Below are 52782 nucleotides of genomic sequence, written 5' to 3'. Positions count from 1 at the left end.
CTAAAAAGATCAAGCAATCTTCATTGCGAGGTGGGGACGGGATTCGAACCCGCGTATACGGCTTTGCAGGCCGCTGCCTCGCCTCTCGGCCACCCCACCATACTGACCGGAGTCAGAATGACTAGTTTTACCTAGTCGGTGAATCTTTTTGCGAGCGGACAACGAGGTTCGAACTCGCGACCTCAACCTTGGCAAGGTTGCGCTCTACCAGCTGAGCTATGTCCGCAAAATGTGTTGTTTACTGAACGTTTCCGTTCGCTCCAACGAGTAAAAACTCTATACGAGTTTTCGCATCCCCACAAATCGAAACGCTGAGATCTGGTTCACACGCCCGAAAATCCGCGGAACTACGCGGAAAATTCATTTTTCCGGTACGACTAGGAGCGAAGCAGGCCGAGCGCGTGCCATGATCGTGTGCATGACGTCACCAAAACTGGCTATTCAAACAGACCTGGGCCGCATGTACTGCCGACAAGTCGGAGGCGAAGCGATTGTCCCATCCATCACCACAGTCATCTCCATGGACAAGCTGGACCTGTCAGGTTGGGCCGGGTACATGGCGGCCAAGGCACTCTCGGACGATCATCGACTGGTGCACGCAGTGGGCGACCGTGGCCAGTTGCGTTCCCTGATACGCGATGCCGCCGGTGCTGCCGAGGCCTATCGGGACTCCGCCGCGGCCCGCGGTGATCGAGTGCATAACTACGCTGAGCAGCGAGCACTGCGGGCGCTGGATCTGGAACATGATTTGGAAGCAGCCCAAGCCGCGCTCGAAGCGAACAACGAGTTGGGGTTCGCGCGCCACTTTGACCAATGGTGGGATGACTACAATGTCCAGCCCATTGCCGCAGAGGTGACGGTATGGAATCACAGTGTCGGCTACGCGGGCACCATTGACCTGGTCGCAAAGATCGGCGGCCGAACCTGCCTCGTGGACTACAAGACCAAAAACACCGATCGGGACGGCTTCGTCAAGCGCCCCGATGACAAAGTCATCATGCAGCTGGCGGCCGCTTGCAAGGCAGAAGAGCAAGTCGTGGATGCCGAGCGGGGCGCATGGAAAGAGTGGGGATATGGCACCGACACGATGCTGCTCGCTGTGGCCCTTGGCGAGACCGGTTCGCGGACCTTCATGGCACCGCCGCAGGCATTGCCCGACTACTGGTCGAAGTTCTATGCTTTGCGGCGGAACTGGGAAGCTGCATTCAAGATTGCCCAGTCGCGTGCTTCACTGGTCGAAATCACGCCGCCAGCTCAGTAATGCCCTCCCTTCACCGCGTAGACTGGAACGGTTAGCTTTCGGCATTGCGAAACCTAATACCAATATCCACGGCAGGGAAGGTACCAGCGGATTATGGCGATTTTGGGAATTCGGATCATCGGAGACCCCGTTCTACGCACCCCAGCGCAGGAGGTGACCGACTTTGGCCCGGAGCTCCAGAAGCTCGTCGAAGACATGGACCAGACGATGGAAAACGTCACAGGTGCAGGCCTCGCCGCGCCTCAAGTTGGCGTGTCCCTGCGCGTCTTCACCTACCAAATTGGCGAAGAACGCGGACATATCGTGAACCCGGTGCTGGAGCTCAGCGACGATTACCAGGACGACCAGGTAGAAGGCTGCCTGTCCATCCCGGGCATTGCAGCGCCAGTTCGACGCCGGCGCCACGTCAAGGCGACCGGCTTCGACAAGTTCGGCAAGCCGGTGGAAATCGAAGGTTCCGACATGCTCGCCCGCTGCTTCCAGCACGAAACTGATCACCTGGACGGCATTCTGTTCCTGGACCGGCTGGAACCAGAAGAAAAGAAAGCGGCGTGGCGCACCTTGCGGGCCAACAACTACTCGCAGACCGCCAACGCCACGGTGAAAAAACGATCAGGGGCCCTCGGCTCCAGCTTTGGCGCAGGATTGGGGTTCTAGCTCATGCGTATTTTGTTCGCCGGCACGCCACAGGTCGCTGTCACTTCCCTGAACTACCTGCACGAAGCCGGCTTTGAAATTGCCGCAGTGCTCACCCGTCCCGATGCTCCGTTGGGTCGAAAACGCGTATTGACCCCCTCGCCGGTCGCTGCCCGAGCCGAAGAACTTGGCCTGCCGATCATCAAGGCCGCCAAGATCACCGAAGAAACTACGGCTGAACTGGCGGCGTTGGAACTTGAAGCCGCGGCCATCGTCGCCTACGGGGGACTAGTGCCAGAAGCGGCCTTGGCCGTCCCAACCCATGGTTGGATCAACCTGCACTTCTCGCTGTTGCCGCACTGGCGGGGCGCAGCTCCGGTGCAGCATTCCATTATCAACGGCGACGACATCACCGGCGCAGTCACCTTCCAGCTGGAAACCGGCCTTGATACCGGACCAGTCTTCGGGCAAGTCACCGAGAGCATCGGTGAGCTGGACACCGCAGGCATCATGCTCGAACGGCTCAGCCGTTCCGGGTCGACGCTGCTGGTGCAGACCCTGCAGGCATTGGCTTCAGGCCAGGCCGTTGCCGTTCCGCAGTCCGGATCGCACACCTACGCACCGAAGATTACCGACGTGGATGCGGAACTGGACTTCACCCGGACCGCCACCGAAATCCGCCGGCGCGCCCACGGAACCACTCCTGCCCCTGGTGCCTGGGTCAAGGTCGAGGACAAGCGTTTCAAGTTCGGCCCGCTGCGTGAGCACCGTGAGATCACCGACCTTGCACCGGGCGAAGTGCGCATCGAACCAGGAAAGCAGCCGAAGGTTTACATCGGCACCGCCACCTGGGCCTTGCAACCCACCGAAATCCAGCCTCCGGGCAAGAAAATGATGAACGCCAGCGACTGGGCACGAGGAGTGCTCACCCAGGGAACGGAAGTGAGCTTCGCATGAGCGGGCAGGAACCTCGCGGTGGACACCGCGATAACTTACGCCGCAACGAGCAGGGACGTACCCGCAACCGCGGCCAGTCCGGCCCGCGCAAGTATTCAGCAGCCGCACCCGGGCAGCGCAAGCGCGCGGCCGATCCGGCACGCCTGGTAGCTTTCAAGACCCTGCGCGAAGTATCCAGTGCGGATGCCTACGCCAACCTGGTGCTGCCGAAGATGATCCGCGAATACCAGCTCGACCGCCGCGACGCGGGCTTCGCCACCGAACTGGCCTACGGGGCCCTGCGTGGCCAGGGCTTCTACGACGCGATCCTGGCCACCTTGGTCGACCGCCCGCTGGCCGAGCTGGATCCGGCGATCCTCGATGCGCTGCGCTTGGGCGCCCACCAGCTGTTGGCCATGCGCGTGCCCAAGCACGCAGCGTTGGATGAAACCGTGTCACTGGCTCGTGCGCAAATTGGCGCCGGCCCATCCGGCCTGATCAACGCGGTGCTGCGCCGCGTGTCCGCCCAGGAAGCCGCTGCATGGACCGAACAGCTGGGCAACGCCGCCGCATCGGATTCCGAGCGCCTGGCCATCGAGCACTCGCACCCGGACTGGATTGTCCGCGCCCTGCGTGGCGCACTGATCGCCCATGGCCGCGACGCGAGTGAACTTGAAGCCCTGCTGGAAGCGGACAACCTGGCCCCGGTGGTGAACCTCGTAGCCTTGCCCGGCCTGGGCGATCTGTCCGGAGCGCTGGAATCCGGCGCAGAGCGAGGCACCCTGCTCGCGGATTCTGCCACCTACAAGCACGGCGACGTCTCACGTGTACCTGGTGTCAAGGAAGGCACCGTGCGCGTCCAAGACGCCGGCAGCCAGGTCATGGCCCGCGCCCTGGCTGCTATCGAATTGCCCGAAGCCGGCGAAGACCGCTACTGGCTGGATATGTGCGCAGGTCCAGGCGGCAAGGCTGCACTGCTCGCGGCGATCGCCGTGCAGCGCGACGCCCGCCTGACCGCCAATGAGCCGGCCCCGCACCGTGCCCGGCTGGTCGTGAACTCCTTGGATGCTGTGCCGCATGACTACTGGATGGTCACCGGCGAAGACGGACGCATCTTTGGCGGCGAGGATTATGCGGGGGACTACGACCGCATCATGGTCGACGCGCCATGCTCCGGACTGGGTGCACTGCGCCGCCGCCCGGAATCACGCTGGCGAAAGGCACCACGGGACATCCCTGAGCTGACCAAATTGCAAGGCGAGCTGCTCGACGCCGCCTTCAACGCGGTACGCGTCGGAGGAGTCATCGGCTTCGTCACCTGTTCGCCGCATCAGGCGGAAACCCGCCTGGTTGTGGAAGACTTCTTGAAGCGCCACGAAAATGCTGCTCTGCTGGATACCAGTGCCGCCGTTTCCGCGGTGATGCATCAGGACGCCCGGCCGGCAGGACATGCGCTGGCCGAGGGCAGCACCGTGCAATTGTGGCCCCATGTGCACGGCACCGATGCCATGTTCATGGCAATCCTGACCAAAAAAGCCTAGCCAAGCCCCGAGTATTCCGAGGAGCATCCATGCCTAACGCGCGGATCAACCCGTCGATCCTGTCCGCAGATTTCGCGAACCTTGCCAGCGAGCTGGAACGCATCCACACCGCAGACGCGGTTCACGTGGATGTCATGGACAACCATTTCGTGCCCAACTTGACCCTCGGATTGCCGGTGGTTGATGCGCTGCGCAAGGTCAGCAAGCTGCCCATCGACGTGCACCTGATGATCGAGAACGCGGATCGCTGGGCGCCGGAATACGCACAGCTCGGCGTGGACTCGGTAACTTTCCATGCCGAGGCATCGGCAGCCCCGATCCGCTTGGCCCGCGAACTGAGGTCGGCCGGCGCCAAGGCTTCCATGGCCCTGCGCCCGGCAACGCCGATCGAACCCTACCTGGATATGCTCGGCGAGCTGGACATGGTTCTGCTGATGACCGTGGAACCAGGTTTCGGCGGACAGAAGTTCCTGGATCTGGTCCTTCCGAAGATCAAGCGCGCCCGCGCAGCCATTGACGGCAGCGGCAAGCCCATTGCCCTGCAGGTCGACGGCGGCATTTCGCGCGACACGATCTTACGTGCCGCCGAAGCCGGAGCGGATGTCTTCGTTGCCGGTTCCGCGGTGTACTCGGCAGAAGAGCCATCGGTGGAAATCGACGTATTACGCAATCTTGCGCTGGGTGGTCACTAGGACCACGCAAAGTGTGCCAGAATGTTTTCAGTAAACACGAATACGTGCTCCGGGGTCGGTGAAAGTCCGAACCGGCGGTCATAGTCCGCGACCCGCAACCAAAGCCACAAGCTGAGGGAACGGTTGAACTGGTGGAATTCCAGTACCGACAGTTAAAGTCTGGATGGGAGAAGCACGAATTTGATATGCCTTTTGGTACTGCCGGTAGCCCTCACAGGGGCTATCTTCTAAAGCAGAGCCACAGGCCCATCAAATGCACACCCCCGGAGCCGCCGCTTCGAGAAGGGTGGAATGATGGATTTCCTGCGGTGGCTCATTGAAGCTTTCAACTCACAAATTGCGATCGGCTCGTCGGCACTGCTGGTGCGCGAAGTCGTAGGCAATATCTTCGGCCTGGCCAGCGCCGTGGGCGGCATGCGCCGCAAAGTCTGGGCCTGGCCCATTGGCATAGTCGGCAACCTCCTGCTGCTGACGGTCTTCTTGGGCAGCATTTTCGATACCGGCTACACAGCCAATCTCTGGGGCCAAGCAGGCCGCCAAATCATGTTCATTGCCGTATCGGTCTTCGGCTGGTACCGCTGGAAGCAGGCCAAGGACGGCACCGGCAGCGCGGTGACCCCGCAATGGGCGTCCGGCAAGACCCGACTGGGCCTGATTGCCGTGCTGATCCTCGGCACCGTCGCACTGACCCCGATCTTCCGCATGCTCGGATCCTATGAGCCGGTCTGGGCGGATGCCTGGACCTTCGTAGGCTCGTTGCTCGCAACCTACGGCATGGCCAAGGGCTGGGTGGAATTCTGGCTGTTCTGGGTTGCCGTCGACGCAGTGGGCGTGCCCCTGCTGTTCTCCGCCGGATACTACGCCAGCGCCTTCATGTACCTGTTCTACGGCGCATTCACCCTGGTCGGCTTCTTCGTCTGGGCCAATTCCAAGCGCGGTGCCAAACCCCAGATCGAAACCGAAATGCTCGATCCGACTATTTCGCGCAAACGCTGAAAGGAATAGCACCATGATCACGACCCAGCAGCTCGACGCGGCATTGCGCACTGCGCTGGAAACCGCCGGTCGGGGCCACCGCGGAGCGAACCCGCTGGTCGGCGCCTGCGTTTTGGATGCAGAGGGAAATATCATTGCCACCGGTTTCCATATCGGTGCCGGGCACCCGCACGCCGAGATCGACGCACTGCGCCGACTGGGCAAGATGCCTGCGGCCAAGGCCCGCGAGCTGACGATGGTAGTAACCCTCGAACCATGCAACCACACCGGCCGAACCGGTCCCTGCGCCCAGGCCATTGTGGAAGCCGGCATTGGCCACGTGTACTACGCTGTCCCCGACAACACCGCCGCCAGCGGAGGCGCCGACTACCTGCGCAGCCACGGAACCCAGGCCACCCAGCTGGCTGATTCCTCCGCCGCGAAGCAGCTGAACCACCGCTGGTTCATCGCCAAAGATGAGGGCCGGCCGTTCATCACTGTCAAGATCGCGCAGTCGCTCGACGGCCGGATCAACGCACCGGACGGCACGAGCCAGTGGATCACGTCCACGGCGTCGCGCAATCACGCGCACGCCCTGCGCTCGCGAGTCGATGGCATCCTCGTCGGCACCAGCACCGCGATCATCGACAACCCGCGGTTGACCGCCCGAACCCCCGATGGCCAGTTGCATGAGCACCAGCCCTTCCGGCTGGTCATGGGCGAGCGGGATCTGCCAGCTGATCTGGCGCTCGCCCAGGGTGATGACTGGGCGCAGGTCCGCAGCCACGACGTGCACGAGGTTATCGTCCGGGCCAATGAGCTGGGCCTGGCCCATTTGCTGGTTGAAGGCGGCGCCACAGTCGCCTCGGCCTTCATCGCAGCCGATCTGGCCGACGAGATCTACTGCTACCAGGCGCCGCTGCTGATCGGCGCAGGCAGCTCATCGGTCAACATGCCGAACACCACCACGCTTGCCGATGCGCGGCGCTTCCGGCTGGATTCGGCCAGCAACGAGTCTTTGACCAGGCTGGGCGATGACATTGCCCTGCATCTGGAACCGCTGCCCCGCGACTGATCGCCGGCAACCCCAAAATTTTCAAGGAGTAAACATGTTCACCGGAATTGTCACCGGCCAAGGCGTCATCGAAGGCATCGAGACCTTCACCGGCAAGGACCTGGCAGTTTTGACCCTGCGCGCCCCGGGCCACACCGACAACCTGGGCCTGGGCGGCTCACTGGCCGTCAACGGGGTCTGCCTGACCGCCACCGAGATGGACGGGGAAAAGCTCAGCGTCGACGTCATGGGCGAAACCCTGCGCCGCACCACCATCGGCGCCCTGAAAACCGGCGACCAGGTCAACCTGGAACGCTGCACCCCAGCCGGCGGCCGGCTCGACGGACACGTGGTGCAGGGCCACGTGGACACCGTCGGCACGGTGCTGGCCCGCGAAGACCACGGCCAGTGGACCACCTTCCGCATCGGCATCGACGACGCGTACGCGCCGCTGACCGCTGAAAAGGGCTCCATTGCGCTGGACGGCATCTCGCTGACCATCACCGCGGTCTCCCCGGCGGCCGATGCAGGCAACCACTGGGTCGAGGTCGGCATCATCCCGATCACCCTCGCCGAAACCACCATGGGCACCCGACAAGTCGGCGACAAGATCAATATCGAGGTCGACGTGCTCGCCAAGTACGTGGCACGCCTGAATGAATTCGGAGGCCAGCAGTAATGGCTACGTCAACGCTTGATTCCATCCCAACCGCGCTGGCGGCCCTTGCCGCGGGTCGTGCAGTTGTCGTTGTCGACGACGAAGACCGCGAGAACGAAGGCGACATCATCTTCGCCGCCCAGCACGCCACGGCCGAACTGATGGCCTTCACCATCCGCTACACCTCGGGGGTGATCTGCGTGCCGCTCGGCGCCCAACGTGCCGACGCGCTGCGCCTGGCTCCGATGGTCGGCATCAACCAGGACGCCAAGGGAACCGCCTTCACCGTCACCTGCGATGCCGCCGAAGGCATCACCACCGGCATTTCAGCCGCCGATCGTGCGCTGACCAGCCGCCTGCTGGCCGACCCGGACACCCAGCCGTCCCAGCTCTCCCGACCGGGCCACATCTTCCCGCTGCGCGCCGCAGCCGGGGGAGTGCTCGAACGCCGGGGCCACACCGAAGCAGCAGTGGACCTGTGCCAGGCCGCCGGGCTGGAACCGGTGGGCGTGATCGGCGAGATCACCAAGGACGACGGCGAAATGATGCGCCTGGATGACTTGCGGGTCTTCGCCGCCGAACACGACCTGCCACTGATCTCCATTGACGACCTGGCCCGCTGGCGCCGGGTCAATGACGAGATCGAGCTGACCGACCCGATCAAGCTGCCTACCGCCTTCGGGGACTTCACCGCCAGAGCAGCCACCGCAGAGAACCACGAGCACATCGTGCTCAGCCATGAAGGTCCAAATGGCGGCGCGCCGGGCAACCTGGTGCGCATCCATTCGGAATGCCTCACCGGGGACATCTTCGGCTCCTACCGTTGCGACTGCGGCGAACAGCTTCATGCATCGTTGGAAGCCATCGCCCGCGAAGGCGGCCACATCATCTACATCCGCGGGCATGAAGGCCGCGGCATCGGGCTGGCCAACAAGCTGCGCGCCTACGCGTTGCAGGAAGACGGCATGGACACCCTGGACGCCAACTTGCATCTGGGATTCCCGGCCGACGCCCGCGAATACTTCGCCGTCGCCGCAATTCTCAAGGCCATGGGCCTGGACGAGATCCGCTTGCTGAGCAACAATCCGGACAAGCAGCAACAACTGAACGACGCGGGAATCAAGGTGGCCGAGCTGGTCGGCCTGCAGATTGCGCCGCGCGAGCAGAACTCCGCCTACCTGCGGACCAAGCAGATTCGCTTCGGCCACCATCTGGACCTGCCCGATACCGACGATGACCAGCAATCCGACGCCTACCACGGCGCCTGAACACGACGAATCCAGAAGAACCAAGGAGCATCAAGATGAGCAAGCATGGCGCACCAACCGACGTCAGCGAACAGCTGGCCGCCCTGGCCAGTGACGAGAAGTTCTCCCAGCTCAAGGTGGCCATCGTAGCCGCCAGCTGGCACGAAGTGATCATGAACGGACTGATTGACGGTGCCCAGCGCGCCGCCAAGGACGCCGGCCTGGAATCCAGCACCACCCTGATTCGGGTACCGGGCACTTTCGAGCTGCCGGTCGCGGCTTCCACCCTCGCCGGGGACTACGACGCGGTCATCGCGCTGGGTGTGGTCATCCGCGGAGGTACACCGCACTTCGACTATGTCTGCATGGCAGCGACCAATGGCTTAACCAATGTGAGTGTGGACACCAAAACCCCTATCGGTTTCGGCGTGCTCACCTGCGATAACGAAGAGCAGGCCCTGGATCGCGCTGGCTTGGAGAACTCCAGCGAGGACAAGGGCTATGAAGCCTACTCGGCTGCCGTGATGACAGTCGCCGCACTGCCGTAGCATCGGGCCGGTCCTGTCACAAAGGGGCACCAGAATACGGCCCCGGTCAAGAAAACAGCTAGGATTAGTTCCGTGAAAACTTTTGACGAGCTCTTCAGCGAACTATCGCTCAAGGCACAATCCCGCCCGGAAGGCTCACGTACCGTCACCGAACTCGACTCTGGTGTCCACGGCATCGGCAAGAAGATCGTCGAGGAAGCCGCCGAAGTTTGGATGGCTGCGGAGTACGAAACCGATGAGGCCGCGGCGGAGGAAATCTCCCAGTTGCTGTACCACTTGCAGGTTCTCATGATCGCCAAGGGCATGACCTTGGCCGACGTTTACAAGCATCTATAGCCGTCGCGCGACTGCGGCCTGATCCATTGCCGATCAGGCCGCAGTCAACGCACGGCGGCAGAAACAACGGCCAACGAATTAATCCTTGGCGCTTGTTTATGGCTAATCGCCGCAGCGCCATTCATGACGAAACGAGTCAAAAATGCTCCGCGTAGCCCTACCCAACAAGGGTGCCTTGTCCGAAATCGCTTCCACCATGTTCAAGGAAGCCGGCTACCTCCAGCGCCGCGATTCCCGCGAACTGGTCCTGGTCGACGAGGACAACCAAGTTGAATTCTTCTATCTGCGTCCCCGCGACATTGCCGTCTATGTCGGCCGCGGAATCCTGGACGTAGGCATCACCGGCCGCGACCTGTACCTCGATGCAGATGTCGACGACGCTGTCGAAGAGCAGCTTTCGCTCGGCATCGGAAAGTCGACCTTCCGCTTCGCTGCCCCGGTTGGCGCGTTCAACGATGCCCAGCAGCTCAATGGCAAGCGCATTGCCACCAGCTACGACGTGCTGCTGCGCCACTACCTCGAGAAGTCCGGCATCGAAGCTTCAATCGTTCGTCTTGATGGCGCCATCGAGTCCTCGGTCCGCCTCGGCGTAGCAGATGCCATTGCCGACGTCGTGGAAACTGGCAACACCATCAAGGCCGCCGGCATGGAGATCTTCGGCGATCCGCTGCTGAACTCCGAAGCGGTCATGATCGGCCGTGTCGGGCACAAGCCATCTGGCCTGGATGTGCTGATCCGCCGTCTCAACGGGGTGCTTGTCGCCCGCCAGTACGTCATGCTCGACTACGACGTACGCCGCGAGTTGGCCGACAAGGCCTGCGCACTGACCCCAGGCCTGGAATCGCCAACCGTGTCGGACCTTGCCAACTCCGAGTGGGTCGCCGTGCGCGCCATGGTCAAGAAATCGCAGACGAACAACATCATGGATGAACTCTATGACGTTGGCGCACGTGCCATCTTGGTCAGCCAGATCCACGCCTGCCGCATCTAAGTAGACAAGGAAATTCCGCTGATGAGCGTTGCAATTCGTGTTATTCCTTGCCTCGACGTCGATGCCGGACGAGTCGTCAAGGGCGTCAACTTCGCGGGCCTTCGCGATGCTGGCGACCCAGTTGAGCTTGCCCGCCGCTACAATGACGCAGGTGCCGACGAACTGACCTTCCTCGATGTCACCGCATCCAGTTCGGACCGTGAAACCACCTACGAAGTTGTCCGTCACACCGCAGAAGAAGTCTTCATCCCGCTGACCGTGGGCGGTGGCGTCCGCACTGCTGAAGACGTCGATCGGCTGCTACGCAACGGTGCCGACAAAGCCTCGATCAATACCGCGGCGGTGAACCGTCCCGAGGTCATCAACGAGATCACCCAGCGCTTCGGCTCCCAGGTGCTCGTGCTGTCCCTGGACGCGCGCCGCACCGATGATCCGTCGATCGCATCGGGCTACGAGGTCACTACCCATGGCGGTCGTACGGGCACCGGCATGTGCGCCGTAGCCTGGGCGAAGGAAGCTGCCGAACGAGGCGTGGGGGAGATCCTGCTGAACTCGATCGACGCTGACGGCACCAAGGATGGCTTCGACCTGGAAATGATCCGTGCGGTTCGCGCCGAGGTCTCGGTTCCGCTGATCGCATCGGGTGGCGCGGGAAAGCCTGAGGACTTCCCTCCAGCGATCGAAGCGGGTGCCGACGCAGTATTGGCAGCCTCGATTTTCCACTTCGGACCGAAGGACATGATCGCCACGGTTAAGCAAGCGATCCGCGAAGCTGGTTACCCAGTTCGCTAGGATCCAAGCATGAGGCCCAGCACCACATGGCGCTGGGCCTCATGCTGTACTTGGCTAATCGTTGGCAATGAGCTCCTTCTCAGTGCGCCAAACGTCGATTTCAATCGGTGTGCTTGCGACGGCGGCTTGACCGGGTATGGCCTGCCATGGGCCTCCATCGACGCTGAATTCTCCTCGGTAGAGGGTGGTAACCTCGACTTTGAACTTGCCAGTCTCGCTATAAGAATGACTCGTAGGGGTTTCATCTCTCAAAGTATGGTTCGGTGCAGGTTCGCCAGGAAAATTAAGATTTCGAGTGGTCCCGTCACCATAGTTCCAATTCCATTGAATCGGAATCGCCTTTATTCGTATTTTTGATCCTGAGAGGCTAGAGGAGAAAGATTGAACTTCCTCGGTAGCCATGAAATGCGTATTGCCGTTCTTCAAGGAAAATTTAGTTGGATTGCTAATAATCTTCGAAGGAATTATGGGATATTCTTTGAATTTGTTTATATCAATTATGATTTCCTGGGTGAGAGTTTCTTTAGGTAATTCAATTTTCGGTGGTTCACCAGGGCAGTAACGATACTGACGAACTACACGTCCTTGGGCGTCGAGAACCTGCCGGTAAATCGGTGCCGATCCGTCTGGGCAGGTTCTTTCTTCAGGTATACTCCTACAGAATCGAGCGTTTGAGGTGTTTGGGTCACAACTCTCGTAATCTCGGATGGAGAACTTCTCTTTGGGTGAAGCGTCCCGGGGTCGTTGTTTTTTGGGTTGTGGATTCTGCGGCTTCACCTTGTAGTTGAAGTTTTCCTTTTTGTCATGATCTTCGTAAATTGATTCCGGAAGCATTCGAATGCCGTGATCTTCCTTGTTGGCAGGGTCGATAGGAGCCTGCATGCCCAAAACAGCCGGAATGCTGACGCAGAATGCAATAAGCATTGTCAGTTTATTTGAAGATTGCAGCTTCATTATTCGGCACCGATTATTCTGTATACTTTCCAGCCATGGTCAAATTCCAGGCCCACGGCTACAGTAGTTGGCTCTAACTTGTCCATTTTGGAATCTGGTTCATTTGGGACGAGATAGATTTCGGCTTTGTCAGCGGTATATTCAACTGTTACCACCGCTAGGTTCTCCCCGGATATATAGGAATCGAGAATTTTTGGGTGGTGTTTTCCGCCAACATGCCATTTCCCTAGTTTCTTAGCTTCTGTAGCTTCATCGATAATTGAAACACCGCACACTATGCATTCTTTTGTGGTGACCTTTTTTATAGGACCTGCATTATTAGTCTCAATGGCATAGTTCACGAGATCAAAATAGAATTTGGAGAACGAGGCCGCACCGTCTTCGCTGTATTCTTTTGCCAGTGCTGGCAGTTTTGGGACGGGAACATTTTCTGCGGGTCCCTCGGGCGACGCAGGCCTGTACGTATTGTTTTTCGAGGGTGATGGATTCTTTGTCGTCGAATCCGGAGCTGGTGACATCTTGCTTACTGCGGACGGCGAGTTTCCCTGTCCTTCGGCACTCCCTGTACTGCAGCCTGACAGTGCGAGTGCAACTGCTGCAACCGACGCGACAACTGCAATTTTCCGCGTGTCCATTCGAACTCTCCATGATCATCGGGAATGCGAGGTTGTGCGCCATCCTATGCCCGTGTTTCAAGAAAGTGGAGAGTTTTCGACGAATCTGTGGAAAACTTGCCACAGCCTATTTCAGATTCTCTGTGAACATCCACAGCTATTGATACTGCTGATACGTGCAGAGATGAACCTCATGACCACCGGCTGCCAGCATTGGCGTCAGCGTAGAACTTAGCAGTCTAACTGGTTCGAATGAATCCAGGCTCAAGTGTCGCGCCGCGTTGCTGAACGTGGATTATCAAGCGAGACGTCAGAGACTTTCCACCCGGTGTCGGTATATTCAAGTCCTACGGTGATCTCACCCAGATTTTGTTCTTCGAAGAATATGACTTCCTGATCTGGTCGTAGCAGGGAGCGTGGGGACAAGGTGAGCTCTCCCATCAGGTAGGCCTGGTTTCCGTCGAACTGGACGATGTAGTCCGTGTGGAGATAGTGGTAGCCCCCGATCTGGATGTCTTCTGGCCCTTTTCTCAGGTCGTCTAGCTCTTGGAACGTTTTCCAGCATTGCTCCAATTCGCATTTGCCAGTAACTATCGGCGCGAAATCGACGGGGGAACGATAGAGGATTTCGTAATCGAGAAATCGGAAGAAGCGCCGTGCAGCTTCGAGCGCCCCGTAATCCGATTTTTCATACAGAAGGTTTGCCGAGTCTGGAGGATCCGGTTCGCTGGTTGGCGTCGCCTCTGCGGTGTAAGATCCGGTCGGCGATGAAGCCGAAGATTCGGCCTCGGCCGGTGCTACGGACACGATCAGCGCTGATGCCAGGGCAACCAGGACGAAAGCGGGGACTGCAGAGATAGCAGCACTAGAGTAACGGCGAACAATTTTCTGGGTGTTCATGTTCAAGCTCCGAAGCCGTTGGATATCGATTGCTCGAAATCCTAGGCCGGTGCGAAGCGAACATTGATGGCCCACCCACGAATGTGGATAAACGGGAGGGAGTACTACAGCCCCGGCTTGAATCCCTTGACGATTTCCAATGCGGTTTCGCCGCCCTCGAACAAGACCAAGCTCTGATCGATGCGGCCGAACGAATACATCATCAGCTCGGTGACCGGTCCGGTAATGGACACAGCGTTCGGCGCCTTCTTGGCAACATGGCGCTGGCCATCGGGACGCGTGAGAATAATGCCGATGGGCGCGTGGCGGAACAGCAGCCGGGACATGCGGGTCAGCGACTGCCAAAGCAGTTCTGTGTACTCCTTGTCCAGCACCCGCGGAGCCCATTGGCCGCGGGCCCGGCGAACATCCTCGGTATGGATGAAGAATTCCGAGAGGTTCGCCGACTGGTTTACCTTGTCGATGGCGAACGGCGAGAACGCGGGCGGACCCGAGCGGAAGCTGCGGACCAATTTCGCGTAGCCTTCCGGGGTCTGCGCCGCGACCACCATCTGGTTCAGTTTCGCTTCAAGCTTCTTGGAAAGCGGCTTGAAGAACGTGCCGGCGGAAAGCAGCGAGCTTTCGCGCAACACGAGGTGCGCGGCGAGATGGCGGGTTTGCCAACCGTCGCAAAGGGTGTCGGCGGTAGGTCCTGCCGCAAGCAGGGTCTCGGCCAACGCAAGTCTGGAAGCCTGAACTAAGTGCATCACTTCTGAAACTAGCACGCTCCAACTGACTAATTGTGCAAGGCGAGAGAGGTGTCGCCCAGTCGGCATGGCGCGTCGACGAGCGGTACGTCACAGGTCTCAGGATTCCGCGGAAAACCAGTATGCTAATGGGGATGCCTACTTCTAACGACGGCTCGATTCCGAGCCCTGAATCCCACAGCCTCGACCCGGAGATCGCCTCTCGCCTCAAGCGCGATGCCAATGGCCTGTTTGCCGCCATCGCGCAGCAGTACGATTCCGGGAAGGTCTTGATGCTCGGCTGGATGGACGATGAAGCGCTGCACCGCACGCTGACCACCGGCCGGGTCACCTTCTATTCGCGTTCCCGCAAGGAGTACTGGCGCAAGGGCGACACCTCCGGCCACTACCAGTTCGTGAAGTCCGTGGCCCTGGACTGCGACGGCGACGCGCTGCTCGTCCAGGTCGACCAGGTGGGCGCCGCTTGCCACACCGGCACCGAATCCTGCTTCACCGATCGCGAATTGCCGGCCGTGGTGGGCCACCGTCCCGAGTAGGACTGCCGACGCACCGGCACCAGCAGCAGGCGGGCGCCGCGAATTCCGCACCCAGCTGCGCGTTGCAGCACCGGCTCGAAGAACACGTAGAAGAAGAACATTGATGAAAACCCTTGGCAAGATTTCCCCGTCCCGCGAGTCCTTCCGCGCCATGGCCGCGAACCGCCGCGTCATCCCGGTCACCATCACCGTGCTGGCCGACTCGCTCACGCCGATCGGCCTGTATCGCACGCTGGCACAGGGGCGGCCCGGCACCTTCCTGATGGAGTCGGCGGCCCCGGGCGGCGTCTGGAGCCGCTACTCGTTCATCGGGGTGAACTCTCCGGCCACGCTGAGCACCCGCGGGGGAGAAGCCTACTGGCAGGGGCACGCTCCTGACGGCCTGCCCACCGGCGGGGCCGGCGTGGAGGTGCTGCGCGACACCGTGCGTGCGCTGAAAACCGAACCGGTTCCCGGCATGCCTCCGCTGACCGGCGGCATGGTCGGCTTCATCGGCTGGGAATGCGTGCGCCATTGGGAGAAGCTGCCGAACCCTCCGGCGGACGACCTGAACCTGCCGGAGCTGAGCATGAACCTGGTCGCCGACATGGCGGCCCATGATGCGGCCGAGGGCACGGTCACGCTGATCGCCAACGCCATCAACTTCGATGGCAGCGACGAGAACGTCGATGCGGCCTACGACGGCGCCGTCGCCCGCCTGCAGGCGATGCTCGACCAGCTCGCGGTGCCGGTGGATTCGGCCGCGGCGGTGCTCACCGGCACCGATGTGCCGCGCGAAACCCTGATGGACGCTGTCACCCATTCCTGGGACGAGAACGAATACCTGGCGGCGTTGGCCAAGTCCAAGACCGCGATCGTGGACGGAGAGGTCTTCCAGATCGTCGTTTCGCGCCGCTTCGAGCTGGAAACCCAGGCCGACGCGCTGGATGTCTACCGGGTGCTACGCGCAACCAATCCGAGCCCGTACATGTACCTGTTCAACTTCGTCAACGAGGACGGCGAACGCTTCGAGATCGTCGGCTCCTCGCCAGAAGCGCTGGTCACGGTGAACGACTCGCACGTGGTCACGCACCCGATCGCTGGCTCCCGGCCGCGCGGGGCCAACTACGAGGACGACCAGCTGCATGAGAAGTCGCTGGTCAACGACGAGAAGGAACGCGCCGAGCACCTGATGCTCGTGGATCTCTCGCGCAACGACCTCTCGCGGGTGTGCAAGGCCGGCACCGTGGAAGTCACCCAGTTCATGGAGGTCGAGCGCTTCAGCCACATCATGCACCTGGTCTCCAACGTGGTCGGCAAGACCCGCGACGACGTGGACGCCTACGACGTGCTCGCCGCGACCTTCCCGGCCGGCACGCTCTCCGGAGCGCCGAAGCCCCGCGCCCTGCAGCTGCTCGACGAGTACGAGCCGTACCGCCGCGGCATCTATGGCGGCGTGGTCGGCTACCTGGACTTCGCCGGCGACATGGACATGGCCATCGCCATCCGCTCCGCCCTGCTCAAGGGGGATCGCGCCTACGTGCAGGCCGGCGGCGGCATCGTGAACGACTCGAAGTTCGCCGACGAGGCACTGGAAACCGTGAACAAGGCGGCCGCCCCGCTGCGCGCCGTCTGGGCCGCGCAGTCCATGCGTGCCGCCCACACCATCAACACCGAATCAGGTGAAGCGAAGTGAAGAAATTGACCAGCGCCCGCAGCCTTGCACTTTTCGGCCTGGCCGGCGCACTGATCGGCCTCTGGTCGGCCACCCGGACCTGGATCACCGTTGATGTGGCCTCCAGCTCCGTGCAGATCCCGCAGATTGTCGTTGACGGGGCGACCGCGGCCGCCTCGGTCACCGCGGTCTGCGTGGTGGTGCTGGCCGGTTCGCTGGCGCTGCTGATCGCCGGGAAGATCGCCCGCTACATCATCGCGGCGATCTGCCTGCTCGCCGGCGCCACGGTGATCACCGCCGGCATTGGCGCGCTGCGCGACCCGCAGGCCGTGGCCTCCACCGCCGTGGCCGAAGCCACCGGCCTGGCCCAGAACGCCGGCGAGTACGCGCTCACCGCGTGGCCGGCGGTAGCGGTGATTGCTGGCGTGCTGATCGTGCTGCAGGCGGTGCTGGTGCTGGTCTTTGCCGGACGCTGGCCCGCGAAGGCCAGCAAGTACGACCGGCAAGCGGCCAAGGCCAGCGTGGAGCCCAAGGACCAGTCCTCGCGCAATATCGCCAGCTGGGAGCAGCTCTCGCAGGGCGAAGACCCGACCGCTGGCGGGAAATAGCCCAGGCCGAGCGTGATTCGCACCACCGGCGCGCAACGAAGGCCCCTGGAATAGGAGGTTCTCGCGCGCAGGTGGCAGAATGGAACCTGAAGACCAACGTCCTTCGGCAGCAACGCCCTGCCGGGGCGCAGCATCACAACATGAGGAGACATCGAACATGTCGCAGAACACCGAGATCGATCCGGTTTACACCGAAGAGATTGGCCACGGCAACTCCATCGCAGCGTGGGCCTGCGTGCTGACCATGATTGTCGGTGCAATCGTGGCAGGCATCGCCTTCGCCTACCTCGCCTGGTCCATCGTCTGGGTCGGTTGCGGCATCGTCGTAGTCGGCCTGTTGCTGGGCTGGATCCTGAAGGCAGCCGGTTTCGGCGTCGGTGGCGCTCGCAGTGGAGCATCGCATTAAATTGACTGTTCTTGATGACATCATCGCGGGCGTCCGGGAAGACCTGGGCGCCCGTCGCGCAATCACCAGCCTGGAAGCGATCAAGCAGGCAGCGGCGGCAGCCGCCCCTGCACGTGATGCGTTCGCCGCGCTGGGCGGCCACACCGATCAGGCCGCCCGCGACACCACGCTGCGTGTAATCTCCGAGGTAAAGCGGAAGTCCCCGTCCAAGGGCGCGCTGGCCGATATCCCGGAGCCCGCCGTCCTGGCCGCCGAGTACGAAGCCGGTGGCGCCTCGGTGATTTCCGTGCTGACCGAAGCGCGCCGCTTCGGCGGTTCGCTCCAGGATCTCGATGCGGTGCGCGCCGCTGTGCAGATCCCGGTGCTGCGCAAGGATTTCACGGTCGACGAGTACCAGATCTATGAAGCCCGCGCGCACGGCGCTGACCTCGTGTTGCTCATTGTTGCGGCGCTGAATGATGAATTGCTGGCATCTTTCCTAGAATTGACTCACCAGCTGGGAATGAACGCCCTGGTGGAAACCCACACCGAGGAAGAGGTCGCCCGCGCCATCAAGGCCGGGGCGAAGATCATCGGCGTGAATGTGCGCAACCTGAAGACGCTGGACGTCGATCCGGCCACCTTCGGCAAGCTCGCACCGCTGCTGCCGTCCGAGGCGGTGATCGTCGCCGAATCCGGTGTGGAATCCACCGAGCAGGTTGCCCAGTACGGTGCGGCCGGCGCCGACGCGATCCTCGTGGGCGAGGCGCTGGTGAAGCACGCCGATCCGCGCGCTTCGGTCGCCGCGTTCATCCAGGCCGGCACCGACGCCAAGCCGCAGCGCTAGCAGCGCACGGCAGCGTCGGACGCAGAATTGCATTTCGTGCCCCGCAGGAGCTTCCGGCGGGGCACGAGACTTACCACGAATCAAGCTTCGTACGAGAAAAGAGGGAATCGATGAGCACTCCGGAGAACTCCGAGCACAGCCAGTCGATCGATGCACAGTCGCTGAGGCACGCAAGCGGCCCGTACTTCGGAGCGTATGGCGGACGATGGATGCCCGAGTCCCTCATGGCCGCCATGGACGAGCTGAACGAGACCTTCGAGGCGGCCAAGAACGACCCCGAGTTCATCGCGCAGGTCAAGGACCTGAACAAGAACTACTCCGGACGACCCTCGCTGCTTACCGAAGCCAAGCGCTTCTCCGAGCAGTACTGCGGAGGGGTGCGGATCTTCCTCAAGCGCGAGGACCTGAACCACACCGGCAGCCACAAGATCAACAACGTGCTCGGCCAGGCGCTGCTGGCCAAGCGCATGGGCAAGACCCGCATCATCGCGGAGACCGGCGCCGGCCAGCACGGCGTCGCCTCGGCCACCGCCGCGGCCCTGATGGGCCTGGAGTGCGTGGTCTACATGGGCGCCGAGGACACCCGCCGCCAGGCGCTGAACGTGGCGCGCATGCGCCTGCTCGGCGCCACCGTGATCCCGGTGACCGTCGGCTCCCAGACGCTGAAGGACGCGATCAACGAGGCGCTGCGCGACTGGGTCGCCAACGTCGAGACCACCCACTACCTGCTGGGCACCGCCGCCGGCGGCGCGCCGTTCCCGGCGATGGTCCGCTACTTCCACGAGGTCATCGGCGACGAGGCGCGCGAGCAGATCCTGGCCCAGGCCGGGCGCCTGCCCGACGCCGTGACCGCATGCATCGGCGGCGGCTCCAATGCGATCGGCATCTTCCACGGGTTCCTCGACGACCCGTCGGTCGAGATCTACGGATTCGAGGCTGGCGGCGACGGCGTGGACACCGACCGCCACGCCGCGACCATCACCCTGGGCCGCCCGGGCGTGCTGCACGGCGCGAAGAGCTACCTGATGCAGGACGAGGACGGGCAGACCGTCGAGTCGCACTCGATCTCCGCCGGCCTGGACTACCCGGGCGTCGGCCCCGAGCACGCCTACCTGGCCGACATCGGCCGCGTCACCTACGAGCCGGTCACCGACACCGAGGCGATGGACGCGTTCAAGGCGCTGTGCCGCACCGAGGGCATCCTGCCGGCGATCGAGTCCGCGCACGCGCTGGCCGGCACCATCCGGTTGGCCGCCCGCAAGATCGCCGAGGGCGCTGTGCCGCAGGAGACGATCATCATCGCGAACCTCTCCGGTCGCGGGGACAAGGACGTGGGCACCGCCGCCGCCTGGTTCAACATGATCGACGAAAAGGACGCCGAGGCCGAAATCAGCGCGGCAAACGCGCAGAACTCCGGCTCGCAGAACTCCGAGGAGAAGTAGATGACCCGCGTGACCAGCGCCCAGAAGATCGCCGCAGCCCGCGCCGAGGGCCGTCCGGCCCTCATCGGCTACCTGCCTGCCGGCTACCCGGACGTCGCCACCAGCATCGAGGCCGCCGTGGCGCTGGCCGAGAACGGCGTGGATGTCATCGAGATCGGCATCCCGTACTCCGACCCGGTCATGGACGGCCAGGTCATCCAGGAAGCCACCGTGCAGGCGCTGGCGAACGGCTTCAAGGTCCCGCAGATCTTCGAGATCGTGCGCGGGATCACCGAACGCACCGACGCGGCCGTGATGGTCATGACCTACTGGAACCCGGTGCTGCGCCTGGGCGTGGACGAATTCGCCCGGCGCTTCGCAGAGGCCGGCGGAGCCGGGCTGATCACCCCCGACCTGGTGCCCGATGAGTCCGCCGAGTGGATGGAAGCCAGCGAGAAGCACGGCCTGGAGCGCGTGTTCCTCATCGCGCCGTCCTCGACCGAAGCCCGCGTGCAGCGCACGGTCGACGCCTCTTCCGGGTTCGTCTACTGCGTGTCGCTGATGGGCGTCACCGGCGCCCGTTCCGAGGTGTCCTCCGCCGCGCAGGCAGTGGTCGACGCCGCCCACAACGCCGGCGCCGAGAACGCCTGCGTGGGCCTGGGCGTCTCGCGCCGAGAGCATGTGGAAGAAATCGGCGCCTACGCGGACGGCGTGATCGTCGGCACCGCGCTGGTCGCCGCTTTGCGCGACGGGGGAGTGCCGGCAGTCGGCGCCCTGGCCGCCGAGCTGAGCGGACGCGCCTGATGGCTTTCGCCACGCAGCTGGCCCTGGCCCTGCCGGCTTCGATCCCGTCTCCGCCGCCGGAGTTCTCGAAGATCTCGCTGGGCCCGCTGACCATCCACGCCTACGCGCTGTGCATCCTCGCGGGTATCCTGATCGCGCTGTGGCTGACCAACAAGCGGCTTTCCGCCCGCGGCGGCAACTCGGACATGCTCTGGGACATCGCGATCTGGACGATCCCCTTCGGCATCGTCGGCGGACGCCTTTACCATGTGCTGATCACCGACCCGATGTACTACTTCGGGCTCGGCGGGCAGAGTGCGCATCTGGCTGAGATCCCGCAGATCTGGCTCGGCGGGCTGGGCATCATGGGCGCGGTGTCGCTCGGCGCGCTCGGAGCCTGGATCGGCTGCCGGAGGGCCGGCATCCGGCTTTCTGCATTCGTCGACGCCGCCGTGCCCGGCCTGCTGCTGGCGCAGGCGGCCGGACGCTGGGGCAACTGGTTCAACCAGGAGCTCTTCGGTGCGCCGACCGACCTGCCGTGGGGCCTGGAGATCGACCCGGACAGCTACAACTTCCCGGCCGGGCTGCCCGCGGACACGCTTTTCCACCCGACCTTCCTGTACGAGTCGCTGTGGAACGTGCTCGGCGCCTTCGTGCTGATCGCGCTGGATCGGAAGTTCAAGCTGCGCCGTGGTGCGCTGTTCTGCTGCTACATGATCTGGTACGGGATCGGCCGCACCTTCACCGAATCGCTGCGCCTGGATGCGGCCGAGGTCATCGCCATCGGGCCGCTGGCCCTGCGCGTGCACCAGTGGCTGGCGATCGGCATGGTCATCGCCGGCATCCTCGCGCTGATCCTGGTCCTCGGCAAGCTGCGCGGCCAGCAGGCCGATCCGTTCTACCTGCCAGGAACGGCGCCCGCGCCGACCCCAGCAGAAGGCGGCAAGCCAGCTGAAGGCACCGGTGCCCAGGACAGGTCCGAATCGGGAACCATGTCCGAATCGGAAACCGCGTCCGAAAAGGGAACCGGCGCTGATCCGCAGAACGAGAAGTAGCGGCAGCGAATCCATAGCCCCATTGCGGTGGCCGGCAAGCATTCATGCTTGCCGGCCACCGCTGGTTTAACCCGTCCCGCGGCCTCCGGGATCGGCTTCCATGACGAGCCAGGGACGCAATATGGCGAAGAAGCGCGAAAAATTTGGCGGGATGCCGACGCGTGTGCGCAACATGCTTGAAACATTGGGCGGCTTTCAAAATCGGCTGGCGAAAACGGTTTTCGGGCGTTCTCCACCAAAAAACCTGCTTTTTCCGCGGGAACTGGGACAAAAGTTTTTAACATTGCGGAAACAGAAGCACGCGCATGGGAGAAACAAAACCTGCGTAACGTGAGATCCACGCACCGAACTGGTTGATCGACCCCTGGAATGGCCTGCCGGTGCAGCACCACAACGAGGTGGGAAATGTTCGTCCCCGAAACCTCGATGCGCAAGCAGACCCCGCTTAGCACTGTCGAAAAGTTTCAGCTAGATGAAACATCCAGGCGGCCGGAAGCCCTTGCGAAGAATTAGCCCTTTACCGGGGGCTGCCGCGCGCCTATCCTGCATGAACCACAGAAAGGCACGCTCATGAGCATGACCGGAGTCCAGATGAACGCCTCGCCAGGTTTTGGCGAGGAAGTCCCCTCGCCCTACACTCGTTTCTCCGCGCTGCCCGGCGCGCAGGGGCTGTACGATCCGGCGGCCGAGAAGGACGCCTGCGGCCTGGCGATGATTGCGTCCCTGAAGAACGAAGCCAGCCACGGCATTGTCGCCCATGCGCTGACCGCCCTGCGCCGTCTGGAGCACCGAGGCGCCATCGGCGCCGACGAGGGCACCGGCGACGGCGCCGGCATCCTGCTGCACCTCCCTGATGCATTCCTGCGCAGCGTCACCGCATTCGATCTTCCCGCCGCTGGCTCCTACGCCGTGGGCATGGGCTTCCTCCCGGCCGACTCCGGCGAACGTGCCTTCGCCCAAGAAGAGCTGGAAACCATGGCCGCCGAGGAAAACCTCGCGGTGCTCGGCTGGCGCGAGGTACCGGTCAACGCCGACGTGCTCGGCGCCTCTGCCCGCAAGGTGATGCCCTGCATCACCCAATTCTTCATCGCCGCCCCTGCCGGCGCCCCGGCCGCCACCAGCCGCGAGCTGGACGCCGCCGCCTGGCGCATCCGCCGCCGCGCGCACAACAAGATGGGCGTGTACTTCGCCTCGTTCTCCTCGCAGTCCATCGTCTACAAGGGCATGGTCTCCACCGCGCAGCTTGAGCCCTTCTACCCGGACCTGTCCGATAGCCGCTTCGCCAGCCGCTGCGCGATCGTGCACTCGCGTTTCTCCACCAACACCTTCCCGTCCTGGCCGCTGGCCCAGCCGTTCCGCACCATCGCGCACAACGGCGAGATCAACACGGTCAAGGGCAACCGCAATTGGATGCGCGCCCGCCAGTCAACCCTCGCCTCGCCGCTGCTCGGCGAGGTGCCCGAGGAACTGTTCCCCATCTGCACCGCCGGCGCCTCGGACTCGGCCTCCTTCGACGAGGTTGCCGAAATGCTCATGCTCTCGGGCCGCAACGTCGCCGAGACGATCATGATGATGATCCCGCAGCCGTGGGAAAACGACGACCAGATGGACGCGGATTTGCGCGCCTTCTACCAGTACCAGTCCATGCTCATCGAGCCGTGGGACGGCCCGGCAGCTGTCTGCTTCACCGACGGCCAGATGGCCGGCGCCGTGCTTGACCGCAACGGCCTGCGCCCAGCCCGCTGGTGGGTCACCGACGACGGCCTGGTGGTGCTTGCCAGCGAGGTCGGCGTGATCGACACCGACGAAAAGCACATCGTGGCCAAGGGCCGTGTCGCCCCGGGCAAGATGTTCGCGGTGGACCTGGCCGGCCAGCGCATCGTCGAAGATGCCGAAATCAAGGCTGAAGTGGCCGCCTCCAAGCCATGGCGCGACTGGGTGGCGCAGAACCTGAAGACCCTGGACGACTTCCCGGATCTGGAGCATGTGCGCCACAATTCGGCTTCCGTGGCCCTGCGCCAGCTGACCTTCGGCTACACCACCGAGGAGCTGCGCGTGCTGCTGGCCCCGATGGCCGCCGCCGGCGCCGAGCCGCTGGCCGCCATGGGCACCGACACCCCGATCGCCGCCCTCTCGCAGCGCCCGCGGCTGCTGTTCGACTACTTCACCCAGTCCTTCGCCCAGGTCACCAACCCGCCGCTGGATGCGATCCGCGAAGAGCTGGTCACCTCCATGGGCACCGCGATCGGCCCGGACGGTAACCTGCTGTCCCTGGACCGCGTCGAGCAGACCCAGATCGCACTTGACTACCCGGTGCTGACCAACGACCAGCTGGCCAAGATCGCGAACCTGCGCGACGAATCCGGCGCCAAGTACACGCTGAAGGTGCGCGGGCTGTACCGCCCGGCCGGCGGCGAATCCGAGCTGCGCGCCCGGCTGCAGGAAATCTGCGAGAAGGTCTCCGCCGCGGTGAACCGCGGGGTGCGCTACATCGTGCTCTCGGACCGCGACTCCTCGGCCGCCTGGGCGCCGATCCCGTCCCTGCTGCTGACTTCCGCGGTGCACCACCATCTGCTCAAGAGCTCGAACCGCACCCGCGTCTCGCTGATCATCGAGTCCGGCGACGCCCGCGAAGTGCACCACATCGCGCTGCTCATCGGCTACGGCGCCAGCGCGATCAACCCCTACCTCGCCCTGGAATCAGTCGAGCAGATGGCCGAGAACGGCGAGCTGCCCGGCGTCGACGGAAGCCAGGCCAGCGCCAACCTGATCAAGGCGCTGGGCAAGGGCGTGCTGAAGATCATGTCCAAGATGGGCATCTCCACGGTCTCCAGCTACTGCGGCGCGCAGACCTTCGAAGCCGTCGGCCTGTCCCAGCGCGTGGTCGACCAGTACTTCACCGGCACCGCCACGAAGCTCTCGGGCATCGAGCTGGACGTGGTGGCCGCCGAAGCCGCCGCCCGCCATGCGCGCGCCTACCCGGAGATCGACGGCGGCGCCCAGCCGCTGGAATTGGAGACCGGGGGAGAGTACCAGTGGCGCCGCGAAGGCCCGCCGCACCTGTTCAACCCGGAAACCGTCTTCCGCCTGCAGCATTCAACCCGCACCCGCCGCTACGACGTGTTCAAGGAGTACACGAAGGCGGTGGACGACCAGGCCGCGCAGCTGAAGACCCTGCGCGGGCTGCTGAAGTTCAAGACCGAGGGCATCACCCCGATCAGCATCGACGAGGTGGAACCGGTCTCCTCGATCGTCAAGCGGTTCTCCACCGGCGCGATGAGCTACGGCTCGATCTCCGCCGAGGCGCACGAGACCCTGGCCATCGCGATGAACCGGCTGGGCGCCAAGTCCAACACCGGCGAGGGCGGCGAGGACCCCGAGCGCCTGCTCGACCCCGAGCGGCGCAGTGCCATCAAGCAGATCGCTTCGGGGCGCTTCGGCGTGACCAGCCTGTACCTGACCAATGCGGATGACATCCAGATCAAGATGGCGCAGGGCGCCAAGCCCGGCGAGGGCGGCCAGCTGATGAGCGAGAAGCTCTACCCGTGGATCGCCAAGACCCGGCACTCCACCCCGGGCGTCGGGCTGATCTCCCCGCCGCCGCACCACGACATCTACTCGATCGAGGACCTGGCCCAGCTGATCCACGACGCGAAGTGCGCCAACCCGTCGGCCCGCGTGCACGTGAAGCTGGTCTCCGAGTCCGGCATCGGCACCGTCGCGGCCGGCGTGGCCAAGGCCAAGGCGGACGTGGTGCTGGTCTCCGGGCACGATGGCGGCACCGGCGCCTCGCCGATGAACTCGCTGAAGCATGCCGGCACCCCGTGGGAGATCGGCCTGGCCGAAGCGCAGCAGACGCTGATCCTCAACGGGCTGCGCGACCGCGTCACCGTGCAGGTCGACGGCCAGATGAAGACCGGCCGCGACGTGCTGATCGGTGCGCTGCTCGGGGCCGAGGAGTTCGGCTTCGCCACCGCCCCGCTGGTGGTTTCCGGCTGCATCATGATGCGCGTATGCCACCTGGACACCTGCCCGGTGGGGGTGGCCACGCAGAACCCCACGCTGCGCGAACGCTTCACCGGAAAGGCCGAATTCGTGGTGAACTTCTTCGAGTTCATCGCCCAGGAGGTGCGCGAACTGCTCGCCGCGCTGGGGGCCCGCACCCTGGACGAGGTGATCGGCAAGGTCGAGCTGCTGGACACCGATGCCGACCAGATCACCGCCCACGACAAGGTGGCAGGGCTGGCCCTGGATGCGATCACCCATGTCCCCGACGTCGAGCTGGCCGCGCGCCGCCGGCGCATCGGCCAGGACCACGGGCTGGACACGCACCTGGACCAGCAGCTGCTCGCCGCCGCCGCGCCGGCGCTGGCAGACCGCCTGCCGGTGAGCATCGACGCGAATATCGTGAATACCGACCGCTCCACCGGCACGCTGCTGGGCCACCACGTGACCAAGACCTTCGGGGTGCAGACCCTGGAGCAGGACACCATCAAGGTGAACCTTTCCGGCCGCGCCGGCCAGTCCCTGGGCGCGTTCCTTCCCGAAGGGATCACGCTGAAGCTCTCCGGCGACGCGAACGACTACGTGGGCAAGGGCCTGTCCGGCGGCCGGATCGCGATCCACCCGCCGCACACCACCCTGTCCAAGCCCGAAGAGCAGGTCATCGCCGGCAACGTGGTCGGCTACGGCGCCACCAGCGGCCAGCTGTTCATCAACGGCATGGTCGGCGAACGCTTCGCGGTGCGCAACTCCGGGGCGAGCATCGTCACCGAGGGCATCGGCGAGCACGGCTGCGAGTACATGACCGGGGGACAGGTGCTGATCCTGGGCGCCACCGGCCGGAACTTCGGCGCCGGATTCTCCGGCGGCACCGCCTGGGTGCTGGACTTCGATCCGGCCAAGCTGAACCCGCTGGCCGCCGAGCATGGCGACCTGCTGGTCGCCCCCGTCAGCGACGCGGAAGCCGAACGCATCCGCGAGCTGCTCACCGAGCACATCGCGTTGACCGCGTCCCCGCTGGCCTCCCGCCTGCTGCTGGACTGGGAGAACACCCGCGGCCGGCTGACCAGCATCACCCCGCGCGACTTCGCCGCCGTGCAGCAGCTGCGCAGCGATGCGGTGGCCAGCGGGCAGAACCCGGACTCGCCGCAGGTATGGAACAAGATTTTGGAGGTGACCCGTGGCTGATCCACGCGGATTCCTGAAGGTGGCCGAACGCGTCACCCAGCCCAAGCGCCCGGTCCCGGTGCGCCTGATGGACTACAAGGAGGTGCTCGAGCGCCAAAAAGCCGGCACCCTGAAGGAGCAGGCCGGCCGTTGCATGGACTGCGGCGTGCCGTTCTGCCACAACGGCTGCCCGCTGGGCAACCTGATCCCGGAGTTCAACGACCTGACCTACAAGGGCCGGATGGACGACGCGGCAGCCCGGCTGCTTTCCACCAACAACTTCCCGGAGCTGACCGGCAAGCTGTGCCCGGCCCCCTGCGAGGCCTCCTGCGTGCTGGGGATCAACCAGCCCGCGGTGACCATCAAGCAGGTCGAGGCGGAGCTCGCCGGGCACCTGATGGATGCCGGCGGCTTCGAGCCGCAGCCGCCAGCCAGGCACACCGAGCACCGCGTGGCGATCGTCGGCTCGGGGCCGGCCGGCCTGGCCGCCGCCCAGCAGCTGACACGCGCAGGGCACACCGTGGCGGTGTACGAACGCGACGAGGCCATCGGCGGCCTGCTGCGCTTCGGCATCCCGGATTTCAAGCTGGAAAAGCAGGTCATCGACCGCCGCCTGGAGCAGATGGAAGCGGAAGGCACGATCTTCCGCACCGGCATCGAGATCGGCAAGGACATCAGTTGGAAGCAGCTGCGCCGCGACTACGACGCGGTCATCGTGGCCACCGGCGCGACCGTGCCGCGCGAGCTGCCGGTGCCGGGCAACCAGCTCGATGGCGTGCACCACGCCATGGAGTTCCTCACCGATAACAACCGCGTGGTGGCGGGGCTGAAGCAGGAGCGCTCGATCGATGCCAAGGGCAAGCACGTGATCGTCCTCGGTGGCGGCGACACCGGTTCGGACTGCATCGGCACTGCCCTGCGCCAAGGCGCCGCCAGCGTCACCACGCTGGCCATCGGCAAGCAGCCGGGCACCGAACGCCGCGAGGACCAGCCGTGGCCGATGATGCCGGTGCTGTTCGAGGTGCAGACCTCCCATGAGGAAGGAGGCGAGCGGACCTACCTGGCCTCGACCGTCAACTTCATCTCCGGCGAGGGAACTGAGCAAAACAAGGTGATCGGTGTTACAGTTGCAGAGACAGAATTTGTTGCTGGCAAGCGACTCCCGAAGCCTGGAACCGAACGCGTAATCAAAGCGGATCTGGTCCTGCTTGCCCTCGGGTTCACCGGTCCGGAAGTTTCCGGATTGGACGAACAGGTCAGTATCGAATTCGACAACCGGGGCAACGTCGCCCGAGATGGCTACTACATGACGAACACCGAGTCGGTATTCGTCGCCGGAGACGCCGGTCGGGGACAGTCGCTGATCGTGTGGGCTATCGCCGAAGGACGCGCTTGCGCGGCCGCGGTCGACAAGTTCCTCACGGGTTCGACTACCCTCCCTGCACCGGTTGCTCCAACCGATAGGGCCATCAGCATCATTTGAGTGACATAGGCTTGAATGCGGCGCACCCGGAAACCGGGTGGGCCGCATTTTGCCTATGTGAACATGAAAGGCATTTGGCTGACGGAATGAGACGCGCAAAGATTGTGGCAACCTGGGGCCCGGCCCTGGCAAGTTATGAAAACACTGTAGCGGTACTGAAGGCGGGCGTGGACGTCGCCCGCTTGAACATGAGCCATGGAGACCACTCCATGCACGCGCAATCCCTGGCGAATGTGCGCAATGCGGCCGCAGAGGTAGGCCGTGCTGTCGGCATCTTCGCCGACCTGCAGGGTCCGAAGATCCGCCTCGGCCGCTTCAAGGACAACGCCAAGTACATCCTCGAGGCCGGTGAGGAATTCACCATCACCATCGAGGACATCGAAGGCACCAGGAACCTGTGCTCGACCACCTTCAAGGGACTTCCCAGCGATGTGCAGCCAGGCGACTTCCTGCTGATCAACGACGGCAAGGTCAAGCTCAAGGCCATTGCGGTCGACGAGAAGACCGTGCGCTCCGAGGTCGTCGTGGGCGGCGAAGTGTCCAACAACAAGGGCATCAACCTGCCAGGCGTCGCGGTGAACGTTCCGGCGCTGAGCGAAAAGGATGAGGACGACCTGCGCTGGGCCATCCGTGCCGGCATCGACATGGTCGCCCTGTCCTTCGTGCGCAACGCCGAAGACATCCAGCGTGTCCACGAGATCATGGACGAAGAAGGCCGCCGTGTGCCGGTCATCGCCAAGATCGAGAAGCCGCAGGCCGTGGCGGCACTGGAAGAAATCGTCAACGCCTTCGACGCGATCATGGTCGCCCGAGGCGACTTGGGCGTCGAGTTGCCATTGGAAGAAGTTCCACTGGTGCAGAAGCGTGCGGTCGAGCTGGCTCGCCGCTGGGCGAAGCCGGTCATCGTCGCCACCCAGGTGCTTGAATCGATGATCGAATCGCCAACCCCGACCCGTGCCGAGGCTTCGGACTGCGCCAACGCGGTGCTCGACGGTGCCGACGCGGTCATGCTCTCGGGAGAGACCTCCGTAGGCGAGTACGCGGTGGAAACGGTGGAGACCATGTCGCGGATCATCTCTTCGACCGAAGAGCACGGACTGGATCGCATTCCACGCCTGGGCTCCAAGCCGAAGACCCGCGGCGGTGCGATCACCCGCGCCGCAGTGGAAATCGCCGATCAGCTCGATGCGAAGTACATAGTGGCCTTCACCCAGTCCGGCGACTCGGCGCGGCGCCTGTCGCGGCTGCGCCCGAAGAAGCCGGTGCTGGCCTTCACCCCGCTGCAGCAGACCTACAACATCATGACCCTGATGTGGGGTGTGCAGGCACGCTTGGTGGCCTACGCCGATCACACCGACAAGATGACTGCCCAAGTGGACGAAGCTTTGCTCTCCGAGGGACTGGCTGACCTCAACGACCTGGTCTGCATCGCAGCCGGTTCCCCTCCAGGGCAGGCCGGCTCGACCAACTCGCTGCGCGTGCACAAGATCGGCGACCTGGCAGATGCCGGCCAGCTGGTCGATGGCAAGCCGATGCCTGCACGCGAGAAGGTTGGTCCGTGGGATCCGGAGAACGTCTCGGCTCCGAAGAACCTGTAGTCGCCGCTACCCTCTAGCCCAAGCGTATCGATCCGTCCTGTCCCAGAAGCTGGGGCAGGGCGGATTCTGCTTGGGCCGGCGAATGCGGGTTGTGAACTCGAGCACAGCCAATCGACAACCCATCGGCCGGGGGCGCGAAAAAGGCCGTTGGACCGGAAATATTTCCGACCCAACGGCCTTGAAGCTGGTGCCCAAGGTGGGACTCGAACCCACACATCTTTCGATACCGCATTTTGAGTGCGGCGCGTCTACCGATTCCGCCACTTGGGCTGGCACTTTGACTACTTTACTAGAGGTTTTCCAGATTTCCTAATCAGGATCCTCGCGTCTTCGCCTGAACAAGAGTACATGCCAGTAGGCTTAGAAGTGAAACCGAGGCAACGTGGCTTCGCTGAACCTAAACCACCTAGATGCCGCCCGCGCAGCGGGCAGGAACTCTGACCATGGAGGAAGGCGCCAATGAGCGAACTACCTGAAATCACCCGCATCCCATCCGAGGTGCAAACCACTCCGCGTCGCGTGGTCGTTGCCGAGGACGAAACCCTGATCCGCCTGGACATCGTCGAAATCCTCCGCTCCGAGGGCTACGACGTCGTCGCCGAAGCCGACAACGGCCAGGCGGCTCTGGAAAAGGCCCGCGAGCTGAAGCCCGACCTGGTGCTCATGGACGTGAAGATGCCGGTCGTGGACGGCATTACCGCCGCCGAAGCCATCGTCAAGGAACGCATCGCCCCGGTGGTCCTGCTGACCGCCTTCAGCCAGAAGGAACTGGTGGAGCGCGCCCGCGAAGCCGGGGCCATGGCCTACGTGGTCAAGCCGTTCACCCCTGCAGACCTCACCCCGGCAATCGAAATCGCGATTTCCCGCAATGACGAACTGCGCGCGCTGGAAGAAGAAGTCAGCAACCTGGCCGAGCAGTTCGAAACCCGCAAGCTGGTGGACCGCGCCAAGTCGCTGCTCATCACCAAGATGGGCCTGACCGAGCCGGAAGCGTTCCGCTGGATCCAGAAAACCTCCATGGATCGCCGCTTGAGCATGCGCCAGGTCGCCGAGACGGTCGTCGACCAGGTCAAGTAGGCACCGCCAGCCACAAGAGTGTGCGCCAAACCACGTATGGTTTGGCGCACATTTTTTATGCCCTCGACCGGCTGGAACGGCGTTCGACTGGGCGTTCACCATTCCGTAACCCTTTGTTCACCCTTTTTTCCGCTGAATGGGGTTGCAATCCTGGATTGACGTACTGCGTGGTAGGCCTAAGATGGAAATTGCGCCGAGAACGAAGACCCGCACGCCATTACCCTCCGCAGGACCCTTCTTCATGGCCCGTTCACTTTTCCTTGCCGTTCGACCCCTCAGGCTGGTATTCAATGGATTTGACGCTTATCGTCGTCCTGGTCATTGCCTTGGCGTTGTTTTTCGACTTCACCAATGGTTTCCATGACACGGCCAATGCGATGGCCACTCCAATCGCAACCGGAGCAATTTCCCCTAAGAAGGCTGTTGCCCTCGCCGCAATTCTGAACCTCGTCGGCGCTTTCCTCTCCACCGAGGTAGCGAAGACCATTTCAGGCGGCATCATCAACGAAGACCCGACCACGGGCGTAGCGATCGGCCCGGCGATGATCTTCGCGGGCCTGATGGGTGCCGTGATCTGGAACCTGTTCACCTGGCTGCTGGGCCTGCCATCGAGCTCTTCCCACGCACTGTTCGGCGGCCTCGTTGGCGCCGCGATCGTCGGTGCGGGGTTCGCATCGGTGAACTACAGCGTGCTGCTGTCCAAGGTGCTGCTCCCGGCCATCTGCGCGCCGCTGATCGCGGGCATCTCCGCATACCTGTGCACCAAGCTGGCGTACGCCATCACCAAGCGTGAAAACGGAGCCTCGCCGAAGCGTGGCGGTTTCCGCTACGGCCAGATCTTCTCCTCCTCGCTGGTCGCGCTGTCGCACGGCACCAACGATGCGCAGAAGACCATGGGCATCATCACCCTGACCCTGGTGGCTTCGGGCCTGCAGGATTCCGACTCCGGAGTGCAGTTCTGGGTGGTCGCCACTTGTGCGTTCGCCATCGCACTGGGCACCTACACTGGCGGCTGGCGCATCATCGCCACCATGGGATCGGGCCTGACCGACGTGAAGCCTGCGCAGGGCTTCGCCGCCGAGATGTCCACCGCTTCGGCGATCCTGACCTCCTCGCACCTGGGCTTCGCGCTGTCGACCACCCAGGTGGCTTCCGGCTCGGTGATCGGTTCGGGCATGGGCCGCAAGGGCGGCGAAGTCCGCTGGGGCACCGCCGGTCGAATCGCCCTGGGCTGGCTGTTCACCCTGCCGGCTGCCGGCATTGTCGGCGGCATCGCCGCCGCCATCACCCACCTGGGCAACATCGGCATCGTGATCGTCGCTGTCGCTGGTACCGGTGCGATGCTGGCCATCTGGTTCATCTCGCGCAAGCAGCCGCATGACCACGAGTCGAACATCTCCGACATCGACAACTCCGGCGCAGCCGTGAATATCCTGTCCAAGAAGGAACGCCGCGCCAAGGCCAAGGCGGAAGCCAAGCAGGCCAGGGCCGCCGCCACGCAGAAGGAAGCTGATAATTCATGATCGACTGGACAGCATTCCTGGTCGTCGCCGTCGTCACGTGGGTTGCCGCGTTGGCCATTGTGGCCGCCTACTCCTTCGGAGTCCGCCTGCTTGCGGTTGCCAAGGATGGCGGCCGCAGCCAGGGCGTGAGCAAGGCCGGCGCCTACGCCTGCTTCGTGGTGTGCGGACTGATCGTCGCCTTGGGCGTCGTGCTGATCGTGCCGCAGCTGAGCGAGGCCATCCTGGGCATCTCCTCAAGCCACTAGGACCTGCGCTCGGCATCCGGCGGATCCGACACGAATCCGGGCTCCCCGGCCAACTTGATATCGCCTTCGATGGAGGCACCCCTAGACTGGAGCCATGACTAGCTTCAAGTACTACGTGGGTGCCTCCATCGATGGTTTTATCGCCGATCGCAACGGCAGCGTGCAATGGTTCACGCCCTATGCCTCGCAGCCGGGAGTGAAAAAGCATTTCGACGAGTTCTTCGAGACCGTCGGCGCCGTAGTGATCGGCGGCAAGACCTATGAGAACATCGTCCGCGACGCCACAGAGGGATCCGTGCCGTGGGTGTTCGGCGACAAGCCGGTATGGGTCTTCACCCACCATGAACTGCCGACACTGCCCGGAGCGGACCTGACCTTCATCCGCGGCGAGGTGGGCTTCTGGAGCCAGGACATCGCCCAAAGCGCAGGGGCTGGCGACGTGTGGGTGGTCGGCGGAGCCGACCTGGCCGGTGCCTTCGTCGAGGCCGATGCGCTCGATGAGCTGCTGCTGGTCACCGTTCCGGAAGTGCTCGGCGGCGGGGCGAATCTCTTCGGCCGCGCGATCAGCACGCAGCTCTCCTCCCTGGAGGTCACCGACCTGGGAGCGGACATCGTCCTCTCGCGCTACGCGATCGGCTAGGCGGCGCCGGAGCCCGGCCGAAAACGCGGCGGCGCTCCAGAAATGCACGGCTTGCCCGGAGCGCCGCTTGCACGGATTGCTAGTCGACGGGCAGCAGCATGTTGGTGATGCGGGCGGTGGCTACCCGCTGGCCCTGCTCATCGCTGATCACGATCTCATGGCAGGTGCTGCTGCGGCCCAAATGCACCGGCGTGCATACCCCGGTGACAACCCCTGAACGGCCGGCCTTGTGGTGGGTGATGTTCAAATCAACGCCGACCGGGTTAGCACGGCCCGCACCATGCAGCGCGGCCGCCATCGAACCGAGGGTTTCGGCCAGCGCTGCAGACGCGCCACCATGCAGGATCCCATAGACCTGGGTATTGCCCGCCACCGGCATCGTGGCCGCCACGCGCTGGGTTTCGAACTCGGTGAAGACGATGTCCAATTTCTCCACCAGCTCGCCCACGCCATTCTGCCGCAGGTGGGGCCACATGGTTTCGGGGATGCCATGGCGCGATAGCTGCGCGGCAAACGGATGTGCCGAAGATTGCGTGGTTTGAGAAGTGAAATTGTCGCTCATGGCAACTAGGCTTTCAGGTGTGAGCGAAACAACCAAACCGACTGCTTCGTCGGACAAGAGACTGCTGATCATCGACGGACACTCCATGGCATTCCGCGCGTTCTATGCGCTGCCTGCAGAGAACTTCGCAACAAGCACCGGCCAGCACACCAATGCAGTGCACGGGTTCGTGTCGATGCTGCTGACGATGATCCGCCAGCAAAAGCCCAGCCACGTTGCGGTGGCCTTCGACTTGGACACCCCGACGTTCCGCTCGCTGGAGTACACCGAGTACAAGGGCGGACGCAATAAGACCCCCGAAGAGTTCTACGGGCAGATCGACCTGATCAAAGAGGTCATGAAGGCGATGAACATCCCTTCGATCACCTTGGAAAGCTTCGAGGCCGACGACATCCTGGCCACGCTGGCCACCCAGGGCGAAGAAGCCGGGTTCAACGTGCTGGTGGTTTCCGGCGACCGCGACGCGTTCCAGCTGATCACCGACAAGACCCTGGTGCTGTACCCGAAAAAGGGCATCAGCGATATCCCGCCGATGGATGCCGCCGCGGTGGAAGCCAAGTACTTCGTGCGCCCTGAGCGCTACTCGGATTTGGCCGCGCTAGTGGGCGAAACCGCCGACAACCTGCCAGGCGTGCCGGGCGTGGGACCGAAGACCGCCGCGAAATGGATCAACCTCTACGGGGACCTCGCCGGGATCCTGGAGAACATCGAGAACATCAAGGGCAAGGTCGGCGACTCCCTGCGCGAGCATGTGGACAATGTGACCCGCAACCGCCGGTTGAACCAGCTCAAGCACGACCTGGAACTGCCGGTCACGCTCGATGAGATGGAACTCGAAGCCCCGAACCGCGAAGAGATCGAGAACCTGTTCGACGCGCTGGAATTCAACACCCTGCGCAAGCGGCTGTTCGACCTGTTCGCGGCCCAGGAAGAGGAAGCGGCGCCAGAGGTTGCCGAATTCTCCCGGGTGCTCGACGCCGATGCCGACGCGCTGCGCGGATTCATCGAGGCCGGGAAGGGCGCGGCCATCGCGATCCAGCCCGCCGTGGCTGGCGGCGAAGCCGTGGGCCTGGCCCTGTTCCGCGGCGCCGAAGCGCTCTGGCTGGAACTGGCGGACCTCGATCAGGCCACCGAGGCCGTGCTGGCGCAGTTCCTCGCCGATGAGAACGCCCCGAAGCTCTTCCACGACGCCAAGGCCGCCATGCACCTGCTCATCGAAAGAGGGCTGGAGATCGCCGGCATCAGGGACGACACCCTGATCAGCGCCTACCTGATCCAGCCCGATCGCCGCAGCCATGACCTGGTTGACGTGGTGCAATACCACCTGAAGTACACGGTGCCGGTACACCAGGCCAAGAAGGGTGAACTGGATCTGGGACTGGCCTCCGAGCTGGCCGAACCGGCCCTGGCCCAGGCGCAGGCCATCCACGACCTCTCCGCCTACCTGGCCTCCAAGCTGGCGGAGAAGCACGCAGACAAGCTGGCCGCCGAGATGGAGCTGCCGCTGATTCCGGTGCTCTTCGAGATGGAACGCGCCGGCGTCGCGGTGGACGTGGACAGGCTCAACGAGCTGCGCGCCCACTTCACCGAACAGGTGGACCAGGCGACCAATGACGCGTTTACCGCGATCGGCCACGAGGTCAACCTCTCCAGCCCGAAGCAGCTGCAGGTGGTCCTGTTCGAGGAACTGGATTTGCCGCGCACCAAGAAAATCAAGACCGGTTTCACCACCGATGCCGAGTCGCTGCAGGATCTGCTGGTCAGGACCGGGCACCCGTTCCTGGTCGCGCTGATGGCCTACCGCGATGCGATCAAGCTGCGCCAGACCGTCGACGGCTTGCTCAAGGCCACCCACGACGATGGCCGGATCCACACCACCTATGCGCAGACCGTGGCCGCGACCGGGCGCCTGTCCAGCCTGAACCCGAACCTGCAGAACATTCCCGTGCGTTCGGAAGAAGGCCGGCGCATCCGCGACGTGTTCATGGTCGGCGGGGGCTACCAGAGCCTGCTGACCGTGGACTACTCGCAGATCGAAATGCGCATCATGGCCCACCTCTCCGAGGATGCAGGGCTGATCGAGGCCTACCAGAACGGCGAAGACCTGCACCGCTACGTCGGTTCGCGCGTGTTCAACGTCGAGCCGGAAGACGTCACCAGCGAGATGCGCTCCAAGGTGAAGGCGATGAGCTACGGCCTGGCCTACGGGCTGAGCAGCTTCGGGCTCTCAAAGCAGCTGAAGATCGGCGTGGACGAGGCCCGCAAGCTCATGAAGGACTACTTCGACCGCTTTGGCGCCGTGCGCACCTACCTGCGCTCGGTGGTCGACCAGGCCCGCAAGGACGGCTACACCGAAACCATCTTCGGCCGCCGGCGCTACCTGCCGGAGCTGAACAGCTCCGATCGCCGGCTGCGCGATATTGCCGAGCGTGCCGCGCTGAACGCCCCGATCCAGGGATCGGCCGCCGACCTGGTCAAGGTGGCCATGCTGCGCATCGCCGAAGGCCTGGAAGACGGCGGGTACAAGTCCCGGATGCTTTTGCAGGTGCATGACGAACTCATCCTGGAGATCGCCGAGGGCGAGCTGGAACCGGTGCAGGAGCTGGTGACCCGCGAAATGGGACAGGCAGCAGACCTGCTGGTGCCGCTGGATGTCCAGCCGGGCATCGGCCGGACCTGGCACGACGCCGCGCACTAGCGCGCTGCAACCAGCAGGGCAGGGGCACCGCGTCGTGCTCCTGCCCTTAGGCATGACCCAAAGGCTTGATGAAAGAGGCGGACGTGGAGCAGTACTCGCGGCGTTGGGCGCTGAAAACCGGCAGCCTGGGGCTCGGCGCGTTGGCCGCCGGGCTGATCTCCGGTTGCAGAGCAGTTGCCCCCGAACAGCGGTCCACGGCCCCGGCAGCCTCGGCAACCCCACCGCCTTCCGCCGCGGCTTCGTCCCAGCCAGCGTCCGCCTTTCCTGCGGCATACCCGAGCCGGAACCAGGTGATCGAAAAGTTCAAGGAGGTTCCGGCCGGGCAGTTCGGGCTGGATATCCCGGGCATCGAGCTGGGCTTGCCTAAGGGCAGCGAATTCGCGGCGTTGACCTTCGATGCCTGCGGGGGACCAAACGGCTCCGGCGCGGACGAAACCCTGCTGGATGCCTTGCGCGAGTTGCAGGTGCCGGCAACCCTGTTCGTGAACCAGCGCTGGGCTCGGGCCAATGCGCGGCTGCTGGCCGAACTGGCCAGCGACGAGCTGTTCGAGATCGCCAACCACGGTACCAGCCATGCCCCGCTGGCCACCGGGGGCCAGAGCGCCTACGGCATCATGGGTACTGGATCGATCGCCCAGGCCTACGACGAAGTGATGGGCAACCAGCTGTACCTGGCCGAGCGGTTCGGCATCACCGCGCAATTCTTCCGCTCCGGCACCGCCCACATGGACGAAGCCGGCGCGGCGCTGTGCCGCGAACTGGGCGTGCTGCCGATGAACTTCACAGTCAACCTGGACGCCGGGGCGAGCTTCGACGCGACGACCGTCGCCGCGCAGGTTAGCCAGCTGCGCGCCGGGGATGTCGGCATCGGGCACTTCAACCAGCCAGCTTCGGGCACGGCGAAGGGCCTGGCACTTGGGCTGGTCCAGGCGCTGGATTCAGGCCTGCGATTCGCCAAGCTCTCCGATGCCTGGTGAGGCCTTCCCCTTGCAACAGGCCAGCAGGGGCATAGACTGTGACCAGCCGACTTCCACGCCAAGGAGCACGATGAGAACAGAGCCCCAGCCGCAGCTGGAAACCCGGACCTTCCAGGCCGATGCGCGAAGCGGGGAACTCGACGAAGCGATCAAGCTGTTCCATCGGGCCACCGGGATCGGGTTCTACGAGCAGCTGCCGGACGAGCCCAACTGGAAGAACTACCTGGACCTGACCTACGCGCAGAAAATGCGCTTCTGCCTCGTGTTCGACCCGCACGCCGAACCGCACTCGCGCCATGCAACCGAACCGGTGCACACCTACGGGGCATTTCCTGGGCTGCTCAATGCCGGAGGCGGCGAACCGGTACCGGCGCACAAGATCACTTCGGTCACCGTGGCCCCGAGCTATCGGCGGCGCGGCGTGCTGGGCAGGCAGATTACTGCCGATCTGGCCTATGCCCAGCAGGAAGGATTCCCGCTGGCCGCGTTGACCGCATCGGAAGCGACGATCTATGGGCGGTACGGTTTCGAACCGGCCACCTTCCAATGCCGTTTCACGCTCAAATGCGCCGGCGGGTTGAAGCTGCGAGTCCAGCTGCCGGGCAAGGTGGTGGACGCCGATCCTGCCCGCCTCGAAGCTGACTACTCCGCGCTGGCCGTCCGCGCGTTCGAGCGGACCTTCGGCTCCGTGGACAGCACCGAGTACGACAATGGCTACGCCCTGGGCCGCTGGGACAACTGGGAGACCTTGGACAAGCCGAAGAACCTGCGCTTTGCCGCCTACTACGACGATGCCGGCCAGCTCGGCGGGTTCGCCACCTACAAGTTCGGCGGCTGGGACGAACCAAAGGCGAAGCTCGTGGTGCACAAGCTGATCGCCACCAGCGATGCCGCCCGGATCAAGCTCTTCGAATATCTGGGCAACCATGATCTGGTGGAGGAAGTGCATGGCCAAGGTCCGGTGGCCGATCCGCTGCGCCAGGTGCTGGACAACGTGCGGGACTACCACGTGCGTTCCATCGAGGATTCGCTATGGCTGCGCGTGCTGGATGTTGCCGCCGCTTTCCAGGTTCGCGGTTACCAGCATGATGCCCGGTTGCTGTTGCGCGTGAACGACCGGATGGATTTGATTTCCGGGACCTACCTCTTCGACGTGGCCGATGCCCGCGCCACGGTGACCCGAATCGACGAAGGGCAGTCCGATCCCGACCTGCCGCTGGTCGCGCTCTCTGAAAGGGAGGTGGCTGGCCTCTATCTCGGGACAGTGCAACTTGATCAATTGCTGGATTCCGGCCGTGCAGAACTGGTCGGCGGGGCAGGCGCAGGGAACTGGCGGCGCGCGTTCAGCGTGGCGCGCGAGGGATTCACGCCACACGGTTTTTAGCGGGATGGGGGCGAAAACCGGATATATATGACGAAGTTCACAAAATGCTGGCGTGGATGTTAGCGGGTTACGCTTTGACCCGCGGTGTGGTAGGCGCGTAGACTTGAACAGCGTGCCATGGCTTTGCCGTGTCCGCAATCAAGTTTTACCCCCTTCGAAATTCCGGGACTTCCGGGGTTTCGACTGATCAAATCTATCCACATCGGAGTCCCTACTACATGACCATCACCTCGAACGAGAACAACAGCGCACCAGTCGTCGCAATCAACGACATTGGATCTGCTGAGGACTTCTTGGCCGCAGTCGATGCCACCATCAAGTACTTCAACGATGGTGACCTCGTCGAAGGCACCGTCGTCAAGGTTGACCACGACGAAGTTCTGCTCGACATCGGTTACAAGACCGAAGGTGTCATCCCTTCCCGCGAGCTTTCCATCAAGCACGACGTCGACCCAGGTGAAGTTGTCACCGTTGGCGACAGCGTCGAAGCCTTGGTCCTGACCAAGGAAGACAAGGAAGGCCGCCTGATCCTGTCCAAGAAGCGTGCACAGTACGAGCGCGCTTGGGGCGACATCGAAAAGATCAAGGAAGAGGACGGCGTCGTTACCGGTACCGTCATCGAGGTTGTCAAGGGTGGCCTCATCCTGGACATCGGCCTGCGTGGCTTCCTGCCAGCATCGCTCGTCGAGATGCGCCGTGTGCGCGACCTGGCTCCATACATCGGCCAGGAAATCGAAGCCAAGATCATCGAGCTGGACAAGAACCGCAACAACGTTGTGCTCTCCCGCCGTGCATGGCTCGAGCAGACCCAGTCCGAGGTCCGCTCGACCTTCCTCAACAAGCTGGAAAAGGGCCAGGTTCGTCCGGGCGTTGTTTCCTCCATCGTCAACTTCGGTGCCTTCGTGGACCTGGGCGGCGTAGACGGCCTGGTACACGTTTCCGAGCTGTCCTGGAAGCACATCGACCACCCATCCGAGGTTGTCGAGGTTGGCCAGGAAGTCACCGTCGAGGTTCTGGAAGTCGATCTGGACCGCGAGCGCGTTTCCTTGTCGCTGAAGGCTACCCAGGAAGATCCATGGCAGACCTTCGCCCGCACCCACGCACTGGGTCAGGTTGTACCGGGCAAGGTTACCAAGCTGGTTCCATTCGGTGCGTTCGTACGCGTCGAAGACGGCATCGAAGGCCTGGTTCACATCTCCGAGCTGGCAGTTCGCCACGTTGAACTGGCCGAGCAGGTTGTCTCCGTGGGCGACGAGCTGTTCGTCAAGGTCATCGACATCGACCTGGAGCGCCGCCGCATCTCGCTGTCGCTCAAGCAGGCTAACGAAGGTGTTGACCCAGAGGGCACCGAGTTCGACCCAGCACTCTACGGCATGGCTGCAGAGTACGACGAGGCCGGCAACTACAAGTACCCAGAGGGCTTCGACCCAGAGTCGAACGAATGGCTCGAGGGCTTCGACGCTCAGCGCGCTGCATGGGAAGCACAGTACGCTGCTGCCCAGGAGCGTTGGGAAGCGCACAAGAAGCAGGTTGCTGCCGCAATCGCCGCCGATGCAGAAGCTGAGCCTGCTGCTGCCGGTGGTTCCGAGCCAGCTCCAGCTTCGTACTCCTCGGAGGCACCAGCCACCGATGCAGGCACCCTGGCTTCGGACGAAGCACTGGCTGCACTGCGCGAGAAGCTGACCGGCAACTAATTCCGGCTTCTGCCACGTGCGGAAATCGTGATTAGCTTTAGCTGATCTACGAAGGTCCAACCCTGCAAGGGTTGGACCTTCGTTCGTTAACCCGTGGATATGTCCGGTTTATCGCTGCGGCCAGTCTTCTTCGTAATTATTTATGCTGACGGTGGCCGGCCAGAAATAGCTCCCGAGGAGCACTGAGATTAATACCTGCTGACGCTAGACTAAAAGTCTACCGATCAGGTGGATTCGCAAACGACAGGTATAAGCACATGGCAACGGCAAGGAATTCGCAGGCAGGCTACGCGGCAGGTACCGTTGCCGGGCGTCAGATCCCGATGCGCCAGGTCAGCCACGAAGAATGGGCGTCCGTTCCACGCACCATTCCCAATTTCTGGGTGGCGGCAGCCACCTGGCTTCCACTGGTTGCTTTAGTGATCCTCGTCCGTCAAGATCTTCTGCATTCGCCGTACCTCGACCAGGGTTTCTGGCATATCGCGTCCTTTTCGATGATCGCTACCGTCCTCGCCATGATCTTCGGCGGCGGCCGGCAAGCACCGTGGATGGGATTGGGTGTAGCAGCTGGAGTTTATTTGCTGCTGGCCCCTGCCGGGGATCTGCAACGGATGCTGATGCTGTCGATGGCCTATTTCCTTCTGCTCTCCCTGACAGTAGTCATCCTCGATGCCCGGTTCAGACGCCAGCTGAAATCCTGGAAACGTGAAGCAACAGGCGGCATCGAACTGGCCGCGGGTCAGGAACGCGATTTCGGAATCACCAAGCAAATGTCGCCCACGGTCTGGAAACTGGCGTTGGGCGCCCTGGCTTATCCGATTCTCCGGCTGGGCTGGGAACTGATCAGCACAGAAGTGCATTCGTTGCATGACTTGGATGAAGGATACCGGCTTGACGTGTTGGCCGCGGCAATCCTGTTGGGCATCAGCTTGCTGATCAGCGTATTGCGCTGGATGCACCTGCAAGCAATGGGCCTTTTCGCACTCGAAGTGCCAGCGGATCACCGGATCGGCCCAACCTCTTTACGGGCCTGCGGAAACGCGATCCTCATCGACACGGATGAAACCGCGAATTGCCTGTGCCGGAACGACGACAAGAACGGATCCAAGACGGAATTCGAAGATCCGCGATTCATTTTCTGTTCCGAGGTTTGCCCCGAGCACGGGGTGTATGCGGTCAATCAGCTCTCCCACGAGGAGTTCCTGGGCATTGCGGCCCAGCCCTGGGTCTACGGGGAGAACCTGAATGGGAAACTGCTTGAAGGAACCGGCCAGCGTTTGGTCATCGCGGGATTAAGCGGATGGGGCTCGCGCCCGATTGCCGTGCGGGCATCCTGGCTCTATGGGGGAGGGAAACAGGCGAGCGCCTACTACTCTCCGGAATCCGCACGCGAACCGCTGAACCGCAGCAAACGACGCCTGGCGGTTAAGACGCCGAATGGCGACTCAGTTCTTGGCGATGACTTCGACAATAACAAGCGGGCCGAGATCGACCGGATCGACCTGCATCCCATAGGTATCAACGCCCATGCAGTGCGCGTGCACGGTGGGCGCCCATTCTTGATCTAACCTGGTATGGATGCCGTAGGACCGCGAGCTAGGCGGCCGCTGCCATGTGGTAGTTGTTGCGTACCGGTTGCTGGGCAGGATCGATGAAGCTGGGCAGGATGACCTTGGGCACCCCGCCATCGGGAATGACCTTGATCAGTCCGGCATGCACGTCATGATGATGCGTGTCGCAGAGCATCGCGCTCCAATAGACCGCGGTGACACCGCCCTCGGACCAGAACCAGATGTGGTGGATGTTGCAGCGCTCGGGATCCATGGTGCACCCGGGCACAATGCAGCCGCGATCGCGCACGGCGATACCCAGCCGCATGTATCCCGGATGCTTGCGTTGGCTGCGGCCGATATCCAGCAGCTCGCCCTTGCCGCCGAGCACCATCGGGATGATGCGTGCCCTGGCGAGGGTCTGGCGCAGGTCGGTAGCGTTGAGCTTGAATCCATGCTGGGTGATGCCGTGGGTTCGTGCCCGGCCTTCCAGCTCATCCAAGGTCAGCATTACCACGATTTTCGGCGTGATGGCGGGGACCTTGACGGAGCCGCCAGCAAGATCTTCGGTGCCCTGTCCGGATTCTCCGTTCTGCACTGCGTGGAGCAGCTCCTGCAAGCGTTTCGAATTGATCTCCAGCAAATTCAACAGGCCGTTGAGACGGCGTGCCGCGGGAGAAAGTGGCTCAGGGCCAGGTTCTTCGCTGGCCGCGGCTTCTTCATCGGTGACGAAGTCCGGATGGGTTCCACTGCCTGGCCGGTAGAAAGTGCCGTCTCCAGTGTCTTGCCCTGGATCGTCTTGCAGCGGATCGGTGAAAGCTTGGCGCGCGGCCTGGCCCGGTGCAGAGCGTGGATTGTCGATTTGCGAGATGCCCGACTCGAAGAGCTCCGCACGGGTGGGGCGCAGGGCGAGATCGTAATGAACCAGCCCGTCGCGTTCACCTCGCCGGAACACCCCTTCCAGCGCTTCGGGCCGCTTCTTGCCGAGTCGTTCCTTCTGGGCCTTGAGGAAGTTGCCGACCAAGCGGCGGCGGGTGCCCGGATCAGGCTCATCCAAGTGCTCATCGACGACGGATTCAAGCAGCTCGCCGTCTTCGCTGAGCGCCGAGGCAGTGGCCGGTGCGGCGAATTCGTCCAGAGTGGGTTCCAGCGCGGCCAGGCGCCGGGCCGCGCTGAGCACTTCGGCTGGCGGCTGGTGCGGGTCATTGAAACGCTCGGCCAGCAGCGGGAACTGTGCAGGGTACCTCTGGTGCTGGTAGCCGTATTGCGCGTAGACGTGGTGGGCGGCCTGGATGCGGCGTTTCGCTTCGAAATGCTCGGTACGCAGCCAGGAAGCCAACAGCGTCGCGGGGCCGGGGGAGCCGGGCCGCGCTCCGGTGCGCGTGGCGGGAATGCTGAAATCGCTGCGGTTCTCGCGGGCAGCGGCCAGCTCTTCCGGGATGAGGGTGTGGGCGGCGGTGTCCTCAACGAGGTGGGCCGCGTAGATCTGCAGGCGCTGTCCCTGGTGGGTTGCTGCCTCGGCGGCGGTGGCCAAGGCCAGGGCATAGCGCGGGTCGTGCAGGTAGTGCGGCACGCGGCCTGCGGACGGAACATCGGAGGGCGGGGTGGACGAAGCGTCCGGGAGCAGGGTCTGCTGCAGGCGGGGGAGGAACGCGGCCAAGGCCAGGGCGTCGTCGACGTTGAGGGCCGGCGTGTCCTCGATTGCTTGTGCCAGCCCGGCGAGGGCTTGGCTGATTGTTCCGCTCATGGACCCAGCATGCGGCTGGTCGCGCGCGGCGTGCCGGGGCGGGACGCGGGCTGTGGAAAAGCTAGTGCGCGCGGGTGGATGCGGTGACGGTGAAGGTCTTGTCGCGGGCCAGTTGCCTGGTGGGGCCGACCCGGCGAACCAGTTCGCTGCGGTAGCGCAGGTGCGAGTTGAACACGCACAGCAAGGTGCCGCCGGGGGCGAGCACGCGGGCGGCGTCGTCGATCAGCTTGAACGCGATGTCGGCAGTGACGGTGTTGCCGATGTGGAAGGGCGGGTTCAGCGTGATGAGTGTGGCGCTGGCATCGGGCAGGCGGCTCAGGGCATCATCCTGCACGGCGGTGATGCGGCCGGCCAGCTGGTTGCGCTGCGCGGCGGCCAGCGTGGAGGCGACGGCGGAAGCCGAATGGTCCGAGGCGTCCACGCGCAGCTGCGGATTGCGCAGGGCGGCGAAGATGCCGATCGAGCCGTTGCCGCAGGCCAAATCGACGAGCGTGCTGTGTTCGGACAGATCCGGCAGGTTTTCCAACAGCAGCCGGGTGCCCGGGTCCAGCCGCGCGTTGCCGAAGGTCCCGGCACCGGCATGCAGGGTGAAGCTGGTGCCGCGCACCTGGTGGGTGGCGGTGGCCGGGAAGCTGCTGGCGGGCTGCTCGGCGCGCGGGCTGCTGGCGGTGAGCACCCGGGACTTCTGCCGGGCCAGCGAGACGTCCACGCGCTCGAAATGCGCCGCGAGCACCTCGTTCATGGAACGGCTCATGTGCTTGATCCGGCCGCCGGCGAACAGCCGTGCACCGGGGGCGGCCACGTCGGCCACCGCGGCGGCCTGCTCGCCAAGCACGTCCAATCCGCGGGGCAGGGCCAGCAGGACGACGCTGGCCTGCGCGGCGACCTGCTGGAGCGGGAAGAAGTCGAGGCGCTCGGCCGCTTCGGGCATCAGCCGGGCCAGGTTGGCCTCGATGGCCCGGCGGGCGGTGAGCGAATCGGTGTGCACGCGCACGCTCGTGCTGCCAAGCGCCAGCGAGCCCAGTGCCAGCGCGCCGTAGTGGTCGCCGATCACCGCGATGGATGCCGGCCAGGAGCCGGTTCCGGACGCGGCGGCGCAGGAGTCAAGGATGAGCCGGTCCGAGGCATCGGCGGCGAAGAGGTTCGGCGCTTCGACATCGGGCCAGCGGCGCAGCGCGGGAAGCAGGGCCTGCAGCGCGCTGGCGCCCTCGTCGGCGTCGTGGGAATCAGCGGCAGTGTTCAAATCAGGTCAACCCATTGCGTGTTGGCGGCGGCCAGTTCTCCGGCGCCGGAAGTGAGCGTGGCGATATGGGTGCGCAGCTGGTCGGCGGCTTCCGGGGTGTCCGGGATGCCGACCTGCACGATCGCGGCATCGGCCTGCCAGGCGGTCGGCTCGATTTGGTAGCCGGCGGCGCGCAGTTCGTTCTCGTAGCGGGCCGCGTCGGCGTGGGAGGCGGCGAAGGTGTGGATCCGCATGCGCTGGCGCAGGTGCAGCTGCGCCTGGTCCAGCGCGGAGGACACCGCCTCGGAGTAGGCGCGGACCAGCCCGCCGGCGCCGAGCTTGATCCCGCCGAAGTAGCGGACCACCACGGCCAGCACGTCCGAGAGCACGCTGCCGTCGGCAATTTCGCGCTTGGCCAGGGCATCGAGCATCGGAATGCCGGCGGTGCCCGAGGGCTCGCCGTCGTCGTTGGAGCGCTGCGCCATCCGATCGGGGCCCAGGATGAACGCGCTGCAGTGGTGGCGGGCATCGAAGTGGCTCTTGCGCAGTGCGGCAATATGCTCGCGGGCGGCCGCCTCGGTCTCGACCCGGTAGAGGTAGGTGATGAAGCGCGAACGCTTGATTTCCAGCTCGTGCACGCAATCGCTGGTCAAAGTCGTGTACCGGGTCGCGGCCGAGTCGTTGGTGTTCATCCCCCTTAGTTTATAGGGTGGAAGCATGAAGCATGTGGGACTGACCGGGGGAGTGGCCTCCGGAAAATCGGCGGTCGCGGCCAAACTAGCATCATTGGGCGCCGTCGTCATCGATGCCGACGCATTAGCCCGCCAGGTCGTGGAACCCGGCACGCCCGGGCTGGCTGCGATCAAGGACACCTTCGGCGAGGGGATTCTGCTGCCCGACGGGTCGTTGGACCGGCCCGCCTTAGGCGCGATCGTATTCTCCGATGCGGCGCAGCGGGCCAAGCTCAACGAGATCGTGCACCCGCTGGTGCGCGAGCAGGCAGATGCCCTGCGCGAGGCCGCGGCACCCGGTGCGCTGGTGGTGGAGGACATCCCGCTGCTGGTCGAGTCCGGGCAGGCGGACCGCTTCGATGCCGTGATCGTCGTCCAGGCCCCGCATGATGAACGCATCCGCCGCATGGTCCAGGACCGCGGCTGGAGCCGCGACGACGCCGAAGCCCGGATGGCCGCTCAGGCCACGGACGAGCAGCGGGCGGCAGTGGCCGACTACCTGCTGGATAATTCCGGCAGCCTGGAAGAACTCGAGGCCCAGGTCGCCTCCCTCTACCGCCAATTGGCCCCAGCACAGGAGTAGCAATGTACAAGATCTGCAAGTGGACCACCCTGCTCGCCTTTGCCGCAGCACTGGTGCTGTGGCTGGGATTCGGCGGCCGCGAGGAATTCGTCGCCAGCGAATCCGGGCCGTATTCGCCGGTGGTCTACATTTCCGGCTGGCTGGGCCTGATCGGCCTGGCCGCCGCGACCGTCATGACCGTCGGCTTCTTCGGCAGCAGCATCCAGCGCACCGTCAAGCGCAATGCGATCCGTTACGGGATGCGCAAGTAGCACCTGGGCATTAAGCTGAAAGCTGGCTCGGGCGAGCGGCCATCGGCCGGTGCAAGTGGATATGCTGGAAGCATGAGTCTTGCACAGCCGATCAAGCGCGTGGTCGCCCCCTTCGAAGTCATCAGCGAGTACGAGCCCGCCGGCGACCAGCCGCAGGCCATCAAGGAGCTGACCGAGCGGATCAACGCCGGCGAGAAGGACATCGTGCTGCTCGGCGCGACCGGCACCGGCAAGTCCGCGACCACCGCCTGGCTGGTCGAGCAGGTGCAGCGCCCCACCCTGGTGCTGGTGCAGAACAAGACCCTGGCCGCCCAGTTGGCCAACGAATTCCGCGAGCTTCTGCCGAACAATGCGGTGGAGTACTTCGTCTCCTACTACGACTACTACCAGCCCGAGGCCTACGTCCCGCAAACCGATACCTTCATCGAGAAGGACTCCTCGATCAACGAGGAGGTCGAACGGCTGCGCCACTCGGCCACCAACTCGCTGCTCACCCGCCGCGACACGATCGTCGTCGCCACCGTCTCCTGCATCTATGGCCTGGGCACCCCCGAGGAATACGTGGCCGGAATGGTCACCGTGCGCCAGGGCGAGGAACTGGACCGCGACGCGATGCTGCGCCAGTTCGTCGCCATGCAGTACACCCGCAACGACATGGACTTCCACCGCGGCACCTTCCGGGTGCGCGGCGACACCGTGGAGATCATCCCGATGTACGAGGAGCAGGCGGTGCGCATCGAGTTCTTCGGCGACGAGGTGGAGGCCATCTACACGCTGCACCCGGTCACCGGCGAGGTGATCCGCGAGGAAACCGAGATGTACATCTTCCCGGCCAGCCACTATGTGGCCGGCGCCGAGCGGATGGGCAAGGCCATCAAGTCCATCGAGGACGAGCTGGCGGTGCGGCTGAAGGAGCTGGAGTCGCAGAACAAGCTGGTCGAGGCCCAGCGGCTGCGCATGCGCACCACCTATGACCTGGAAATGATGGAGCAGATGGGATTCTGCAACGGCATCGAGAACTACTCGCGGCATATTGACGGCCGAGAGGCAGGTTCCGCACCGCACTGCCTGCTGGACTACTTCCCGGACGACTTCCTGCTGGTCATCGACGAGTCGCATGTGACCGTGCCGCAGATCGGCGCCATGTACGAGGGCGACATGTCGCGCAAACGCACCCTGGTGGAGCACGGCTTCCGCCTGCCATCGGCGATGGACAACCGCCCGCTGAAGTGGGACGAGTTCCTGGAGCGCATCGGGCAGACGGTGTACCTCTCGGCCACCCCGGGCAAGTACGAGCTGGGCAAGTCCGACGGCTTTGTCGAGCAGATCATCCGCCCGACCGGCCTGGTCGACCCGGAGATCATCGTCAAGCCGACCAAGGGGCAGATCGACGACCTGCTCGACGAGATCCGCACCCGGGTGGACCGCGACGAGCGCGTGCTGGTCACCACACTGACCAAGCGCATGGCCGAGGATCTGACCGATTACCTGACCGAGCACCAGGTCCGGGTGCAGTACCTGCACTCGGACGTGGACACCATCCGCCGCGTGGAGCTGCTGCGCGAGCTGCGCATGGGCTCCTTCGACGTGCTGGTCGGCATCAACCTGCTGCGCGAGGGCCTGGATTTGCCCGAGGTGTCGCTGGTGGCGATCCTGGATGCGGACAAGCAGGGCTTCCTGCGCTCGGCCACCTCGCTGATCCAGACCATCGGCCGTGCCGCGCGCAACGTGTCCGGCCAGGTCATCATGTATGCGGACAAGATCACCGATGCGATGGACCAGGCAATCGAGGAGACCAACCGCCGCCGGGCGATCCAGGAAGCGCACAACAAGGAGCACGGGATCGACCCGATGCCGCTGCGCAAGAAGATCGCCGACATAACCGACCAACTGGCGCGCGAAGATGCCGATACCCAGGAGCTGCTGAACAACAACCGCTTGGCGAAGAATGCCAAGCGCAGCAAGGCCTCCCCGGCGGTGCGCAAGGATGGCCTGGCCGCGGCTCCGGCCGAGGACCTGCTGGGCCAGATCGAGGAAATGACCGAGCAGATGCACGCGGCGGCCGCCGAACTGCAGTTCGAGCTCGCTGCCCGCATTCGCGACGAAGTGTCCGAGCTGAAGAAGGAACTGCGCCAGATGCAGGCCGCCGGCCACGCGTAACCAGGGTGCTGTTCAGCGCAGTGTGGCGACATCCACTGACCCTGTGCGGTTCCTGTGCGCTACACTTGATCACTGGACGTAGGGGAGTATCCCAATGCTGTGAACGTCAACACGCGGACCAATGATGTTCCGCCGGGCGCAGCAGCCGACCAGCACTACGGGTGCCACAAGATTTCGGGCACCGTGCAGGCGGCGGAGAGACTTGCGGCGATTTTGACATACCCTCCAACGAAAGGTCGCTCGTCCGTGGGCACTTCTGGAATTAGCCTTCAATTCGAGATCATCGCACTGGTAGTCCTGTGCGTGATCTTGGCCGCTGACTTACTGTACGTAACGAAGCGTCCGCACATTCCTTCCATGAAGGAAGCTGGCATCTTCGTCAGCATCTACATCGGCTTGGCCATCGCCTTCGGCGGCTTGATCTGGTGGCAGGCCGGCCCGCAGCTCGGCCAGGAATTCTACGCCGGCTGGATCACCGAATACGCGTTGTCGGTGGACAACCTGTTCGTCTTCATCATCATCATGGCCCGCTTCTCGGTACCGCGAAAGTACCAGCAGGAAGTGCTGATGTTCGGCATCATCATCGCGCTGATCCTGCGCGCCATCTTCATCGTGCTCGGTGCCGCAATCATCGAGCAGTGGTCGTGGGTCTTCTACATCTTCGGCGCCTTCCTGCTGTGGACCGCATGGAACCAGCTCAAGGACGAGGACGAGGACGAGGAAAGCGGCCTGGTCAGCAAGCTGACCAGCAAGCTGCCGATCTCCAAGGACTTCGATGGCGCCAAGCTGCGCACCGTGGTCGACGGCAAGAAGCTGTTCACCCCGATGGTGCTGGTCTTCGTGACCATCGGCATGACCGACCTGCTGTTCGCCTTCGACTCGATTCCGGCGATCTTCGGCCTGACCAAGTCCGCGTTCATCGTCTTCACCGCGAACATCTTCGCGCTGATGGGCCTGCGCCAGCTGTACTTCCTGCTCGGCGGGCTGATGAACCGCCTGGTCTTCCTGAAGCACGCACTGAGCTTCATCCTGGCCTTCATCGGCGTGAAGCTGGTCTTCCACGCCCTGCACGAGAACCAGGTGCCGTTCATCAACGGCGGCGAACCGCTTCACTACGCGTGGCTGGACATCTCCGTTGGCCTCTCGCTGCTGGTGATCCTCGGCGCGATCGTCATCGCCACCGTGCTCTCGCTGTGGAGCCCGTGGGGCAAGCGCGCAGCCGCGAACGCCGAAGCCGCCGCATTGGCCGACGCCGCTGAGCACGCGAAGCACGACTAACCCCGGGTAGCGCGAATAACAGCCCCGCCGGGACCGGTTCATTTGAACTGGTCCTGGCGGGTTTTGCGTACCCGGATAGTGTGCCTATGCAGTTCTGCTAAGGTGATTCCCATGAGCGATCCATCAACAGAAGCCAGCGATATTGCCACCGGCGTGGCACTCGCCTCGGGCACCATGTCGCGGCTGCTTGGACGCGCGGCAGGGCAGGGCCGATCAGTCACCGCGTGGCGGGTGCTTTCCACCTTGGACCGCTTGGGTCCGCAACGCGTGGGAGACTTGGCTGTTGAGCAGCGCGTTGCGCAGCCGACCATGACCGGCCTGGTCATTCGCATGGAGAATGACGGGTTGGTGCAGCGCCAGCCGGACCCGAAGGACGGCCGTGCCAGCTTGGTCAGCTTGACCAGCGAGGGCAAGGAAGCGATCGAAGCCTACCGGCAGCGCGCGATCGCTTCGCTGGCAGGCGGCATCGATTCCTTCAGCGCCGAGGAGCGGCAGGTTATGGCGCAGGCGGTGCCGCTGCTGCAACGGCTCAATGGCCAGGTCGCCGCGCAGCTGGACACCCACGGACAGCAGGCTTAATCGGCAACGCGCTTGAATCCTCGGCGGGATTCAAGCGCGTTGCCTGTTTGCCATCTCAGCTGACGGATCGGCTCCCTTGTCTAGTCGTCGTTGGACGCGGCCTGGGGTTCCTCGCCATTGGCCATGGCCAGCAGGCGGCGGAAGATCGCCGGGCCGTCATCGCCGATGCCGTCATGGTGGTAGTCCTCGGTCACCCACACCTGCAATCCTGCCACCTGCGAGGCCGTGCGCAGCGAAAGCTCGCGGTCCACATATACATCGTCGTGGTAGACCGCCGCGGCCACCGGCACCTTGTTCTTGGCCAGCACGTCCAGGTCGTATAACGGGCCGAAGCCCTCGTGCTCGGCCAGGATGCGGGCCACATCCTCCAAGGGGCGCAAGGCCGGATCGTCGGAGAAATGCCAGCCGTAGATCATCTCGCCGGTCAGCAACGGGGTCGCCGCGTGGTGTGTGAAATCCGGGAACTCCGGCAAGACCTGTTCCGCGGCGAAATTGGTCGCCTCGCCTTGCGCGTAAATGGTTTCGTGCATCAGCGCATAGAGCGGGTTCGATGCGAACGAGGACTGCGCGTTCAGCGCTTCGAGGAAGGCGTCCGAGAGGCGTTCGCCGCCCGGGGTATCGCTAAAGGCCTCCTCAAAGATGTGGTGCAGCAGGTGCACCCGGGTGTTGCCGCCCAGGTACATGCCCAGCATCTGCACCAGCGGGACGGTGACGCGCTGGCCGTTGGGCAGGCGCTCATCGTCATTGGCGCGCACATGCTCGTAGATCCTGTGCAGCGTCTCATAGTCCTCGGGATACCAGGAGAAGTACTCGCGGTTGCGTTCGGCCATGCGCTGGTAGGTGGCACGGTAGACGGTCTTCGCATCGGCATCCAGCGAGGCCAGCCCGCCGGTGACCAGGCAGCGGGTGAGCGACTGCGGGAAGAGCGAGAGATAGGTCAGGGTGCAGAACCCGCCGTAGCTTTGGCCCAGGGTGCTCCATCGCGCGATGCCCAGGTGCTCGCGCAGCGCCTCGGCATCGCGCACGATCGAATCGGCCCGGAAATGCGTGAGGTAGCGTGCCTGGGCCGCCGAGTCCCCGCGCAACGGAAGGGTCTTGCGGTTGGCCGGGGTGGACAGCCCGGTGCCGCGCTGGTCCAGCAGCAGTACGCGGAAGTGCTTGGTGGCTTCGGCCAGCCACCCGGAGAGGGAACCGGGGCGCGGGGACTTGCCGCCTGGCCCGCCCTGCAGGAACAGCAGCCAGGGCTTTGATGCGTCGGTGCTGATCTCGCGGGCGAAGATCGAGATCTTCTCGCCCTGCGGGTCTGCATGGTCCAGCGGGACCTCGATGCGATGGTCGGTGACGTCCATGCCGCGGTAATGCCGCATTAGTTTGCTCCTCGGGTGCCAAGTGCGTGCAGTGCTTCGCCGTCCAGGCGGCGTGTGGTCCAGCCGTCCATGGAACCGGCGCCGATCGCGTCGT

The 52782-nt window shown here is 63.8% G+C and carries 49 protein-coding genes, 3 tRNA genes and 1 riboswitch (1 of these 53 cut by a window edge); of the genes, 39 read left to right on the top strand and 13 right to left on the bottom strand.

Going from position 1 to position 52782, the window contains the following annotated elements:
• Window positions 1-28: 28 nt before the first annotated feature.
• Together ANI01nite_RS10285 and ANI01nite_RS10280 are read right to left on the bottom strand one after the other, a co-directional pair.
• Window positions 29-99 (bottom strand) — tRNA-Cys (locus tag ANI01nite_RS10285).
• 54 nt (window positions 100-153) lie between these two features.
• Window positions 154-226 (bottom strand) — tRNA-Gly (locus ANI01nite_RS10280).
• Window positions 227-418: 192 nt separating this feature from the next.
• Here ANI01nite_RS10280 and ANI01nite_RS10275 point away from each other — a divergent pair.
• From ANI01nite_RS10275 to hisF, 13 genes are all read left to right on the top strand, one after another.
• Entirely contained in the window at window positions 419-1261 is an 843-nt protein-coding gene (locus tag ANI01nite_RS10275) for a cytochrome (RefSeq protein WP_255314490.1), read from the top strand.
• A gap of 93 nt (window positions 1262-1354) precedes the next feature.
• Entirely contained in the window at window positions 1355-1918 is a 564-nt protein-coding gene (def, locus tag ANI01nite_RS10270; RefSeq protein ID WP_141357822.1) for a peptide deformylase, read from the top strand.
• Between the two features lie 3 nt (window positions 1919-1921).
• A complete protein-coding gene (gene fmt, locus ANI01nite_RS10265) occupies window positions 1922-2854 on the top strand; it encodes a methionyl-tRNA formyltransferase (RefSeq protein ID WP_141357820.1) in 933 nt (310 codons plus the stop codon).
• Window positions 2851-4374 carry an RsmB/NOP family class I SAM-dependent RNA methyltransferase gene (locus ANI01nite_RS10260; RefSeq protein ID WP_141357818.1) on the top strand — a complete coding sequence of 508 codons (1524 nt, stop codon included), beginning with the start codon at window positions 2851-2853 and terminating at the stop codon, window positions 4372-4374. The genes fmt and ANI01nite_RS10260 overlap by 4 nt, the downstream gene beginning before the upstream one ends.
• Before the next feature lie 29 nt (window positions 4375-4403).
• The gene (gene rpe, locus ANI01nite_RS10255; RefSeq protein WP_066138876.1) at window positions 4404-5066 is read left to right on the top strand and encodes a ribulose-phosphate 3-epimerase; all 663 of its coding nucleotides are present in this window, start codon (window positions 4404-4406) and stop codon (window positions 5064-5066) included.
• A 41-nt stretch (window positions 5067-5107) separates the two neighbouring features.
• A riboswitch (FMN riboswitch) is annotated at window positions 5108-5245 on the top strand.
• A gap of 115 nt (window positions 5246-5360) precedes the next feature.
• Window positions 5361-6062, top strand: coding sequence for a nicotinamide riboside transporter PnuC (pnuC, locus tag ANI01nite_RS10250; protein ID WP_141357837.1), 702 nt, complete (start codon window positions 5361-5363; stop codon window positions 6060-6062).
• A 13-nt stretch (window positions 6063-6075) separates the two neighbouring features.
• Window positions 6076-7116 carry a bifunctional diaminohydroxyphosphoribosylaminopyrimidine deaminase/5-amino-6-(5-phosphoribosylamino)uracil reductase RibD gene (gene ribD, locus ANI01nite_RS10245; RefSeq protein WP_141357816.1) on the top strand — a complete coding sequence of 347 codons (1041 nt, stop codon included), beginning with the start codon at window positions 6076-6078 and terminating at the stop codon, window positions 7114-7116.
• 34 nt (window positions 7117-7150) lie between these two features.
• Entirely contained in the window at window positions 7151-7774 is a 624-nt protein-coding gene (locus ANI01nite_RS10240; protein WP_038991814.1) for a riboflavin synthase, read from the top strand.
• Window positions 7774-9021 carry a bifunctional 3,4-dihydroxy-2-butanone-4-phosphate synthase/GTP cyclohydrolase II gene (locus tag ANI01nite_RS10235; protein ID WP_066138870.1) on the top strand — a complete coding sequence of 416 codons (1248 nt, stop codon included), beginning with the start codon at window positions 7774-7776 and terminating at the stop codon, window positions 9019-9021. Before ANI01nite_RS10240 ends, ANI01nite_RS10235 begins: the two co-directional genes overlap by 1 nt.
• Window positions 9022-9056: 35 nt before the next feature.
• Window positions 9057-9548: a 6,7-dimethyl-8-ribityllumazine synthase gene (gene ribH, locus ANI01nite_RS10230; protein WP_066138867.1), complete on the top strand. Its 492-nt coding sequence runs from the start codon at window positions 9057-9059 to the stop codon at window positions 9546-9548.
• A 72-nt stretch (window positions 9549-9620) separates the two neighbouring features.
• Window positions 9621-9884, top strand: coding sequence for a phosphoribosyl-ATP diphosphatase (locus ANI01nite_RS10225; protein WP_038991810.1), 264 nt, complete (start codon window positions 9621-9623; stop codon window positions 9882-9884).
• Between the two features lie 142 nt (window positions 9885-10026).
• Window positions 10027-10875 carry an ATP phosphoribosyltransferase gene (hisG, locus tag ANI01nite_RS10220; protein WP_038991809.1) on the top strand — a complete coding sequence of 283 codons (849 nt, stop codon included), beginning with the start codon at window positions 10027-10029 and terminating at the stop codon, window positions 10873-10875.
• A gap of 21 nt (window positions 10876-10896) precedes the next feature.
• Complete coding sequence (gene hisF, locus ANI01nite_RS10215; protein ID WP_073706068.1) at window positions 10897-11667, top strand: imidazole glycerol phosphate synthase subunit HisF; 771 nt, start codon at window positions 10897-10899, stop codon at window positions 11665-11667.
• A gap of 54 nt (window positions 11668-11721) precedes the next feature.
• Here the strand turns inward: hisF and ANI01nite_RS10210 are convergent, their stop codons facing one another.
• The 4 genes from ANI01nite_RS10210 to ANI01nite_RS10195 all read right to left on the bottom strand — a co-directional run bounded on the left by ANI01nite_RS10210 (window position 11722) and on the right by ANI01nite_RS10195 (window position 14881).
• Window positions 11722-12591, bottom strand: coding sequence for a hypothetical protein (locus ANI01nite_RS10210; protein ID WP_170214624.1), 870 nt, complete (start codon window positions 12589-12591; stop codon window positions 11722-11724).
• 29 nt (window positions 12592-12620) lie between these two features.
• Entirely contained in the window at window positions 12621-13256 is a 636-nt protein-coding gene (locus ANI01nite_RS10205) for a DUF6318 family protein (RefSeq protein WP_141357812.1), read from the bottom strand.
• Window positions 13257-13499: 243 nt separating this feature from the next.
• The gene (locus ANI01nite_RS10200) at window positions 13500-14135 is read right to left on the bottom strand and encodes a hypothetical protein (protein ID WP_141357810.1); all 636 of its coding nucleotides are present in this window, start codon (window positions 14133-14135) and stop codon (window positions 13500-13502) included.
• A gap of 104 nt (window positions 14136-14239) precedes the next feature.
• A complete protein-coding gene (locus tag ANI01nite_RS10195; protein ID WP_038991805.1) occupies window positions 14240-14881 on the bottom strand; it encodes a TIGR03085 family metal-binding protein in 642 nt (213 codons plus the stop codon).
• A gap of 134 nt (window positions 14882-15015) precedes the next feature.
• Here ANI01nite_RS10195 and hisI point away from each other — a divergent pair, with 134 nt between their 5' ends.
• From hisI to pyk, 12 genes are all read left to right on the top strand, one after another.
• Window positions 15016-15417 (top strand): phosphoribosyl-AMP cyclohydrolase, encoded by a 402-nt coding sequence (gene hisI, locus ANI01nite_RS10190; protein ID WP_141357808.1) that lies wholly within the window; start codon window positions 15016-15018, stop codon window positions 15415-15417.
• Window positions 15418-15520: 103 nt separating this feature from the next.
• Complete coding sequence (locus ANI01nite_RS10185; RefSeq protein WP_121866970.1) at window positions 15521-17092, top strand: anthranilate synthase component I; 1572 nt, start codon at window positions 15521-15523, stop codon at window positions 17090-17092.
• A complete protein-coding gene (locus ANI01nite_RS10180; protein WP_066138853.1) occupies window positions 17089-17679 on the top strand; it encodes a Trp biosynthesis-associated membrane protein in 591 nt (196 codons plus the stop codon). Before ANI01nite_RS10185 ends, ANI01nite_RS10180 begins: the two co-directional genes overlap by 4 nt.
• A gap of 157 nt (window positions 17680-17836) precedes the next feature.
• Complete coding sequence (locus ANI01nite_RS10175; protein ID WP_066138850.1) at window positions 17837-18085, top strand: HGxxPAAW family protein; 249 nt, start codon at window positions 17837-17839, stop codon at window positions 18083-18085.
• 1 nt (window position 18086) lies between these two features.
• On the top strand, window positions 18087-18911 hold the full coding sequence (gene trpC / locus ANI01nite_RS10170) for an indole-3-glycerol phosphate synthase TrpC (protein ID WP_141357806.1): 825 nt from the start codon (window positions 18087-18089) through the stop codon (window positions 18909-18911).
• Between the two features lie 110 nt (window positions 18912-19021).
• Window positions 19022-20353 carry a tryptophan synthase subunit beta gene (gene trpB / locus ANI01nite_RS10165; RefSeq protein ID WP_038991799.1) on the top strand — a complete coding sequence of 444 codons (1332 nt, stop codon included), beginning with the start codon at window positions 19022-19024 and terminating at the stop codon, window positions 20351-20353.
• Window positions 20354-21136 (top strand): tryptophan synthase subunit alpha, encoded by a 783-nt coding sequence (gene trpA / locus ANI01nite_RS10160; RefSeq protein ID WP_141357804.1) that lies wholly within the window; start codon window positions 20354-20356, stop codon window positions 21134-21136.
• The gene (lgt, locus tag ANI01nite_RS10155) at window positions 21136-22170 is read left to right on the top strand and encodes a prolipoprotein diacylglyceryl transferase (protein ID WP_255314487.1); all 1035 of its coding nucleotides are present in this window, start codon (window positions 21136-21138) and stop codon (window positions 22168-22170) included. Before trpA ends, lgt begins: the two co-directional genes overlap by 1 nt.
• Window positions 22171-22291: 121 nt before the next feature.
• Entirely contained in the window at window positions 22292-22504 is a 213-nt protein-coding gene (locus tag ANI01nite_RS10150; protein WP_141357802.1) for a hypothetical protein, read from the top strand.
• Window positions 22505-22740: 236 nt separating this feature from the next.
• On the top strand, window positions 22741-27360 hold the full coding sequence (gltB, locus tag ANI01nite_RS10145; RefSeq protein ID WP_371858957.1) for a glutamate synthase large subunit: 4620 nt from the start codon (window positions 22741-22743) through the stop codon (window positions 27358-27360).
• Entirely contained in the window at window positions 27353-28822 is a 1470-nt protein-coding gene (locus tag ANI01nite_RS10140; RefSeq protein WP_038991797.1) for a glutamate synthase subunit beta, read from the top strand. Before gltB ends, ANI01nite_RS10140 begins: the two co-directional genes overlap by 8 nt.
• An 86-nt stretch (window positions 28823-28908) precedes the next feature.
• Window positions 28909-30420, top strand: coding sequence for a pyruvate kinase (gene pyk / locus ANI01nite_RS10135; protein ID WP_141357800.1), 1512 nt, complete (start codon window positions 28909-28911; stop codon window positions 30418-30420).
• A gap of 185 nt (window positions 30421-30605) precedes the next feature.
• Here pyk and ANI01nite_RS10130 read toward each other — a convergent pair.
• Window positions 30606-30690, bottom strand: a tRNA-Leu gene (locus ANI01nite_RS10130).
• Between the two features lie 189 nt (window positions 30691-30879).
• Between ANI01nite_RS10130 and ANI01nite_RS10125 the strand changes: the two genes are divergently transcribed.
• The 4 genes from ANI01nite_RS10125 to ANI01nite_RS10110 all read left to right on the top strand — a co-directional run bounded on the left by ANI01nite_RS10125 (window position 30880) and on the right by ANI01nite_RS10110 (window position 33905).
• Entirely contained in the window at window positions 30880-31497 is a 618-nt protein-coding gene (locus tag ANI01nite_RS10125; protein ID WP_141357798.1) for an ANTAR domain-containing response regulator, read from the top strand.
• 290 nt (window positions 31498-31787) lie between these two features.
• The gene (locus ANI01nite_RS10120) at window positions 31788-33020 is read left to right on the top strand and encodes an inorganic phosphate transporter (protein ID WP_141357796.1); all 1233 of its coding nucleotides are present in this window, start codon (window positions 31788-31790) and stop codon (window positions 33018-33020) included.
• Window positions 33017-33265, top strand: coding sequence for a hypothetical protein (locus tag ANI01nite_RS10115; RefSeq protein WP_073706076.1), 249 nt, complete (start codon window positions 33017-33019; stop codon window positions 33263-33265). The genes ANI01nite_RS10120 and ANI01nite_RS10115 overlap by 4 nt, the downstream gene beginning before the upstream one ends.
• A 94-nt stretch (window positions 33266-33359) precedes the next feature.
• Window positions 33360-33905 carry a dihydrofolate reductase family protein gene (locus tag ANI01nite_RS10110; RefSeq protein WP_038991793.1) on the top strand — a complete coding sequence of 182 codons (546 nt, stop codon included), beginning with the start codon at window positions 33360-33362 and terminating at the stop codon, window positions 33903-33905.
• A 79-nt stretch (window positions 33906-33984) separates the two neighbouring features.
• Here the strand turns inward: ANI01nite_RS10110 and ANI01nite_RS10105 are convergent, their stop codons facing one another.
• Window positions 33985-34467, bottom strand: a complete 483-nt coding sequence (locus ANI01nite_RS10105) for a hotdog fold thioesterase (protein ID WP_038991894.1) — start codon at window positions 34465-34467, stop codon at window positions 33985-33987.
• Between the two features lie 85 nt (window positions 34468-34552).
• Here ANI01nite_RS10105 and polA point away from each other — a divergent pair, with 85 nt between their 5' ends.
• The 5 genes from polA (at window position 34553) to ANI01nite_RS10080 (ending at window position 42788) form a co-directional block, all read left to right on the top strand.
• A complete protein-coding gene (gene polA / locus ANI01nite_RS10100; protein ID WP_255314495.1) occupies window positions 34553-37165 on the top strand; it encodes a DNA polymerase I in 2613 nt (870 codons plus the stop codon).
• 68 nt (window positions 37166-37233) lie between these two features.
• A complete protein-coding gene (locus tag ANI01nite_RS10095) occupies window positions 37234-38142 on the top strand; it encodes a polysaccharide deacetylase family protein (protein WP_141357792.1) in 909 nt (302 codons plus the stop codon).
• Between the two features lie 70 nt (window positions 38143-38212).
• Window positions 38213-39526: a GNAT family N-acetyltransferase gene (locus ANI01nite_RS10090; protein ID WP_170214623.1), complete on the top strand. Its 1314-nt coding sequence runs from the start codon at window positions 38213-38215 to the stop codon at window positions 39524-39526.
• Window positions 39527-39744: 218 nt separating this feature from the next.
• Entirely contained in the window at window positions 39745-41220 is a 1476-nt protein-coding gene (gene rpsA / locus ANI01nite_RS10085; protein ID WP_038990737.1) for a 30S ribosomal protein S1, read from the top strand.
• A gap of 323 nt (window positions 41221-41543) precedes the next feature.
• On the top strand, window positions 41544-42788 hold the full coding sequence (locus ANI01nite_RS10080) for a hypothetical protein (protein ID WP_141357788.1): 1245 nt from the start codon (window positions 41544-41546) through the stop codon (window positions 42786-42788).
• Window positions 42789-42816: 28 nt separating this feature from the next.
• Here ANI01nite_RS10080 and ANI01nite_RS10075 read toward each other — a convergent pair whose 3' ends face one another.
• The 3 genes from ANI01nite_RS10075 to ANI01nite_RS10065 all read right to left on the bottom strand — a co-directional run bounded on the left by ANI01nite_RS10075 (window position 42817) and on the right by ANI01nite_RS10065 (window position 46431).
• Window positions 42817-44517, bottom strand: a complete 1701-nt coding sequence (locus ANI01nite_RS10075; protein ID WP_141357786.1) for a hypothetical protein — start codon at window positions 44515-44517, stop codon at window positions 42817-42819.
• Between the two features lie 61 nt (window positions 44518-44578).
• Window positions 44579-45760, bottom strand: a complete 1182-nt coding sequence (locus ANI01nite_RS10070; RefSeq protein WP_255314486.1) for a class I SAM-dependent methyltransferase — start codon at window positions 45758-45760, stop codon at window positions 44579-44581.
• On the bottom strand, window positions 45757-46431 hold the full coding sequence (locus tag ANI01nite_RS10065) for an IMPACT family protein (protein WP_141357784.1): 675 nt from the start codon (window positions 46429-46431) through the stop codon (window positions 45757-45759). The genes ANI01nite_RS10070 and ANI01nite_RS10065 overlap by 4 nt, the downstream gene beginning before the upstream one ends.
• Before the next feature lie 25 nt (window positions 46432-46456).
• Here ANI01nite_RS10065 and coaE point away from each other — a divergent pair, with 25 nt between their 5' ends.
• The 5 genes from coaE (at window position 46457) to ANI01nite_RS10040 (ending at window position 51321) form a co-directional block, all read left to right on the top strand.
• The gene (gene coaE / locus ANI01nite_RS10060; RefSeq protein WP_141357782.1) at window positions 46457-47053 is read left to right on the top strand and encodes a dephospho-CoA kinase; all 597 of its coding nucleotides are present in this window, start codon (window positions 46457-46459) and stop codon (window positions 47051-47053) included.
• A 2-nt stretch (window positions 47054-47055) separates the two neighbouring features.
• Window positions 47056-47304, top strand: coding sequence for a hypothetical protein (locus ANI01nite_RS10055; protein WP_066138801.1), 249 nt, complete (start codon window positions 47056-47058; stop codon window positions 47302-47304).
• A gap of 72 nt (window positions 47305-47376) precedes the next feature.
• On the top strand, window positions 47377-49464 hold the full coding sequence (gene uvrB, locus ANI01nite_RS10050) for an excinuclease ABC subunit UvrB (RefSeq protein WP_038990744.1): 2088 nt from the start codon (window positions 47377-47379) through the stop codon (window positions 49462-49464).
• A gap of 246 nt (window positions 49465-49710) precedes the next feature.
• On the top strand, window positions 49711-50742 hold the full coding sequence (locus tag ANI01nite_RS10045; protein ID WP_255314485.1) for a TerC/Alx family metal homeostasis membrane protein: 1032 nt from the start codon (window positions 49711-49713) through the stop codon (window positions 50740-50742).
• 111 nt (window positions 50743-50853) lie between these two features.
• Window positions 50854-51321: a MarR family winged helix-turn-helix transcriptional regulator gene (locus ANI01nite_RS10040; protein ID WP_141357780.1), complete on the top strand. Its 468-nt coding sequence runs from the start codon at window positions 50854-50856 to the stop codon at window positions 51319-51321.
• An 80-nt stretch (window positions 51322-51401) separates the two neighbouring features.
• On the opposite strand, the gene ANI01nite_RS10035 is transcribed toward ANI01nite_RS10040, so the two are convergent.
• Both ANI01nite_RS10035 and ANI01nite_RS10030 read right to left on the bottom strand, forming a co-directional pair.
• The gene (locus ANI01nite_RS10035; RefSeq protein ID WP_141357778.1) at window positions 51402-52688 is read right to left on the bottom strand and encodes an alpha/beta fold hydrolase; all 1287 of its coding nucleotides are present in this window, start codon (window positions 52686-52688) and stop codon (window positions 51402-51404) included.
• Window positions 52688-52782, bottom strand: the 3' end of a protein-coding gene (locus tag ANI01nite_RS10030; protein WP_038990749.1) for a GNAT family N-acetyltransferase. 394 nt of this gene lie beyond the right edge of the window; the window shows 95 of its 489 coding nt (coding positions 395-489); its start codon lies beyond the right edge, outside the window; it ends in the stop codon at window positions 52688-52690. The genes ANI01nite_RS10035 and ANI01nite_RS10030 overlap by 1 nt, the downstream gene beginning before the upstream one ends.

Source organism: Glutamicibacter nicotianae (assembly GCF_006539525.1).
Lineage (GTDB): Bacteria > Actinomycetota > Actinomycetes > Actinomycetales > Micrococcaceae > Glutamicibacter > Glutamicibacter nicotianae.
The sequence above is the reverse complement of the archived record's forward strand: the minus strand, read 5'-3'. Positions and strand labels throughout refer to the sequence as shown.

Bases quoted from the DNA above. Each gene is read 5' to 3' on its own strand.
- ANI01nite_RS10275 (WP_255314490.1), top strand. From the start codon at position 419: ATGACGTCACCAAAACTGGCTATTCAAACAGACCTGGGCCGCATGTAC.
- def (WP_141357822.1), top strand. From the start codon at position 1,355: ATGGCGATTTTGGGAATTCGGATCATCGGAGACCCCGTTCTACGCACC.
- fmt (WP_141357820.1), top strand. From the start codon at position 1,922: ATGCGTATTTTGTTCGCCGGCACGCCACAGGTCGCTGTCACTTCCCTG.
- ANI01nite_RS10260 (WP_141357818.1), top strand. From the start codon at position 2,851: ATGAGCGGGCAGGAACCTCGCGGTGGACACCGCGATAACTTACGCCGC.
- rpe (WP_066138876.1), top strand. From the start codon at position 4,404: ATGCCTAACGCGCGGATCAACCCGTCGATCCTGTCCGCAGATTTCGCG.
- pnuC (WP_141357837.1), top strand. From the start codon at position 5,361: ATGGATTTCCTGCGGTGGCTCATTGAAGCTTTCAACTCACAAATTGCG.
- ribD (WP_141357816.1), top strand. From the start codon at position 6,076: ATGATCACGACCCAGCAGCTCGACGCGGCATTGCGCACTGCGCTGGAA.
- ANI01nite_RS10240 (WP_038991814.1), top strand. From the start codon at position 7,151: ATGTTCACCGGAATTGTCACCGGCCAAGGCGTCATCGAAGGCATCGAG.
- ANI01nite_RS10235 (WP_066138870.1), top strand. From the start codon at position 7,774: ATGGCTACGTCAACGCTTGATTCCATCCCAACCGCGCTGGCGGCCCTT.
- ribH (WP_066138867.1), top strand. From the start codon at position 9,057: ATGAGCAAGCATGGCGCACCAACCGACGTCAGCGAACAGCTGGCCGCC.
- hisG (WP_038991809.1), top strand. From the start codon at position 10,027: ATGCTCCGCGTAGCCCTACCCAACAAGGGTGCCTTGTCCGAAATCGCT.
- hisF (WP_073706068.1), top strand. From the start codon at position 10,897: ATGAGCGTTGCAATTCGTGTTATTCCTTGCCTCGACGTCGATGCCGGA.
- ANI01nite_RS10210 (WP_170214624.1), bottom strand. From the start codon at position 12,591: ATGCTTATTGCATTCTGCGTCAGCATTCCGGCTGTTTTGGGCATGCAG.
- ANI01nite_RS10205 (WP_141357812.1), bottom strand. From the start codon at position 13,256: ATGGACACGCGGAAAATTGCAGTTGTCGCGTCGGTTGCAGCAGTTGCA.
- ANI01nite_RS10200 (WP_141357810.1), bottom strand. From the start codon at position 14,135: ATGAACACCCAGAAAATTGTTCGCCGTTACTCTAGTGCTGCTATCTCT.
- ANI01nite_RS10195 (WP_038991805.1), bottom strand. From the start codon at position 14,881: ATGCACTTAGTTCAGGCTTCCAGACTTGCGTTGGCCGAGACCCTGCTT.
- hisI (WP_141357808.1), top strand. From the start codon at position 15,016: ATGCCTACTTCTAACGACGGCTCGATTCCGAGCCCTGAATCCCACAGC.
- ANI01nite_RS10185 (WP_121866970.1), top strand. From the start codon at position 15,521: ATGAAAACCCTTGGCAAGATTTCCCCGTCCCGCGAGTCCTTCCGCGCC.
- ANI01nite_RS10175 (WP_066138850.1), top strand. From the start codon at position 17,837: ATGTCGCAGAACACCGAGATCGATCCGGTTTACACCGAAGAGATTGGC.
- trpB (WP_038991799.1), top strand. From the start codon at position 19,022: ATGAGCACTCCGGAGAACTCCGAGCACAGCCAGTCGATCGATGCACAG.
- trpA (WP_141357804.1), top strand. From the start codon at position 20,354: ATGACCCGCGTGACCAGCGCCCAGAAGATCGCCGCAGCCCGCGCCGAG.
- lgt (WP_255314487.1), top strand. From the start codon at position 21,136: ATGGCTTTCGCCACGCAGCTGGCCCTGGCCCTGCCGGCTTCGATCCCG.
- ANI01nite_RS10150 (WP_141357802.1), top strand. From the start codon at position 22,292: ATGGCGAAGAAGCGCGAAAAATTTGGCGGGATGCCGACGCGTGTGCGC.
- gltB (WP_371858957.1), top strand. From the start codon at position 22,741: ATGAGCATGACCGGAGTCCAGATGAACGCCTCGCCAGGTTTTGGCGAG.
- pyk (WP_141357800.1), top strand. From the start codon at position 28,909: ATGAGACGCGCAAAGATTGTGGCAACCTGGGGCCCGGCCCTGGCAAGT.
- ANI01nite_RS10125 (WP_141357798.1), top strand. From the start codon at position 30,880: ATGAGCGAACTACCTGAAATCACCCGCATCCCATCCGAGGTGCAAACC.
- ANI01nite_RS10120 (WP_141357796.1), top strand. From the start codon at position 31,788: ATGGATTTGACGCTTATCGTCGTCCTGGTCATTGCCTTGGCGTTGTTT.
- ANI01nite_RS10115 (WP_073706076.1), top strand. From the start codon at position 33,017: ATGATCGACTGGACAGCATTCCTGGTCGTCGCCGTCGTCACGTGGGTT.
- ANI01nite_RS10110 (WP_038991793.1), top strand. From the start codon at position 33,360: ATGACTAGCTTCAAGTACTACGTGGGTGCCTCCATCGATGGTTTTATC.
- ANI01nite_RS10105 (WP_038991894.1), bottom strand. From the start codon at position 34,467: ATGAGCGACAATTTCACTTCTCAAACCACGCAATCTTCGGCACATCCG.
- polA (WP_255314495.1), top strand. From the start codon at position 34,553: ATGGCATTCCGCGCGTTCTATGCGCTGCCTGCAGAGAACTTCGCAACA.
- ANI01nite_RS10095 (WP_141357792.1), top strand. From the start codon at position 37,234: ATGAAAGAGGCGGACGTGGAGCAGTACTCGCGGCGTTGGGCGCTGAAA.
- ANI01nite_RS10090 (WP_170214623.1), top strand. From the start codon at position 38,213: ATGAGAACAGAGCCCCAGCCGCAGCTGGAAACCCGGACCTTCCAGGCC.
- rpsA (WP_038990737.1), top strand. From the start codon at position 39,745: ATGACCATCACCTCGAACGAGAACAACAGCGCACCAGTCGTCGCAATC.
- ANI01nite_RS10080 (WP_141357788.1), top strand. From the start codon at position 41,544: ATGCGCCAGGTCAGCCACGAAGAATGGGCGTCCGTTCCACGCACCATT.
- ANI01nite_RS10075 (WP_141357786.1), bottom strand. From the start codon at position 44,517: ATGAGCGGAACAATCAGCCAAGCCCTCGCCGGGCTGGCACAAGCAATC.
- ANI01nite_RS10065 (WP_141357784.1), bottom strand. From the start codon at position 46,431: ATGAACACCAACGACTCGGCCGCGACCCGGTACACGACTTTGACCAGC.
- coaE (WP_141357782.1), top strand. From the start codon at position 46,457: ATGAAGCATGTGGGACTGACCGGGGGAGTGGCCTCCGGAAAATCGGCG.
- ANI01nite_RS10055 (WP_066138801.1), top strand. From the start codon at position 47,056: ATGTACAAGATCTGCAAGTGGACCACCCTGCTCGCCTTTGCCGCAGCA.
- uvrB (WP_038990744.1), top strand. From the start codon at position 47,377: ATGAGTCTTGCACAGCCGATCAAGCGCGTGGTCGCCCCCTTCGAAGTC.
- ANI01nite_RS10040 (WP_141357780.1), top strand. From the start codon at position 50,854: ATGAGCGATCCATCAACAGAAGCCAGCGATATTGCCACCGGCGTGGCA.
- ANI01nite_RS10035 (WP_141357778.1), bottom strand. From the start codon at position 52,688: ATGCGGCATTACCGCGGCATGGACGTCACCGACCATCGCATCGAGGTC.